Origin of the sequence: Agrobacterium tumefaciens str. B6 (assembly GCF_001541315.1) — a bacterium.
Lineage (GTDB): Bacteria > Pseudomonadota > Alphaproteobacteria > Rhizobiales > Rhizobiaceae > Agrobacterium > Agrobacterium radiobacter.
On record NZ_LMVK01000019.1, the window covers coordinates 1 to 49,569 of the forward strand.

Here is a 49,569-nt window from a genome sequence, read left to right on the forward strand (position 1 = left end):
GTATGGGGCGGGACTTGCCGCCGTAGTGGGTGGCGCTCACTCCCCTCTGCCCTGCCGGGCATCTCCCCCTCAAGGGGGAGATCAGCAGGAGGCTTTCCCGACGCTTCATTCTCAAACGTTGAGATTGTCGAGACCCAACCACAACTCGATCTCCCCCCTTGAGAGGGAGATGCCCGGCAGGGCAGAGGGGGTGAGCCCCAAACTCCTACCTCAAACCTTCGCCGCCATCACCGTCGCCTCGATATGGTCCACCAGCGCATCCGGCAATCCAAGCCGCCCGGCAAGAAGGTCGAGATACCCCCGCTCCGCCCGCGTATCAGCCTCGATGGCAAGGCGCGAGGCGGTATAAAGCTCCACCTTCTGCTCTTCCGTGCGGGCGGCGGCCACCAGCGCGTCGATGTCGAGCGGATCGGCCAGTTCCTTTTCCAGGAACCGCTCGGCTTCGTCATCGATGCCGGAGACCTGCACCTTGTCCATGATATTGGCGCGCTCCTTCTCATCGATATGACCATCCGCCTTGGCGGCGGCGATCATCGCCTGGATGAGCTTCAGCGCGAAATCATTGGAAAGGGCCGGCGATTGCGGGTGGAAGGCGGAATCTGTGGGCGGGGCGAGAAGCTCCGGCTCGGGTTTCGGCGCAGCTTCCGGGGCCTGTCCGGACTTGTAATTCTTGTAGGCGAGATAACCGAGGCCGGCGATCGCAGCCACACCGCCAATGGTGGCGACATTGCCGGCGAGCTTACGGCCGGTCTTGGTGCCCAGAATTGCGGCGGCGAGCGCACCGGCCTTCAGGGGATTGTTTTTGGCGATATCGGCGGCCTGCCCGGCTCTGTCACGGACGCTTCCCGAAAGGCCCGGCACCTGAGAGCCGAGGAATTGTTCAAGAAGCTTCTTGGCGTCGAACATCAAAATCTCCTGTAAAGGTCAAATCTACAGGGGAGATAGGAAGTCGTGGGCCGAATACAAATGTCAAACCCGCTCACGCCTTCGTGAACGGGTTTGACGGGACGCAAATCAGGCGCGCAGTGCCGCGGCTTCGGCAGCAAGCTTGGTGATGCCCGCCCAGTCGCCGGTCGCCACCAGTTCGCGCGGGGCAACCCAGGAACCGCCGACGCAGACGACGTTCGGCAGGGAGAGATAATCATTGGCGTTCTTGAGCGACACGCTGCCGGTCGGGCAGAACACGGTGCCGGCGAGCGGTGAAGACAGCGCCTTGAGGTAAGGTGCGCCGCCAGCCTGTTCGGCCGGGAAGAACTTCAGCACTTTATAACCCTCGTCGCGCAGCGCCATGACTTCGCTGGCTGTGGCCGCACCCGGAAGCAGCGGCACCTTGGAACCGCGCGCGGCTTCCAGCACGCTTTTATTGATGCCGGGGCTGACGATGAAGGTGGAGCCGGCTTCGGCCGCCGCTTCGAAATCCCGGGCGTTGAGAATGGTGCCGGCGCCGACATGCGCGCCTTCCACTTCCGCCGCAACCGCGCGGATGGCGTCGAGCGCCGCCGGCGTGCGCATGGTGATCTCGATCGCCTTCAGCCCGCCTGCGACCAAAGCGCGCGCCAAATGCACGGCGGAAGCGGCGTCATCCACGATCAGCACCGGCACGACCGGCTGGAGCTTGAGGATGGAGAGCAGTTTTTCGGAGTCCTGGGCCAAGATGAGCCTCCTTGCGCGTTTGAAACGATTGAAATTCCGTCTACGGATTAGCCTGCCTCGGCTTTCATGTCGAGGCGCGCCAGCCGCATTTTCATCCAGATACTTCAATCAATTCGCTTCATCATAATGTCATATTGCGATAATCTGCAGCACCAGTTCGCGGGGACAGCATGGCCAAGGAAATTGAACGGAAGTTTCTGGTTGCAGGCGGTGAATGGCGGAATGAGGTGACGCATAGCATGGCTTTCCGGCAGGCATATGTCGCCTCGATGGAAAACCGTTCGGTTCGGGTGAGGATCGTCGACCAGCGTGACGCGACCCTGACCATCAAGATCGGCGCCAGCGCCCTTGTCCGCGACGAATATGAATATTCCATACCCCTCAAGGATGCCGAAGAGCTGATGGCAAGCGCGCCGGGCGTGGTGATCGAGAAAACCCGCCACACCGTCAATCACGGCGGTTTCACTTGGGAGGTGGATGTTTTCGAAGGGAAATATCACGGGCTGGTCGTGGCGGAAGTGGAAATGCATGACGAGAATGCCGATCCCGCTCTACCGTCCTGGCTTGGCCGGGAAGTAACCGGAGACAAGCGCTTCTCCAACCAGTCGCTCGCCATGGACTGTCCGAATGGAGACCTGTCGGATGCCCTTCAGAATTGATCCGAAAAAGCCCTTCGACGACGAAATCCGTCGCGCCGGGCTGGAACTGATCGACGATACGATCACGATCCTGCGCGACCAGCCGTCGGGATCGCACGAGGCGGTGCATGACGCCCGCAAGCGGTTCAAGCGGCTGCGCGCCCTCTACCGCCTGATCCGCGAGGCGGCGCCGGATTTCGGCCGTGAGGAAAATGCCCGTATTCGCGATATCGCCCGCTCCCTCGCCTTTGCGCGGGATGCGACGGCGCTGGTGGAGACGGCGGAATATCTCGAGACCTTCGCGCGCTCGGACGCGCAGGGCGAAGCGTTGCGATCGATCACCGCGATGCTGCGCAAGCGCCGCGACGACGCCATAGAACATGAGGCCGGCCTCGACGAGGCCATTGCCGCCGCCATCGCCGGCTGCGAGGAAGCGCGCAGGAAGCTCGAGGCCCTGTCGCTGCCGGATGAGTTGAAAGACACCGCCCGGCTGATAAGAACCGCTTGGGCGAAACAGCGAAAAAGGGCGCGCAAGGCGCTCACCGATTGCCACGAGCAGGCCGACGTCGAACATTTCCACGAATTGCGCAAGGCCGGGCAGGCCTACTGGATGCATCTCGGCCTGATGCGCCGCCTCTGGCCTTCCGCCATGCGCGCCAAGCGGGCCGATACCAAGCGGCTGGTCGACATTCTTGGTCACGAGCACGATCTTTCGGTTCTTGCCGCCGTCGCCGACCGCGAGCCGGACCGTTTCGGCAATGGCGAGCGGCTGGCCCTGCTGCTCGACGCCATCATCCAGCGGCAGCAGGCGTTGCGCACGGAAGGCCTTGCGCTGGCAGGCGAGGTGTTTTCCGAATCCGCCAGCACCGAAAGCCGCATCATCGGCCTGCTGTGGCGGCGGGCGGCGAAGTAGCCCAAACTTCTCGTTCGGTGCTCCCTCACCTCCGTCATTCCGGCCTTGAGCCGGAATCCAGCCCGCCCAAGTCCTCGGGCTGAAAAGACTCTCTCCGCCGCGCCGACGCGCGTCGGCTGGAAGCCCCCAAACCCTCCCGATTTGACGATTTTCAAAATGCCCGGACCCGCTGATAAATATTGCTTTGCGGCCGCCGTCGCTGTATTTCAGCGCCCATGACCGACACGACCATTCCCCCCCGCCCGGACACCTCTGGTGATTTCCTTGTGGCCGCGCTTTATCATTTCGCCCGCCTGCCGCGGTTCGAGAGCCTGCGCGAGCCGTTGTTCGAGCTCTGCCAGAAGAACGGCGTCAAGGGCACGCTGCTGCTTGCCGCCGAAGGCATCAACGGCACCATTGCCGGGCCGGATGCGGGCATTCACGCCGTGCTCTCCTTCCTGCGCGCCCAGCCGGAATTTGCCGCGCTGGAACACAAGGAAAGCCGTGCCTCGCACATGCCCTTCGTGCGGCTGAAGGTGAAGCTCAAGAAAGAGATCGTCACCATGGGCGTGCCTGATATCGATCCGAACCGCATCGTCGGCACCTATGTCGCGCCGCGCAACCGGAACGAGCTGATCTCCGACCCTGACACAATCGTCATCGACACCCGCAACGATTACGAGACCGCCATCGGCGTTTTCAAGGGCGCGGTCGATCCGAAGACGAAAACCTTCCGCGAGTTTCCCGACTGGGTGAAGAACAATCCCGGCCTGCACAACAAGCCGAAGATCGCCATGTATTGCACCGGCGGCATTCGCTGCGAAAAGGCCACCGCCTTCATGAAGGAGCAGGGTTTCGACGAGGTCTATCACCTCAAGGGCGGCATCCTGAAGTATCTGGAAGAGGTGCCGGAAGAAGAAAGCCTGTGGGAAGGCGCCTGCTTCGTGTTCGACGAGCGTGTCTCCGTTGTCCACGGCCTTGCCGAAGGCGATCATGAGCTCTGCCACGCCTGCCGCAACCCGATCACGCCGGAAGTACGCCTGTCTCCCAAATTCGAGGAAGGCGTCTCCTGCCCGAGCTGCTACGACGACCGCAGCGAAGAGGACCGCCAGCGGTTCCGCGACCGGCAGCAGCAGATCGAACTGGCAAAGAAGCGCGGCGAACAGCATCTGGGGCGGTAAACCGGGTCAGCATCAGAATGCACAGGAGCCGGGTTTCGATTGAGCGGGTGCCGCGTATTTCTTCTCCCCGCCGGGGAGAATAAAATGGGCGGCACTCTCAGTTGATCAAGAATTGCTGAAAGACATCGGTGCGCCTCTCACGCCCCCGCTCTCAGAGCAAATAACGGCGCATCCTGCCCATCCAGCATGTCGGTAATCTCCTCGGCTGCGACCGGCCTCGAAAACAGGTAACCCTGCAATTCATCACAGCCGCACAGATGCAGGATGGCAGCCTGCTCTTCCGTTTCCACGCCTTCGGCCGTGACCGGAATATCGAGCGACTTCGCCAGCGCCACGGTGGCCTGCAGCATTTCCAGCGACCGGCCGCCCTTATCGAGCGCCATGATCAACGAACGATCGATCTTCATCCGGTCGAAACCGAAGCGGCGCAGATATCCGACACTGGCGAAGCCGGCGCCAAAATCGTCGAGCGCAATATGCAGGCCGAGCTGTTTCAGCTTGTCGATGGCCGCACTCGCCCGCTCCGGATGCTGGATGAAATAACCTTCCGTCATTTCCAGCCGCAGCCTTTCGGGCGGTGTCTGCGTCGCGTCAAGAATATCCGCGATATGGCCGGAGAAGGCCGGATTGCGGAACTGCACGGGAGAGATATTCACCGAGAGCTTGATGGACGGCCATTGCTGCGCCGTCTCGCAGGCCTTGTGCAGGACGAGAAGGCCGAGCCGGTCGATCAGCCCGCTGGTTTCGGCAGCGGCAATAAAGATATCCGGCGGCACGAAGCCATATCCCGGCCTCTGCCAGCGGGCCAGCGCCTCCACCCCGGTAATGCAGCGCGTGGCGGCGCTGACGACCGGCTGATAAACCACCTGTATCTCGTCGTTCAGGATGGCGGAGCGAAGATCGGCTTCGAGCTGCAGCTTTTCCTCGCGCAGCGCATCCATCTTCAGTTCATAGGAAACGTAACGCCCGCGTCCGTTTTCCTTGGCCTGATACATGGCCATATCGGCACGCCGCAGCAATTCCTCGCCATTGATATCGCCGGCGCGGGAAACCGAGGTGCCGATGCTGCAGCCGATGCTCGCCACCCTTTCACCGATGCTGAAAGGCTCGGTAAAGAGTTCGAGAAGCGCCAGACACAGTTTTCGGCCTTCCGACCAGACGTCGTTGCCCTGGATGGCAATGGCGAATTCGTCGCCGCCGAGCCGCGCCAGGACAGCGCCTTCCGGCACCAGCACCCTGAGCGCCGCGGCCACGCCCTTGATCAGCCGGTCGCCGGCGGCATGGCCGTAGGAATCGTTGATTTCCTTGAAGCCGTCGAGATCGAGATAGAGAAGCTTGATATCCGTCTTGTCGTGGCGGCCGTTGTCGACCATGCGGTTCAGTTTCGCAAAGAGACCCGCGCGGTTGCTGAGCCCGCTCAACCGGTCGCGCAGCGCTTCCTCCCGCGCTGCCGCCTCATCCGCTTTCAGCCGGTCCAGCGTGGCCGAACCGATGATGAGCAGCACGAGGAAAAACGTGCCGGCAATGCCAAGCGCGGTGAAGACCACCGGCCGCGCCTCATGAAAGCTGACATCCCCCGGCAGGTGCGAGCGCCAGACGAGCCGCGCCAGCACCTCGCCTAAGGGATTGACGATATCCACATGGTTGGCGGCAGGTCCGTCGCCATATCGCAGTTCCAGCCCCTCGATGACGTAGTTGCGGGCAAGCTTGTCCACCGTCGCCTGCTTGAGGTGACGGGCAAAAACCAGATAACGCCGCTCCGCATCAACCGGCGGCAGCGCCCCGGATTTCAGCCGCACGAGCGCGACACCGGCTGCAGCGATGCCATCGCCGGTTTTGACGAAACCCGTGACCTGCGAGGGGATGCCGGGACGCATGGAACGCACGCGATCGATCATTTCCTTAAGGCCGCCGGCGAAATAGGCGTTTGGCCTCCATGTCGCCGGCTTGCCGTTCTGATAGGCCATGCGGACCCTGTCGTCCTCGTCGATGATCACGGCAGTATCGAAAAGATCGTTATTGATCGTCATCTCGCCGTAATTGCTCGCCACCCAGTCAAAACGATCAGGGGCATAGACATATTCGGCGGCATCATCCCAGGCGGCGTAATCATTCAGCGTTGCGCCGAGCTGTTCGCGAAAGGTGACGAGAGCACCCGCCGTCGTCTCGCGCGAACGGGCATTATCGAGCGAATTCGCCTTTTCACGCACCTGACTGAGGGCGGACAGGACCAGCGCGGTGACGATGAGAAGCACCAGCGCGAAGGTGGACAATACGACGCCCACGGCGGTTCTGCGCCCGACCGGCAAATAGTCCCCAATGTTGCGCGGCGCAATCCGCATAAAATCCCCTTCGAAAGCATCATCTTCCGAAGGAAACATTCAGAAGCCGTTAAACCGCATCGTGGCTCCGCCCCAAAAAAACACGGGTATAAAACGACAGTCCGGCAGCGACTCTGAAAAATTCTTCCCTGAAATGCCCCGGGCTTTTCATGGAACACGGATTTGCGCCCGCCCGGAAACAAAAAACCTCCCCCGCGAACGGGAGAGGTTGTCATTTTTTACAGTGCCGGAGCGGCTTACCAGGACGGGATGACCGTGCCGTTGTACTTTTCCAGAATGAAGGCCTTCACTTCCGGGCTCTGGTAGGATTCCACCAGCGTCTTCACCCAGGGCTTGTCCTTGTCCTGCGCACGAACGGCGATGACATTCGCGTAAGGGGACTTTTCGCTTTCGATGGCGATGGCGTCCTTCTTCGGGTTCAGGCCGGCTGCCGTCGCATAGTTGGTGTTGATGACCGAAGCGTCGGTGTCATCAAGCGAGCGCGGCAGCTGGGCGGCGTCAAGTTCGACGATCTGGATGTTCTTCGGGTTTTCGGTGATGTCGGCAGGCGTCACCTTCAGGCCGGCTTCTTCCTTGACCTTGAGAACGCCCTTGGAAGCGAGAACCAGCAGTGCGCGGCCGCCATTGGTCGGGTCGTTCGGAATGCCGACGGTTGCGCCGTCCTTCAGCTCGTCAAGGCTCTTCACCTTCTTCGAATAAACGCCCATCGGGGTGGTGATGGTGGTGCCAACGCTGACGAGATCGAACTTGCGGTCAGCGATCTGGTTGTCGAGGTAAGGCTGGTGCTGGAAGGAGTTGGCCTGCAGCTCGCCATCGGCCAGCGCCTGGTTCGGCACGACATAGTCGGAGAATTCGATGATATCGATATCGAGGCCCTTGGCGGCCGCGATCTTCTTCACCTGCTCCATGATCTGCGCGTGCTCGGCGGGAGTGACGCCGATCTTGATGGTCTCGGCCAGCGCCTGACCGGCGGTGAAGAGAGCGGCGAGCGAAGCCGCGAGGATGAGTTTCTTCATGGGTGTCTCCTTGGGTTGTTATTATGAACGCAGTTAATTCTTGCGGGTCCGCTTGTCGAAGCTGCGCGCCAGCCTGTCGCCGGCGCTCTGCACCAGCTGCACCAGCACGATCAGCACCAGAACCACCGCCAGCATCACGTCGGGCATGAAGCGCTGGTAACCATAGCGGATGCCGAGGTCGCCCAGCCCGCCGCCTCCGCCTGCGCCAACCATGGCCGAATAACCGATGAGGCTGACCAGCGTGAGCGTGAGCGCCAGCGTGATGCCGGGCTTGGCCTCCGCCAGAAGCACCTTTGTGACGATCTGCAGCGGGGTGGCGCCCATGGCGCGGGCAGCCTCGATCAGACCCTTGTCCACCTCGCGGATCGCCGCTTCCACCAGCCTTGCGATGAAGGGCACGGTTGCGACCGTCAGCGGCACGATGGCGGCGCTGGTGCCGATCGACGTGCCGGCCACGAGGCGGGTGAAGGGAATGATCGCCACGACAAGAATGATGAAGGGCGTGGAGCGCGCCGCATTCACGATAAGGCCGAGGATGCGGTTGGTCATTGGCGCGGGAAACAGTTCGCCCTTGCCGCTGGTGGCAAGGAAAACACCCATAGGCACGCCGATCAGCGAGCCGACGATGCCGGCGACCGCGACCATGTGCAACGTCTGCCACAGGCCCTTGAAGAGAAGGTTGAACAGCATATCAGGCGACATAACCGAGCACCTCCGTGTGAAGACCGGTCTCACCATAAAAGCGATCGGCGCGGGCGGTGACGTCAGCCGAGGCCGGATAGGAAACGACGAGCGAACCGAAGGGCTGGCCGGAAATCTCCTCGATGGTACCGGCGAGAATATTCACATCAGGACCAATTTCGGCGACGAGGCGCGCCGTCAATGGCTGGAACGCCGTTTCGCCGAAGAACACCAGGCGCACCAGAACGCGATCACCTTCCGCTGCCTGCGGCTTGAGACCCGAAGTGACCCAGTGCGGCAGCTTCACGCCAACTGAGGACGACAGCAGGCTGCGGGTCGTCTCGTGTTTAGGCGCGGTGAAGATATCGAAGGTCGTGCCTTCCTCGACGATCAGGCCCCTGTCGATAACAGCCACCTGCGAGGCGATGGTCTTCACCACCTCCATCTCATGGGTGATGAGCAGCACGGTCAGGCCCAGTTCGGCATTGATGCGCTTCAGAAGTTCAAGAATGGACTGGGTCGTTTCAGGATCGAGCGCCGATGTCGCCTCGTCGGAGAGGAGCAGCTTCGGCTGGGTGGCGAGCGCACGGGCAATGCCGACACGCTGCTTCTGGCCGCCGGAGAGTTCCGCCGGATAACGATTGGCCTTGTCGGAAAGCCCGACGAGATCAAGCAGCGGCGCAACGCGGGTTTCGATCTCCCTTTTGCCCATGCCGGCGATTTCGAGCGGCAGCGCCACATTGTCGAAAGCGGTACGCGACGACAAAAGGTTGAAGTGCTGGAAGATCATGCCGACGGAACGGCGCAGCGTGCGCAGGCTCTTTTCATCGAGCGCCGCGACATCGACGCCATCAACGACCACACGGCCGGTCGAGGGCTTCTCAAGGCCGTTGGCGAGGCGGATCAGCGTGGACTTGCCCGCACCCGAGCGGCCGATGATGCCGGTGATGGAGCCTTTCGGCACGATGTAATCGATACCGGCAAGGGCTGCGAAGCCGGGCTTGCCGTCGGCGCCGCCAAAGGTCTTGGTCACGCCTTCAAACGTGACCATCGGCTCCTTTGCCGCCCCTTCCGGGACCGCCTGTTCTGAACGCGCGGGCGATGCCGCACTGGATGGAAAACTCATTGTGAACTCTGGGAATGCGTGACGGATCGGGTCTCAAAAAATCCTGTTGCGGTGCTGAACCGCTCTCTTCATGCAGCCTTCGGGCACATTCGATTACAGCTGATTTTCCGGGTCATTTCGTCAGGCTTTCACTCAGAAATGCCGGGGATCGGCAATTCGATGACGCATACTTGCCTGCACACGCCACCATTTAACAGGGATGTTTTTTCAATTATCTGAAAAGAGAGAAAAAATCTACCGCAAAGCCGCGTGTGCGGCCCTGCGGCAGTCAAGATTTCACGACGATATGAAAATCACACGCGGCTGGTGAATTCCTCGAGCGGGCGGCGGACCTTTTTCAGGTTCACCAGCCAGTCGCCTTCCGGTTCACGGTAGCCGAGCGGCAGAATGGTGACGGAGCGCAGACCCTTTTCACGCAGGCCGAGGATTTCATCGAGCTTCGCGGGATCGAAACCTTCCATGGGGGTGGAATCGACGCCCTCGAAAGCGGCCTGCGCCACGGCCATGCCGAAGCCGATATAGGCCTGACGGGCGGCGTGTTCGAAATTCACCTGCTGCTCGCGCTGCGGATAGGTGGAGAGCAGCATCTGGCGATAGGCTTCCCAGCCTTCATTCTTGATGCCGCGTTCTTCATTGACCAGATCGAACATGTGGTTGATCCGCTCTTCGGTGTAATTGTCCCATGCTGCAAAGACCAGCAGATGCGAACCATCGGTCACCTGCGCCTGGTTCCAGGCGATCTCGCGGATCTTTGCGCGCACTTCAGGATCGGTAACAACGATCACTTCGAAGGGCTGCAGACCACTGGAGGTGGGCGCAAGCCGCGCCGCTTCCACGATCCGTTCAACCTTGTCTTCAGACACGGCCTTGGAAGGATCCATTTTCTTTGTGGCATAACGCCAGTTGAGTTTTTCGATAAGCATGTTCGTTTTCCCTGGGAGGACCATCCCGCTCTGCCCCTTGACCGGCAGAACGGACGCTACGCCGTCGTAGCCCGCCTGACATAGGAGACGGGACGGCGCGTGCAAGCAGGCACCGCGCGGTAACCGGTAAAAAAGTTGGGAAAACTGATAATAAGGGAGCAGAACTTTATTGCAGAGAGCGGTGACGCATCGCCTGCTACCGGATACGGCGCGTAAAGTTCATGCACGCCTGCCCCCAACCCTCATTCCTGTGCTCGTCACAGGGATGGGAGGAAGCCTCACCCCTTCGTCATGCCATGGTTCCCCTTCGGAAAACCCGAGGCCAGCGCGCTGTACCACTTGCCGCTGTTCTTCAGCGTCCGCACCTGCGTGTCGTAATCCACATGCACGAGACCGAAACGCATGCGATAACCCTCGGCCCATTCGAAATTATCCATCAGGCTCCAGGCGAAATAACCGCGCATCGGGTAGCCGTCGCGGATGAGATCGGCGACGATGCCGAGGTGTTCGGCATAATAATCAAGGCGCGGCTGGTCATTCACCTCGCCGTTTTCGACGTCCATATTGTAGCAGGCGCCGTTTTCGGTGATGTAGCATTCCGGCAGGTCGTAACGCTTGTAGAGCGTCTCCACCAGCGACTTGAGCGCCGGCGCGTAGACCTCCCAGCCGATATCGGTCTTCACATCGCTGACGGCGGGGGCCGCTGTAGTGGCGGGGAACTCCGCGCCCGGCGTCGCATCGTCGGCAACGCGCATCGGCGTGTAATAGTTCAGACCCCACCAGTCGAGCTTCTGGCTGATGATGGCGAGGTCTTCCGCCTCCACGACAGGCATACGATCGCCCAACGCTTCCATCATCTCGGCCGGATATTCGCCCTTGAAGACAGGATCGAAAAACGCGCCGTTGTGGAACTGGAAGGCCCGCTCCGCCGCCTTGAGATCGGCGTCGCTATCGGAAGCCGGGATGACGGAATGGGCGTTGAGCACCAGCCCCACCGGCACTTTCGGCGCGATATGGCGGGATGCCTCCACACCGAAACCATGGGCGAGATTGATGTGGTGCATGGCGGCAAGAGCCGCCTCCATGTTGCGTTCACCCGGCGCATGAATGCCGTAGAGATGGCTGAGCCATACCGCGCACCAGGGTTCGTTGAAGGTCGCCACCGCATCCAGCCGGTCGCCGAGGCGGGCCATGACGGTCTTGGCGTAACGCTGGAAGGCGTGCGCCGTGGAGCGCGAGGCCCAGCCGCCGTCGCCCATCAGCGTCAGCGGCAGGTCCCAATGATAAAGCGTCGCATAGGTTCTGATGCCGCGCGCCTTGCAGCCATCAACGAGGCGGTCGTAAAAATCCAGCCCCTTTTCGTTGATCGGGCCGAAACCATCGGGAATGATGCGCGGCCAGGCGATCGAGAAACGATAGGCCTCGACACCCATGTCCTTGATGAGATCGAGATCCTGCTCCCAGCGATTGTAATGATCGCAGGCGACATCACCATTGTGACGCTCGAAGACATGGCCCGGCATGTTGCAGAAGGCATCCCAGATGGAGGGCTTGCGGCCATCCGCCCTGGTGGAGCCTTCGATCTGGAACGAGGCAGTCGCGACGCCGAACAGGAAGTCGCCGGGGAAACGGGCTGCTAGCGTTTTGGGATCGGTCATCGGAGAGGCCCTTGTCGTCCATCGGGTGTGAAAAGATCAGCAGCGGTTTAGACCATGCCGCCTGCGAGGTACAGCCGGGCAGCAAAGAATCTACAACGTTTCAGGCTGCGCAGTTAACAAGTCCAAAGCGCCTTGCATGCGCCAATGCCGCCGCAGCGGTTTGCCGGCGGCGCAAGACATCGACCCGGCGAATGCGGGGGAAATGGGAAGTGGTGGAAGTTGTTGCGTTCACCGGGCCGCCGCATCGGGACCGCGATCGCGGCCCCTCGGTCACAGTCTTTTCACGACACCTATCCGATCAGCCCTTCCCGCCTCTGGCCCGGCGGGATGCCTTTCAAAAATACGGTCTGCCAGAACCATGCTTGTCGATGCCGGCAGCCGGTTCGCGAAAGGCGCCGCGCGTCTCGCCCTTCCGTTCCGATTGAGGGAGAATGATGCGGCGGAAATGGCTGATGGGGACGGACGGGAACGTATTTTCTGGAAGCTGCTGAAAAGTGAAGAGCGGTGGCGGAAAGCCTTCCCCGCTTTGGGTGGATAACGGAGAGCATGTCCCCTCATACGATCTTTAGGGCCTGCCTTGCTCCATACGTAACGTCATCCTCGGGCTTGGCCCGAGGATGACGTTACGTGTGTCGTGACGGCGATCGCAACCCGAAACGGCGAAAGCGGGAGATGTTCTCCCGCTTCCTTTTGAGAATCTATGACCTCGTCAAACGTAACGATTGACCACGTTTTCGAGATATTCCTGACGACCGGATTTCGGCTCGGGGTTGATATCCTGGCTCTCGACCAGCGCTGCGATTTCCTCGAGCTTCAGCTCGCCGCGCAGCATCTTCTGGGCTTCAGCCGAATCCCACTTGGCGTAACGCTCGGAAAGCGGCTTCGAAAGCGCACCGTCCTCGATCATCTTCGCCGCCGCCTTCAGGCCGCGGGCGCAGCAATCCATGCCGCCGATGTGGCCGATCAGCAGATCCTGCGGATCGAGCGACTGACGGCGCAGCTTGGAATCGAAGTTGGTGCCGCCATTCTTGAAGCCGCCGCCGGCCAGAACATGGTAATAGGCAAGCGCCATTTCCGGCACGTTGTTCGGGAACTGGTCGGTATCCCAACCGGACTGGTAATCGTTGCGGTTCATGTCGATGGAGCCGAAGATGCCGAAGGCGTTGGCCATGGCCAGTTCGTGCTCGAAGGAATGGCCGGCGAGGATGGCGTGGCCCTGCTCGATATTGACCTTCACTTCCTTATCGAGACCGTTCTTCTGCAGGAAAGCATAAACGGTCGCGACATCGTAGTCGTACTGATGCTTGGTCGGCTCCTGCGGCTTCGGCTCGATCAGGATCGTGCCTTCAAAGCCGATCTTGTATTTGTACTCCACCACCAGATTGAGGAAGCGGCCGAGCTGGTCGAGTTCACGCGAAAGATCGGTGTTGAGCAGGGTCTCGTAACCTTCACGGCCGCCCCACAAAACATAGTTCGCGCCGCCGAGCTTCTTGGTGGCGTCCATGCAGGTCTTCACGGTTGCGGCGGAGAAGGCGAAGACATCCGGATCGGGATTGGTGGCGGCGCCGGACATGAAACGGCGATTGGAGAAGAGGTTCGCCGTGCCCCACAGAAGCTTCACGCCGGTATCGGCCTGCTTCTGCGCGAAATAATCGACGATCTCGTTGAGGTTCTTGGTGTTTTCAGCGAAGTTCTTGCCTTCCGGGCGCACATCGGCGTCGTGGAAGCAATAAAACGGCGAACCGAGCAGCGAGAAGAATTCGAAAGCCACATCTGCCTTCAGTTTTGCCGCCTGCATGGTGTCTTCGAACCACGGACGCTCAAAGGTCTGGCCGCCGAAGGGGTCACCGCCCGGCCAGGTAAAGGTGTGCCAATAGGCGACCGCAAAACGCAGGTGATCTTCCATGCGCTTGCCGGCGACGACTTCGTCGGGGTTGTAATGGCGGAAGGCCAGCGGATTGGTGCTGTCGGGGCCTTCATATTTGATCTTGGCGATATCGCCGAAAAAACCTGTGGTCATGGTGATCCTCCTCTTGGGGTGGGTTTGGGTGTTGTTCGGGATGTGTTGGAGGGTGCGTCTCAATGCGAAAGCGGCCGAATAGCCGGATAAAGCGCGTGATACCGCCGGTAAGCCTCCTCATAGGCACCGGCCAGATCGGCCACCGGCTCGATCGTCCGTGCCGTCTCCGGCTGCGAGCAAACGGCAACCGGATCGGCCCCCGTCGCTGCAATCAGACCAAGCCGGGCGGCGCCGAAGGCCGCGCCGAAATCGCCCTCGGCCGGAATATCGACGGGCACGCCGAGCGACGTGGCGATCGAGGCCAGCCAATAGGCCGAGCGCGAGCCGCCGCCGATGGCGGTGACGCGGGAAATCGAGGTGCCGGCCGATTTCAGCGCTTCAAGATTGTCCCTGATCGCGAAGGTGACGCCTTCCAGCACGGCCTGCGTCAGCGCCTTGCGATCGCTTTCATGCGAAAGGCCGATGAAGGAACCGCGGATGGCGGCGTCGTTATGCGGTGTGCGCTCGCCGGAAAGATAAGGCGCGAAGGTAACGCCGGTCGGCGCAAGAAGCGTTTCGCCCAGCTCACCGGTCAGATCGGCGGCGGATTGCCCGGTGAGGCGCGAATACCAGTTCAGCGCATCCGTCGCGGAAAGGATGACGCCCATCTGGTGCCAGGTGTTGGGCAGCGCGTGGCAGAAGGCGTGCACGGCGCTTTCAGGCTTCGGCAGATAGGACGCATTGGCGGCGAAAAGCACACCTGACGTGCCGAGCGACACGAAGGCATGGCCTTCCTTCACCGTGCCCATGCCGCAGGCGGAAGCGGCATTGTCGCCCGCCCCGCCGGCGACGACGGCACGGCCGGAAATGCCCCATTCGGAAACAAGTTCGGCGCGCAGCACACCCGCCTCATCCGTGCCCTCCACCAGCGAAGGCATGTGCTTTTCATCCAGCCCGGTGGCGGCGAGCAGTTCGGAAGACCATTTGCGCGCGCCGGTATCGAGCCAGGAGGTGCCGGCGGAGTCGGACATTTCCGAGATGTATTCGCCGGTCAGCCACAGACGCAGATAATCCTTCGGCAGCAATACCTTGGCGACTTTCGCGAAGATATCGGGTTCGTTCTTCGCCACCCAGGCAAGCTTCGGCGCGGTGAAGCCGGGGAAAACGATGTTGCCGGTGATCTTGCGGAAACGCGGATCGGCATCCAGCGCGGCGGCCTCGGCGTGAGAACGCGTGTCGTTCCACAGGATGCAGGGGCGCAGCACCTTGCCATCAGCATCAACAAGCGTTGCGCCATGCATCTGGCCGGAAAGGCCTATGCCCTTGACGGCGCCAAGCTCTTTCGCAAACTTCTGCTTCAGGCCGGCAACGGCTGTTTTCGTGGCAGCAATCCAGTCCACCGGGTCCTGTTCGGACCAGCCATGATGCGGGCGCGAGACGTCCAGCGAGCCGTTGGCCGAACCGATGATTTTCTGATCGCCGTCCATCAGCAGGGCTTTGACGCCTGAAGTGCCAAGATCGAGACCGAGATACATGTATTTCTCCATTCCGGCGCGCCATGCGCCGCTTTCAGCGTTTTTTAAAAGTCGCCGCATTTCCGGACGGAAAACCGGCGGCCACTTTTCCTGGAAATCCTCTCGTCAGGGCAGATTGTCCCTGAGAAATATGTCGATACGGATCCGTTCCTGCGCGGCGATGACGGGCAGGCCATCGGCACGCGCCTTCAACACGCGGATGGCGCTGCGCACCTCGTGGCCGGCATCCTGGTTGAGCACGGCATCAAGCAGCCCTTCCCGCAGCGCATTGGCGGTGTTTTCCGTCAGTTCATGGGCGATGACCGAAAGCACTCTTTCGTCATCTGCGGCCCCAAGCGCCCGGATGAGGCCGCGATTACCCGCACCGAGACTGTAGATGCCTGACAGTGAGGCGTTGCCGAGCGCCTCGCGCACCAGCGTCTCGACGGTCAGCGGATCGTCCCTGCCCTCCAGCACCGGCAACAGCCGCAGCTGGGGAAATTCGGATTCGATCACGGCGCGAAATCCTTCCAGACGCTCGCGGTGGTCGCGCACCAGCATGGAGCCGGCAACAACAGCGACATCGCCGCCGCGTCCGGAGAGGAAACGTCCCATCAGGCTGGCCGCCGTGCGCCCGGCCGCGACGTTGTCCACACCGGCATAATGATCGCGCCGCGAACCGGAGAGATCGGACACCAGCGTCACCGTGGCGATGCCGTCTTCCGCCAGTCGGTCGGCGGCTTCGGCCACATCCTCGGAATCGGTGGCGACGAAGGCGACGCCCGAGGGTTTTTCCCGGCGCGCAACTTCCAGAGCTTCCGTCAACGCAGCGGCATTAAACGGCGGCACCTCGATGACACGGATGGCCGTGCGCTCCAGATGGGAACGGCTGGCGGCAGCCCGCACCTCGGCGCGCAGGGTCGCCATGAAGGAATTGTCATTGCCGGGCAGGATGAAGATCATCGAGTAATTGCGGCCCTTGGCTAGGTTGGCGGCCGCGATATCGCGCACATAACCCAGCTCGGCAATGGCCGCTTCCACCCGTGCCCGCGTTGCAGCATGCACACCGGGGCGCATGTTCAGCACCCGGTCGATGGTGGCGAGACTGACGCCCGCGCGCTCGGCGATATCGTGAACTGTAGGCTTCATGGCTCCTCCCTCCCCCTTGCATATCCAGCTTTGCAGCCGTCGTAAATCGAAAAATGATGTACGTACCTCACAATTCATCAAATGGCTGCGGAATATCAAGAGCGGCATGCGCTGCGGCTAATAAAGGGTCCGCCGGTAGTCCTCCTCCAGCTGCTCGTCCATCTTCTGCATCTCATCCCCGTTCGTCGGCGCACCTGTCGTCTCATCAAGAATGATCTTGATAAGCGAGGGCATTTCCGACCGGACCTGGAAATGTGCCGGATCCCACAGGTGGGAGCGCCTGAACGCCTTGGCGCAATGCATGAAAACCTCGTCCACCTTTACGACGATGGCGAGTTTTGGAGTGCGTTCCGCAATGCTCATGAGCTTCAGGAGTTCAGGGTCATTGCTCAGTGTCGCGCGCCCGTTCACCCGCAGGGTGTCGTCGAAACCGGGCACGATGAACAACAGCCCGATAACAGGATTGGCGATGATATTGCTGAGGGTATCAAGGCGATTATTACCCGGCCGGTCAGGGATCGCCAGGGTGCGGCCGTCGAGAACCTTTACAAAGCCCGCCGGATCGCCCCGGGGGCTGACATCGGCCTTTCCTTCGAGATTCTGGGTGCCGATGCAGAGAAACGGCGACCGCCTTATGAACTCCTGCGCATGTTCGCCGAGCCTGTCCTGACACTTCTGTACCGCCAGGGCATGTGTCGGCTCGAACAGCCCGCGAAGCGACTGCTCATCCGTGATTGCAAAGTCTGGATTGAGTTCCAAGGCCATCATGATCTCCCCCTCTGAACTGCCCCGCCCAGCCGGCCAAAATCCGGGTCAGCCGTCCTCCCGGCCCCGTTTTCGCTCACCCTGCGCATTTTTGAGGTACGTACCTCAATATTTGATATACATCGCTTGCCCGCTGCGATCAACAGGCGGAATCGGGATTTTGGTCGGAGATAAAAAAGGGGCCGTCATTTCCGACGGCCCCAGCTCTGCGGTGGATGGGAGGGGATTGTTATCAGTGCGCCGCGTCTGGCGGCGGCGCGGCCTTGGGTTTCTGGATCAGCACGGTCATGAAGATCAGGCTGGAGAACAAAATCGTCAGTGCGAAGAACACATCGGCAAAGGCCAAAATCCAGGCCTGCTGCGAGACCATGCCGACCATTTTCTTGACGGCGACGGAAGCGCCGTCCAGCCCGTAAGAATCATAGTTGGCGCCGACATTGTTCAGCCATTCCAGCGCCTGCGGGTTGGAGTAGCTGATATGTTCGGCCAGCCGCACATAATGGTCGTCGGTGCGCTGCGACAGCATGGTGTTGATGACGGCAAGACCGACGGCGCCGCCGAGGTTACGGGTGAGGTTGAACAGGCCGGACGCGTTGCGGATACGGGCCGGCGGCAAGGTGCCGAGCGCGATGTTGTTGATCGGCACCATGCACATCATCAGGCCGAAACCGCGCAGGATCTGCGGGATCAGCAGCTCGTAGAAGTCCCAGTCGGTCGTCACATGCGTCATTATCCAGGTGCCGCAGCCGAAGCTGATGAAACCGATCGCCATCATCGCCCGCGGATCGAGCTTGGTCGAAACCTTGCCGGCAATCGGCGCGGTGAAGAACATCGCAAGACCTGAGACGAACATGGTCTCGCCGATCATCAGCGCATCGTAACCCCTCACCCGGCCAAGATAGAGCGGGTAGAGATAGGTCAGGCCGTAAAGCCCGATGCCCATGACGAAGGAGAAAAGCGAGCCGATGGAGAAGTTGCGGTCCGCAAAGGCGCGGATGTCAACCACCGGGAATTCCACCTTGAAGGCACGCCAGAAGAAGACCACCGCGCCGATGACCATGGCGACGGAGCCCAAAACGATATGCTCGTCGTTGAACCAGTCCTTGTTATTGCCCTCTTCCAGCACATATTCCAGCGAGCCGAGGAAGACCGCCATGGAGATTAACCCCCACCAGTCGAACTTCTTCCAGAGCGAGTGCTCCGGCTTGTCGAAATCAATGAGGCTCCAGGTCAGGATGGTGACGATGATGCCGGGAATGATGTTGACGAGGAACAGCCAGTGCCAGGAAAAGGCATTGGAAAGATAACCGCCGACCGTCGGACCGATTGTGGGTGCAAGCGTCGCGACCAGACCGATGATCGGCGAGACGACCGAACGTTTCGATGGCGGGAAGATCGTGAAGGCGGCAGCAAAGACGGACGGGATCATGCCGCCGCCGATAAAGCCCTGGATCGCGCGATAGACGATCATCTGGTCGATATTGGTGGCGGTGGCGCAGAGCGCGCTCGAAATCGTGAAGCCCGCCGCGCAGGGGGCGAAGAGCACGCGCGTGGAGAGAATGCGCGCCAGCGTGCCCGAAAGCGGGATCATGATCACTTCGGCGATCAGATAGGAGGTCTGCACCCAGGCGATCTCGTCCGAGCCGGCGCCGAGGCCGGCCTGGATTTCCGCCAGCGAGGCGGAAACGATCTGAATGTCGAGAATGGACATGAACATGCCGAAGACCATCGCGAAGAACGCGATGGGCCTGCGCCTGTCCATCGGGGGATCGGCGGGGATGGCGGCCCCGCCCGTACCGACAGCCGTAGCCGCCATGATCTTGCCCTCAACGGTGCGTCAAAGACGCGCCTTACTTGGCTTCCGGGTTGACTTGCGCCGTTCTGGTGGTTTCCGGCGCAGTGCGGGTATCGACATCGACAACGACGCTGAGGCCGGCGCGGAGATTGTGCTTTTCAAGGTCTTCCTTGGAGAAGACGATACGAACAGGCACGCGCTGGATGACCTTGGTGAAGTTACCCGTCGCATTTTCCGGCGGCAGCATGGAGAAGACCGAGCCCGAACCGGGCGAAATCGACTGCACCGTGCCTTCGATCGTCGCATCGTCAAAGGCGTCGACATGCACGCGCACCTTCGAACCGGGCACGACGCGGGCAAGCTGCGTTTCCTTGAAATTGGCGTCGATATAAAGCTCGTTCATCGGCACTAGCGAAGCCAGACGCTTGCCGACCGACACCAGATCACCGTTCTGCACACCCAGATTGCCGATGACGCCGTCATAAGGCGCCTTCAGAACCGTGAAGGCCAGATCGCGGGCAGCCTTGTCCTTGGAAAGCTGCAGCGAACGGATGGTGCTTTCGGCTTCCTCGCGCTGGGCGCGCAGAAGCTCGACATTGGCCTTGGCCGACGCAATCGCCGCTTCGCCCGCCACGACATTCGCCCTGGCCTGATCGAGCGCGACCTGGGCGCTGTCGGAAGCGGCAACCGTGCCGACATCCTTCGCCTGCAGCTCGCTGGCGCGCTTCTGGGTGATTTCCGCGCCGCGAAGGGCGGCATCCAGCGCACCCTTCTGGGCAACGGCCTGTTCCTGCGCGGCTTCGCCGCCGATGATCTGCGCGTCGATACGCTTCAGCGACAGTTCCTCGGTGCGGATCTGGGCTTCGGCCTGTTCCAGAGCGATGCGATAATCGCCATCATCAAGCGTCACCAGCGGGTCACCCGCCTTGACTTCCTGGTTCTCGACCACGTTCACCTTGGCGACGTAACCCGAAACCTTCGGCGCTATGACGGCGATATCACCTTCGATATAGGCGTCATCCGTCGACACCATGAAGCGGCCGTCGACCCACCAGTTGTAACCATACCAGCCGGCGCCGGCGAGAATGGCAAGGGCGAAGACCGGCAGAAGCGGTGAACGCTTCTTGGCCTTCGGCGCTGCAACGGTCTGGGCCGGCTGCTGCGGCGCGGCCTCGGCCGGCTTTGCGGGAGAGGTCTCGGCCTTGGCAGAGATATCCGCCTCTTCCGCATCGTTGACGGCGCGAACCGCGCTATTCTTCTGGGCCGACATGAGAATGTACCGTGATAAATTGAAGAAAGTTTTTCGAACTGAACCGTTCGGTTCGATTGACATAATCCCTTTCCTGACACATATCAAGCGTTATCGAACCGATTGGTTCGACGTTCGGTCAGTTTTTTTTACGTCATTACGATGCTAAGAGGCGGCAGTGATGGCAGGTGAAGACATGGATATGGAGACGGAAACCGATACGGGCTGTCCGGGAAACCCCGCCGGGCGTTTTGCGGCGGGCGAAGACCCGGCCAAACGCGACCAGATTCTGGCCGGCGCCTGGCGCGTGTTCAAGCGCAAGGGCTTCGACGCCGCCAGCATGAACGACATCACCCGGGAAGCGGGCGTTTCCAAGGGCACGATCTATGTCTACTTCTCCAACAAGGAAGATTTGTTCGTTGCGCTCGTCGACCATCACCGCAACGAATTCGCCACCTCCATGCGCCATATTCTTGAGGGCACCGAAGAGGTACGCGAGGGGCTGGAACAGTTCGGCAAGGCTTTTGCCAACAAGATGATCTGTTCCGACATGATCCCCGCCATGCGCTCGGTGATCGGCGTCATAGATCGCATGCCGAAGCTGGCGCAGCGTTTTTTCCTCTCCGCGCCGAACAATGTGCGCACGGTGCTCCTGGATTTCATCGAGCATCAGGTCAAGATCGGCCATCTGAAGGTGGATGACCCCGAGTTGGCCGCCCGGCAATATATCGAGCTTTCCACAGGCACTTTCTTCAAGCTGCGCCTGTTCGGGGAACTCGAAGGCCCGGTTCCCGAAGAGGAACTGGACCGGATAATCGGCAGCGCCGTCAATGTGTTCATGGCTGCCTACGGAACTGACAAGGCCTGAAATCATTCAGCAACGGGCGACCGGACCGGCAACGAGACAGCGCCCGATACGCGGTTTGCGCGAAATTTCGATGAAATCTTGCCCATCACAGGGGCGGTCTCCTTGTTTCTCGCGTATTGCGCTATAAATTCCACCCACCGAATGTTTCGGGTGGCCTTGTTGCTGAAAGGAAAAATTCCCTGATGGAGTCCGTTCTCCCTCTTCTGTCCGACCCCGCCGCCTGGGTGGCGCTCGTCACCCTGATCGTCATGGAGGTCGTGCTTGGTATCGACAACCTGATCTTCATCTCGATCCTCACCAACAAGCTGCCGCCTGAACAGCGCGAAAAAGCCCGCAAGATCGGCATCGGTCTTGCGCTCGTCATGCGGCTTGGCCTGCTCGGCACCGTCGCGTGGATCGTGCAACTCACCACGCCGGTCTTCGAGCTCTTCGGCCACGCCTTCTCATGGAAGGACATGATCCTCATCGCCGGCGGTCTTTTCCTGATGTGGAAGGCCACCAAGGAAATCCACCACAATGTCGACCCGGAAGACCACAAGGAAGACATGGTCGGCGGCCCTGTGGGCATGAATTTCGGCGCCGCCATCGGCCAGATCCTGCTGCTCGACCTCGTCTTCTCGGTGGACAGCATCATCACCGCCGTTGGCATGACACCGCATCTGCCGATCATGATCGTCGCTGTCATCGTCGCCGTCACCGTCATGCTTTTGGCCGCAACGCCGCTTGCCAACTTCATCGAGCGCAACCCCACCATCGTCATGCTGGCCCTCGCCTTCCTGATGATGATCGGCACGACACTGATTGCCGAAGGCATGGGCTTCCATGTTCCGAAGGGCTACGTTTATGCCGCCATGGCGTTTTCGGCGCTGGTGGAACTGCTCAACATGCTGGCCCGCAATGCGCGGCGTCGAAAGAAGGCGGAGGCCGCCGGCGACGTGCATTGATGTTGCCGTAACGTTTCCTGATTTTCCGAGGCCCGTTTGCAAACGGGTCTCGGATTGAGGAAGGACCGCTCCTCATACTCCACGTCATCCTCGGCTCAAGGCCGAGGATGACGGAAAGCTTTAGGCCGATAGGCGGCCATCCAAAGCCTTCTGCGCGAAGCAGGCTTCCACCAATCGGACTCTTTATTTCCGTCCGGAACCTCAAAGCCGCGGCTTGCGTTTCAATGCATCCTCGCCTTACGCCTGGCGACGGCGCGTTTTTCTCCTTCGAAAGCAAACAGGCAGCATGACAACCGACCAGATCCTCGCCTTCACCGTGATCGCCGGCATGATGGTCGCGTTCATCTGGGACAGGCTGCGTTACGATGTCGTCGCCTGCAGCGCATTGCTGGTGGCGGTGGCGGTGGGGGTTGTGCCTTTCGAGAAGGCTTTCTCCGGTTTTTCGGATGATATCGTCATCATCGTCGGCAGCGCGCTGATCGTCAGTTCGGCCGTGGCGCGCTCCGGCATCGTGGATATGACGATCAAGAAATATTTTCCCGAAATGCACTCCAAGAGCCTGCAGCTTGCCTTCCTGATGATCGTCGTCGCCGTCATGTCGGCCTTCATCAAGAATATCGGCGCGCTCGCCATCATGATGCCGGTCGCTTTCCAGTTTGCCCGCAAATCCGGCAGCCCCGTTTCCTATTATCTGATGCCCATGGCCTTTGCCGCACTTCTGGGCGGGCTGATGACGCAGATCGGCACCTCGCCCAACATCGTCGTCTCGCGGCTGCGCGAGGAGATGACCGGGCAGAGCTTTTCGATGTTCGACTTCACCCCCGTCGGCGCGGGACTGACAGTCATCGGCATCATCTTCCTGACTTTCGGTTATCGCCTTCTGCCGGTCCGCAACCGCCAGCAGGCATCGGTGGAGGATATTCTCGACCAGTCGGCCTATACCGCCGAAGCGACGCTGCCCACCGACAGCACCTATGCGGACAAGCCGCTGCGCGAATTGCTCAAACAGGCCGATGGCGACGTCATCGCCAGCACCATCCTGCGCGGGCCGAGACGCATCTCCCCCTTCCCCGATGTGAAGCTCAAGGCCGGGGACACCGTGCTTCTCGAAGGTAGCCCGGAAGGGCTTGACCGCATCGTCTCGCAAGCAAAGCTGCTGCTGTCAGGCAAGCCGCTGATGGAGAACGGCCAGAAGACCGTCGATCTCATTTCCATGGAAGCGGTCATCAGCAATGAATCGGTGCTGAGCGGCATTTCGGCGCGCGAGCTTTCGCTCTCCTATACGCGCGGCGTCAATCTGATCGCCGTCAACCGCCGCGGCCAGCGCGTCAGCCAGCGGCTCTCCGAGCTGACTTTGCAGGCGGGGGACGTCATTCTTTTGCAGGGCAGCCGCAAGAACCTGCCGCAGGTCCTGCAGGAATTTTCGCTCTTGCCACTGGCGCAGCGGGAAATCCTGCTTGGGGTGCAGCGCCGCGCGCTGCTACCCGTCATCGTGCTCGCCGCCGCCATGATCGCCGCCGGCAGCGGACTGGTGCCGGTCTCGGTCGCATTCTTCGCCGCCGCCTTCCTGATGATCCTCGTCGGCGCGATCCCGCTCACAGAGGTCTATAAATCCATCGACGGGCCGATCCTCGTCATGCTCGCCGCCCTCATTCCCGTCAGCGACAGTCTGCGCACCAGCGGGGCGAGCGAACTGATCGCCGCCTGGCTCGGCCATGCCGCGCAGGGATTGCCGCCCTTTGCGGCGCTCGGCATGATCCTGCTCACCGCCATGGCGGTCACGCCCTTTCTCAACAATGCCGCAACCGTGCTGGTCATGGCCCCCATCGCCGCCGGTTTCGCCACCACACTCGGCTTCAGGCCGGAAGCCTTCCTGATGGCGGTGGCGATCGGCGCGGGCTGCGATTTTCTCACCCCCATCGGCCACCAGTGCAACACGCTGGTGATGGGCCCCGGCGGTTACCGCTTCAGCGACTACCCGCGCCTCGGCCTGCCGCTGTCGATCATGATCGTCATCGCCAGCATTCCGATGCTGCTTTACGTGTGGCCGGTTTCCTGAAACTTTTCGGGGAAAAAGCGCGGCATCCTTGCATCGCAGCAATGCGTTGAGGCAAGACGGTAAATATCCTTATTTCCTTGACGCCTGCGGCATAATATGGCCTAAGCCGATGCCGAACGGGAATGTGCAAAAGCGCGCGTGACACGCGCCTTTCCGCATGATTTCCTGCCGCATTCAAACGAAAACTCCGTGATATAAGGGCCAATTCGCCCCCATGTCCCTGCCACGTCCCGACGAGTGAATTTCATGCCCCCTCCCGGCGTTCGCGTCCGCATTGCCCCTCCCCCCACCGGCGAGCCCCATGTCGGCACCGCCTATATCGCGCTGTTCAACTATCTCTTCGCCAAGAAACATGGCGGCGAGTTCATCCTGCGCATCGAGGACACCGACGCCACCCGCTCGACGCTGGAATATGAGCAGAAGGTGCTCGAGGCGCTGCGCTGGACCGGCCTCACCTGGTCGGAAGGTCCCGATGTCGGCGGCCCCTATGGCCCTTATCGCCAGTCCGAGCGCAAAGCCATGTACTGGCCCTATGCCGAAGAGCTGCTCGAAAAGGGCCATGCCTTCCGCTGTTTCTGCACGCCCGAGCGGCTGGAGCAGATGCGCGAGGCCCAGCGCGCGGCCGGCAAGCCGCCGAAATATGACGGCCTTTGCCTCCACCTGAAGGCCGAGGAAGTGACCGCCCGCGTTGCCGCCGGCGAAGCCAACGTCGTGCGCATGAAGATCCCGACCGAAGGTTCGTGCGATTTCCATGACGGCGTTTACGGCGATGTCTCGATTCCGTGGGACTCGGTCGACATGCAGGTGCTGATCAAGGCCGACGGCATGCCGACCTATCATATGGCGAACGTCATCGACGACCATCTGATGAAGATTACCCATGTGGCGCGCGGCGAGGAGTGGTTGGCTTCCGTGCCCAAGCACATTCTGCTTTACCGTTATTTCGGCTGGGAGCAGCCGGTGTTCATGCATCTTTCGCTGATGCGCAACGCCGACAAGTCGAAGCTCTCCAAGCGCAAGAACCCGACCTCGATCTCCTATTATTCCGCTCTCGGTTACCTGCCGGAAGCGCTGATGAACTTCCTCGGTCTGTTCTTCATCCAGATCGCTGAAGGCGAAGAGCTTTTGACCATGGAAGAACTGGCGGCGAAGTTCGACCCGGAAGCGTTGTCCAAGGCCGGCGCCATCTTCGATATCCAGAAGCTGGACTGGCTGAACGGCCGCTGGCTGCGCGAGAAGCTCACACCGGAAGAATTCATTGCCCGCACGCTGGAATGGGCGATGGAGAATGCACGCCTGACCGAAGGCCTGAAGCTTGCGCAGAGCCGCATTTCCAAGCTCGGCGAATTGCCGAACCTTGCAGGCTTCCTGCTTTCAAGCGACGTTGGCCTCACGCCCGCGTCGTTTGCCGGTCTCAAAAGCAAACCGGAGGAAATCCACGAGATCCTCACCACGGTTGCCACCGACCTTGAAAAAATGCCTGATTGGAACGTGGAAGCGATCGAGGCCGAGCTGCGCGACATTGCCGAACGCACCGGCAAGAAGCTGCGCATCGTCACGCCGCCGCTCTTCGTTGCCGTGTCCGGTTCCTCGCGCTCGCTGCCGCTGTTCGATAGCATGGCGCTGCTCGGCCGCTCAGTGGTGCGCCAGCGGCTGAAGATGGCGATTGCTGTCGTGGCCACGATGGTTGGCAGCGGAAGCTGATAGTTTAATGCTGCCGGTAACGACAGCATTCTGAAATATACCCCTCTGCTCGGGGCACCCCCCTCTGCCCTGCCGGGCATCTCCCCCTCAAGGGGGGAGATCAGATGGCGCACCCGCCCGTTCCATGGGCAAGGTGTCCGCCGCTTGTCGATCTGCCCCCTTGAGGGGGAGAGGTCCGGCAGGACAGAGGGGGTAAACCCAGAGTGGGATGGGTAACCGCAACAAGCAAAGCCCGCTAAAGGCGAAGAACAATGACCGACACCAAGACCGAAACCACCGCCCTTTCCTCCGACGCGACAGAAGTGCGCCGCCAGAAACTTGCGCTGCTGCGCGAGCAGATCGGCGACGTTTATCCGGCGCATTTCCACCGCACGCTGACCAATGCGGAGCTGGCGGAAAAATATGCCGATATCGAAGCCGACGTCGAAACCGGCGACACGGTGACGGTGGCGGGCCGCGTTTATTCCTCGCGCAATTCCGGCATGTTCATGGATATCCATGATGCCTCGGGCAAGGTGCAGATCTTCAGCCACAAGGATACGACGCCGGAAACGGCGCGCAATCTTCTGCCAATGATCGACATCGGCGACATCATCGGCGTGACCGGCAAGGTGCGCCGCACCAAGCGCGGCGAACTGACGATCAACGCCGAAGAAATCACCATGCTGACCAAGTCGCTTCTGCCGATGCCGGAGAAGTGGCATGGCGTTTCTGATATCGAGCTGCGTTACCGCAAGCGCCATCTCGATATTCTCGCCAATGAGGAATCCAAGCTGCGCTTCCTGCAGCGCTCGAAGATCCTGTCCGGCATGCGCCGTTTCATGGAGGACGAAGGCTTCCTCGAAGTGGAAACGCCGATGCTGCAGACCGTCTATGGCGGTGCGACAGCCGATCCGTTCAAGACCTTCCACAACACGCTGAAGATGGACATGTATCTGCGCATCGCACCGGAGCTGTTCCTGAAGCGCACGCTGGTATCAGGCCTTTCCGACAAGGTCTTCGAAATCAACCGCAACTTCCGCAACGAAGGCGTTTCGACCCGACACAATCCTGAATTCACCATGATGGAGTGCTATTGGGCCTATGCCGACTACGAAGACATCATGGGTCTCGTGGAGCGGCTGTTCGAGACGCTGGCGATTGCCCTGCACGGCACGACCGAGGTGGAATTCCAGGGCCAGACAATCTCCTTCAAGGGCCCGTTCAAGCGCGTGCCTATGCCTGACGCGGTGAAGGAAGCGACCGGTATCGACTTCCTCGCCATAAAGACCGACGAAGAAGCCCGCGCTGCCGCCAAGGCCGCCGGTTTTGCCGTCGAGAAGGACTGGACCTGGGGCGAATGCCTTGCCTTCATCTTTGAAGAGAAGGTGGAAGGCACGCTGATCCAGCCGAGCCACGTCACGCATTTCCCGAAGGACATCTCGCCCTTCGCCAAGGAAGTGCCGGGCGAACCGCGCCTCGTCGAGCGTTTTGAGAGCTATTGCAACGCCTGGGAAGTGGGCAACGCCTTCTCCGAACTCAACGATCCGGAAGAGCAACGCCGCCGCATGGTTGAGCAGCTGGAGCAGGCCCATGCCCGCGGCGAAAAGGACAAGCAGCTGGACGACGAATTCCTCGACGCCATCGACCAGGGCATGCCGCCCGCCGGCGGCCTCGGTATCGGCGTCGATCGCCTGATCATGCTGCTCACCAACGCGCCCTCGATCCGAGACGTCATCCTCTTCCCGGCCCGCCGTAACAAGGCGGACTGATCGGACGAAACCCGGGGGCGGCCTCGCGGCCGCCTGCCGCTCCCCGATTGTCTCGCTGGTGGCGAAGGGGACGTATTTTCTCGACGTCATCCTCGGGCCTGTGCCGAGGACCTAATCACGTCCAATAAAGTCAATCCGTTGCAGATCCTCGGGTCAGGCCCGAGGATGACGCCGGAGTGTGTGGCGAGGTTTCGCCCCGTTTGCTGCCGGTTTTCCTCTCCCTACATAGACACGGCAAGTAACTATTCGGCCATCTGTGTGAGCGGATCGAATAAATTCATATAACTTTTAGTAGAATATACTGGCGATATCGCCTCAACTTGTGATACCCATTCCGCATCATTCGCATTGTGTTTGACGGCTTTCGATCAAGGGCCGCCGGGGGGAAATACGCATGCCCGAGAATGAGCTTCCCAGATACCAGCCCGATATGTTCGCAACCCCTGAAAAGGAATGCGACGTGGTGATGAAAGGCGGCATCACTTCCGGTGTCGTTTATCCCTATGCGGTTCTGGAACTGGCGCGCCGATACCGTTTCCGCTCGATTGGCGGCACATCGGCCGGGGCGATTGCCGCCGCTTTCGCGGCTGCGGCGGAATATTCCCGCACCGTCAGGAAAGACCCCGATGGGTTCACCCGCCTGCAGGCCCATTGCGACACGATACCCACTATTCTGGACAGGCTTTTCCAGCCGGAGCGCCGTTTTCGCCCCCTGATGCGCTATCTGCTGTGGGCGCAGGCCGGTGGCTGGCCGGGCAAGGTTTTGGGCTTGCCCATGGCTTTTCCGCTGGCAGCCATAACAGGCATTGTCATCGGCGCCGGTATCTTGTGGACTCTGGGTGGCGGTTGCGCCGGGTCCATTCTCGGCGGGTTGGTGGGCATGCTGGCCGGCGTCCTTGGCCAGATCCTGTGGCTGGTTTTTCATCGGTTGCCGAAGGACGGCTTCGGCTTCTGTTCAGGACTGACGGTTTCCGATCGGGAGGTTCCGGGCCTGACGGAATGGCTGCATGCCTCGATCCAGGACATCGCTTTCGGCAGCGACGCTGCGACAGCGCCGCCGCTGACCTTCGGCGACCTCATTGGCGCGGAGCCGGAGAAGCCGGTCATAAACCTGAAGATGGTCACGACGAACCTGTCGATGCGGCGGCCGCACACACTTCCGACCACGAATCTCATGGTGGCTTACGACCCGAAGGAATGGAGCCAGTTGTTTCCCGCTGGCGTGATGGACTGGCTGAAGCAGATCGCAACACCGGGCGGCCCCTTTCCCGAACTCAAGGCTTTTCCGGAGCCCGCCCAGCTGCCCGTCATCATCGCAACACGCATGAGCCTGAGTTTCCCGGTCCTGTTCAAGGCCATTCCGGCCTATACCAATGATCGCGGCACGCTGGATATAGTACGACGTATCAGCGGCGACGCACGGCCCGTCATGAAGGCGAAAATCTGGTTCTCCGATGGCGGCATCAGCAGCAACTTTCCCATTCATCTTTTCGATGCCCTGCTTCCGTCGCGTCCGACTTTCGCCCTCAGCCTTGATGAATTGCCGAAATCCATCGCCGGCAGCAAGAAGCGCGTCACTATCCCGCAGGCGGCCGGCGAAGGGATAGGCGTGCCCGTTCACAAGATGGAAAAAATGAGCGGCTTCCTGGGCAGCATCCTCAGTTCGGCGAAAGACTGGCAGGACCAATCCCTTGCCACCATGCCCGGCCAAAGGGAGCGCATCGCCCGCGTTTTCCTCAATGAGGAGGAAGGCGGGCTAAACCTCACCATGCCGCCGGAACGCTCGGCAAAACTGATGAGCTACGGCCTCGAGGTCGGGTCGCTTTTTGCAAATGGCGCACTGGATTTCGACGAGCATCGCTGGCGACGGACGCTTGTTGCCTATGACCGGTTGGAAGACGCGGTGTTTGCGACTGGGCGCCTGTGGAGCGAAGGCAAATATGAAGAATGGCTGACGGGTTACATTGACGAGATCAAAAGCTACGAAGCCGTGACGAAGGGTGAACGGGAAAAGCTGATCGCCCGAATTGCCGCCTTTGCCGCCCTGTCGCAGAGTTTCTCTCCGGCAATCGTCAACAAGCGCAAGAAATTTCCAAATCCGGCTGGCCGTCTGCGGATCGGACCCGATATCTGACGCACCGGGGCAAGGTCGCCGGAAGGTTTCTCCGAGAACCGCCCTCGCCCGCTTAGTGGCTTGCGGCCTTTTTCTCCGCACCCGGTTCTTCCGCAGGCGCATTTTCGGTCGCCGGCTTCTCTTCCGCCGCCTGTGCGGTCGTTGAGCCTTTTCCGAAAATCAGCGATTTCAGGTAGGACAGGCTGAAGATGCTGCCGCCATCGGCTTCCGGTGTCGAGGTCAGAAGTTCATCGGCGGCAGGTTCGCCATGCGCTTCGGGAGACGGGGTTTCGCCATGCGCTTCCGCACCGGCCCCGCCTTCCTTGGTTTCCGCCGGCGTGCCACCGTGGCCGCCTGCGCCATCATCCTTGGTTTCGCCGTGCCCCGTCGCGCCCTTTGCGGGTTTTGCGTCGTGGCCTTCGGAGCCTGCATCCAGAGCCGGGGTTGCACAATCGGCTGAATCGCTGAGGCTTGCTGCCAGCGCTTCGGTATCTTCCAGCGGCAGATCTATGCGCAGCCCATAAAATTGCCCGGTGCCATTTGCCGCGCCATCGTAATAAAAGGCCGAATAGCGCCGCGCCTCCGCACCCTCAGGGATTTTGGCGAGGTCCGGAATGAAAACCACCTGTGCGGCAATGGCGCGGCCGCGCATTTCCGAGCGCAGCTGCGGACCGTTCTTGTCGAGCACGGAGACCTGAACCAGATCGGGTTTCTGCTTGTCGTAAACCGCCCTGGCGACGCGAAGCGCGGTCTTCAGCCGCTCGGTACCATCACCGCCCTGGGTACGAATGAATTTGCGGACCCATAAAGAACCGTTCTTGCGAATGTTGACTGTCTGGACCGCGTCGCAGGAAAGCCCGTTGGTGGAAGCGTAGGATGGACCAAGCAGCCGATCGCTGCCGATGAACACGGCAGCAGAACCGGTCGCACCCGCCAAAAGCAGGATCCCCCCTCCGATCATAACGAGCTTGCGCGAAAACCGCATTCGTCCGAATACAGCTTTCACCCGCAACATCCTGACATCAAGTACCCCGTCTTACGCCCTCACCCCAAAACGTGGCTCGATGGATGAGGAACACACGCGGGACAAGCTACGGACCACGCTGTCCGAGCCCTGCGATAGTGCCGCTTTCTCATTGAAAAAAGTTTAACCCCACCGGCGCGGTACCGGCAAAAACGCACCATTTTCAGACATTCTTGAAATCCACTAATTTGCGAATGATTTGCAATAGCGTTGACAAGGGTGATTTTATAACAGATGGTATTGCGAATTAATCGCAACAAAATCTGGTGAGCCCCGTGAACTTTCAAAAAATCCGGCATGCAGTTTTCGCCTTCTCGCTTTTTCTCCCCGGTGCGGCCCTTGCCCAGGAAAAACCTGTTGTCGTGACGACCTTCACCATCATCGCGGATATGGCGCGCAACGTGGCGGGCGATGCGGCCGAGGTGGAAAGCATTACCAAGCCGGGTGCGGAAATTCACAATTATCAGCCGACGCCGCGCGATATTCTCAAAGCCCGCAAGGCCGATCTGGTGCTTCGCAACGGCCTCAGCCTGGAATTGTGGTTCGAAAAGTTCCTGGCCAACCTTTCCGGCGTGCCGAGCGTGACGGTGAGCGAGGGCGTGAAACCCATGGCCATCAGCGGCGGGGCATACCAGGGAAAGCCCAATCCGCACGCCTGGATGTCGCCCGATAACGCCTTGATCTACGTGGAGAATATCCGCAAGGGACTGACGGATATCGACCCCGCCCAAGCGGATGTCTATGCCGCCAATGCCAAGGCCTATTCGGACAAGATCAAGGCCACCGTGCAGCCGATCCGCGACACGCTTTCCGTCCTGCCTGAAAACAAGCGCTGGTTGGTAACGAGCGAAGGCGCTTTTTCTTATCTCGCCCGTGATTTCGGCCTGAAGGAACTGTTCCTGTGGCCGGTCAATGCCGACAGCCAGGGCACACCGCATCAGGTTCGCGGGGTGATCGACGCCATGCGCGAGCACAATATCAACGTCATCTTCAGCGAAAGCACGGTTTCCGCCGATCCCGCCCAGCAGGTGGCCAAGGAAACCGGTGCGGCCTATGGCGGCATTCTTTATGTGGATTCGCTGAGCGAAGCCGATGGTCCGGTTCCGACCTATCTCGACCTCCTGCGCGTGACGAGCGAAACCATCGCCAAGGGGCTGTCTTCATGAGAATGGGCAGTAAAAAATCAGGCGGCGGCCTGACGGTTCAAAATGCGACAGTGACCTATCGAAACGGCCACACCGCATTAAGAAATGCCAGCTTTTCCATCCCCCGCGGAACGATCACTGCACTTGTCGGCGTCAATGGCGCCGGCAAGTCCACGATTTTCAAGGCGATCATGGGTTTCGTGCCTTTGGCCGCCGGTTCCGTCTCGATCTTCGACCTGCCGGTGAAGGAAGCGCTCAGGAAAAACCTCGTCGCCTACGTACCGCAGGCCGAGGAGGTGGACTGGAGTTTTCCGGTGCTGGTGGAGGATGTGGTGATGATGGGCCGTTATGGCCATATGAATTTCCTGCGCATCCCCTCGAAACGCGACCACCAGATGGTGGAAGAGGCGCTGAAACGCGTCAACATGCTCGATTATCGCAAGCGCCAGATCGGTGAGCTCTCGGGCGGGCAGAAGAAGCGGGTGTTTCTGGCCCGCGCGCTGGCGCAGGAGGGGCAGGTGATCCTGCTGGACGAGCCTTTCACCGGTGTCGATGTGACAACGGAAGAGCAGATCGTCACGCTTCTGAAGGCGCTGCGCGACGAGGGCCGGGTCATGCTGGTCTCCACCCATAATCTCGGCAGCGTGCCGGAATTCTGTGACCGCGCCGTCTTCGTCAAGGGCACGGTTCTGGCATCGGGCAAGACGGCGGATACCTTCAACGAGGAGAACCTGCAAAAGGCCTTTGGCGGCAGCCTTCGCCACTTCGTGCTTGGCGGGGCCGAGCTGCATAACGACGCCGATCCGCGGCGGGTGAAGGTCATTACCGATGATGAGCGGCCCTTTGTGATCTACGGCAAGAACGGCCAGAACGGGCACGATCCTGAGGCTCCGAAAGAAAAAGTCGATGATAAACAGCCTTCTTGAGCCCTTCACCTATGGTTATATGCTGAACGCCATCTGGGTCAGCGCACTGGTAGGCGGCGTCTGCGGTTCTCTCTCGGCCTATCTGATGCTGAAGGGCTGGTCGCTGATCGGCGATGCTCTTTCCCATGCCATCGTTCCCGGCGTTGCGGGCGCCTATATGCTGGGCCTGCCCTTTTCGCTCGGTGCGTTCCTTTCCGGCGGGCTTGCGGCCGGCTCCATGCTGTTCCTGAACCAGAAGACGCGGCTGAAAGAAGACGCGATCATCGGGCTGATCTTCACCTCGTTTTTTGGGCTCGGGCTGTTCATGGTGTCGCTCTCGCCCACCTCGGTGAATATCCAGACCATCGTGCTCGGCAATATTCTCGCGATCACCACCAAAGACACGATCCAGCTGGCGCTGATCGGCGGTATCAGCCTCATCGTGCTGGCGCTGAAATGGCGTGACTTCATGGTGGTGTTCTTCGATGAGAACCACGCCCGCACCGTGGGGCTGAAACCGGAAGTGCTGAAGGTGATCTTCTTCACCCTGCTGGCCGCCTCCACGGTCGCCGCGCTTCAGACGGTTGGAGCCTTCCTCGTCGTTGCCATGGTGGTAACGCCGGGCGCCACCGCCTATCTCTTGACCGACCGTTTCGAGCGGCTGATCCTGATGAGCCTCATCATCGGCGCGGCTACCAGCTTCGTGGGTGCCTATCTAAGCTACTTCCTCGATGGCGCAACTGGTGGCGTCATCGTCGTGCTGCAGACGGCGATCTTTCTTGCGGCCTTCGTTTTTGCGCCCAAACACGGGCTTCTCGCTTCCAGGGCCAAGGCCCGTAGGGCGCTGGAGGAAACGCCATGAGCGAATATCTCGAACTCGCCATCCTGCCGTTTCAGCTGCCCTTCATGCAATATGCCTTCGTGATCACCCTGATGATCGCGGTGCCGATGGCGATGCTCTCCTGTTTTCTGGTGCTGAAGGGCTGGTCGCTGATGGGCGATGCGGTTTCCCATGCGGTGCTGCCCGGCGTGGTGGTGGCCTATATTGTCGGCATCCCGCTGTCCATCGGCGCGTTCATCGCCGGCATGATCTGTGCGCTCGGCACCGGTTTCATCAAGGAAAACAGCCGCATCAAGGAAGACACGGTGCTCGGCATCGTCTTTTCCGGCATGTTCGGGCTGGGGCTGGTGCTTTATGTGAAGGTGCAGAGCGACGTGCATCTCGATCACATCCTCTTCGGCGACATGCTCGGCATTGCGCCCTCAGACATGCTGGAGACGGGCCTGATCGCGCTTTTCGCCACGCTGTTTCTCGGTATCCTGCGCAAGGACCTGTTGGTCAACGCCTTCGATGCGCAGCACGCCAAAGCCATCGGCCTGCCGGTGCGTATCCTGCATTACGGCCTGCTGATGGTTCTGTCGCTGACCGTGGTTGGCGCGCTGAAGGCGGTGGGCATCATCCTCTCGGTCGCCATGCTGGTGGCGCCGGGCGCTATCGCCTTCCTGCTGACCCGGCGCTTTTCCGGCATGCTGCTGGTGGCCATGGCGGTGGCGGTCGCCTCATCGCTTTCGGGCATATGGCTGAGCTTTCTGATCGACAGTGCGCCTGCCCCCACCATCGTCATGTTCATGAGCCTTGCTTTCGTTGCCACCTTCATCCGCACCACCTGGAAGGCCCGGCGGATCGACGCGGCGGGGGAAACAGGCTTCTAAAACAACGATTTTTGCGGGCGTGTGGAACATTTTCCCCTTTTGCGCGTCATTTTACTGAGCCAGTCGCGGGGCGGCGGGCTCGGGAAAATTATGCAAAAGGGGAAGCACCATGCTGAAGTGGGCTCTTATTTTCTTTGTCATTTCTTTGATCGCAGGCGTGTTCGGCTTTACCGGCATTTCGGCAGCCGCGGCGGGCGTGGCCCGTATCCTGTTCTTCATCGCCGTGGTGATCTTCCTGGTCTTCCTCGTGCTTGCACTGATGGCCGGAAGCGCCGTCGTCTGAATGAAAAAAGGCGACCGGGTTTTACGCCGGTCGCCTCTCCTCTCTCCCGTAACGGAATTCAGCCAGTCCAGCCGCCATCGATCACATGGATCTGGCCGGTGGTGAAGCCTGCCTCATCAGAAGCAAGATAGGTGACGAGTGCCGCGATTTCTTCCGGTGTGGCGATACGGCCCATCGGCTGGCGGGCGATGAAATCGGCCAGAGCCTGTTCGTAATTGCCGGTGGCGCGCAGGCGGTCATGCAAGGACGGGCTGTCGACCGTGCCGGGGCAGATGGCGTTGCAGCGGATGCCCTTGGTGACGAAGTCAGCGGCAATCGCCTTTGTCAGGCCCACCACGGCAGCTTTCGAGGCGGTATAGGCGAAACGGTTCGGCACGCCCTTCACGCTTGATGCAACCGAGGACATGTTGACGATCGCGCCCTTGCCCTTTTCCAGCATGCCGGGCAGGAAGGCGCGGCAGGTGCGATACATGGCCTTGGCGTTGAGATCGAAGGAGAAGTCCCAGTCCTTCTCTTCACAGTCCAGAATGGTGCCGGAATGAACGAAGCCGGCGCAGTTGAATAGCACATCCGCATGGCCGATATCGGCGGCGAAATCCTTCACGCCATCGCCATCAAGCACGTTCAGAACGCGGGTTTCCGCGCCCTTGAGGGTGGAAAGCGCCTGCTCGTTGATATCAGTGGCGATGACGCGCGCGCCGAGCGAGATGAACCGCTCCGCCGTCGCCCGGCCGATACCCTGACCGGCGGCGGTGATCACCACTGTCCGGCCGTTAAAATCCTGCACCATGAATAGCCTCCCGCTAAGGCGCGCCCGCCCTTCGGGGATCGGACCGCTGAATTTCGATGATCTCAAATATGGATCGACAATTCATATGTAAACGCGGTATTCATATGGCGTCAAGCAAACTTGCGCGGATGTCGGGTATCGGGCAACCATATTTTATGGCGCCTCCACCGGGCACTCATAGAAAACACATCGAGGCCAGATGACCGACGACGACAGCGAAAGATATCGCGCTCCCGCCCTCGACAAGGGTCTCGACATTCTCGAGCTTCTGGCCCGCACCGATGGCGGGCTGACGCAGATCGAGATCGCCAAGTCTATCGGTAAAAGCCCGAACGAGCTTTACCGCATGCTGGACCGGCTGGTGCGCCGCGGCTACGTGCAGCGGCTTGACGGCGACCGGTTTTCGCTGACGCTGAAGATGTTCGGGCTGGCGCATTTCCATGCACCGATACGCCGGCTCGTCTCTTTTGCCGCACCTGTCATGCGCGATTTTTCGGCCAGCGCGGAGCAGGCCTGTCATCTGGCCGTTTATGACCGCGGTAGCGTCGTCGTCATCGCCCAGCAGGAATCCGCCACCTATTGGGCCATGTCCATGCGGGTCGGCGCGCAGATGAGCCTGTTCCACACCGGCTCCGGCCATGTGCTCTTGGCCTTCCAGACCGAGGCGCAGCGTGAGATCATGATAACCGAGCAGGTGCGCGGCAGCGGCGAAACCGTGCCGCCCTCCCTCGCCGAGCGGCTGGCGGGGGTGCGCAAAAACGGTTTCGAATCCATGGACAGCCTTCAGACAGCCGGCGTGCGCAATATTTCCGCGCCGGTACTGACGCTCGATGGCACGGCGCTCGCCGTCATCACCTGCCCCTATATCACGCCGCTTGGCGGCAAGGCGCCGACACGCGAGGCCTGCGAAGTGCTGATCCGCGAGGCGGCAAAGCGGATTTCCGAAGTGGCGACAGGGAACGGAAATTCCTGAAACGCACAAAAAAAACGCGACCGGCAGGGACCCGATCGCGTTTTGAGTGACTGGAGATTATATCTCTCAAACGTCGGGGGAACGTGGATGGTTCCCCCTTTATGTGTCACGCCGCAGCCAGCGTCAGTTCCTTGCGGACCATCTCACGCAACGTCACAAGATCCTTTGCGAACAGGCGGATGCCTTCCGAAAGCTTCTCGGTTGCCATCGCGTCTTCGTTCATGGCCCAGCGGAATGCCTTCTCGTCGAGCGACTGCAGCGGCTCTGCCTTGACGTTGTCAGTCGAAAGCTTGCGCTCCAGCTTGCCGGTATCCTTGTCCAGCTCTTCCAGCAGCGCCGGGCTGATCGTCAGGCGGTCGCAACCGGCCAGCGCTTCGATTTCGCCGACATTGCGGAAGGACGCGCCCATGACGACGGTGCTGATGCCATTGGCCTTGTAGTAGTTGTAAATGCTGCGCACCGAGACGACGCCCGGATCGGTCTCGGCGGTGTAGTTCTCGCCGGTCGACTTCTTGTACCAGTCAAGGATACGGCCAACGAAGGGCGAGATGAGGAAGACCTTGGCTTCGGCGCAGGCAATCGCCTGGGCCTGCGAGAACAGGAGCGTCAGGTTGCAGTCGATGCCTTCGGACTGCAGCACTTCGGCAGCCTTGATGCCTTCCCAGGTGGAGGCAAGCTTGATGAGGATGCGTTCACGCTCGATGCCGCGCTCCTTGTAGGCCGCGATGATGTGGCGCGCCTTGGCAATCGAGGCTTCCGTATCGAAGGAAAGGTCGGCATCAACTTCGGTCGAAACGCGCCCCGGAACGAGGCCGGCAAGCGCCGCGCCGACAGAAATGGCCAGACGATCGGCAACGGCGGCAACAACGGCGTCGGACTGGCCGCCCTGCTTCTTGCCCCATGCGACGGCTTCCTTCACCGCATCCGCAAAGGCCGGCGTGCCGAGTGCTTTCAGAACGATGGTGGGATTGGTGGTGCAATCCACCGGCTTCAGGCGCGCAACCGCCTCGATATCGCCGGTGTCGGCAACAACCGTGGTGATGGCGCGAAGTTGTTCGAGTTTGGACGTCATATCGAATGATCCTTCATGATCTCTTGAAAACTTGCTCACCCGTCTTTTCGTTCCCGCACCATGGGTGCGCCCAAGGCCGAAATCGCGGTTTGTCCGGCTCCGACTATCGCAAGCGGCACGGCCCAAAGTCAAGACATTTGCGCATCGCAATTGACATAAGTTTCATGCCTGCGATACTCCGCCAACATAAAGAATGGCGGAAACCGTGGCGAAACTGAGAAGAGAAACCCATACGGCCTATTCGGAAGCGGCTTCGCTGAGGCTGCGCGCCGCGTGGCTTTATTATAATCAGGGCATGACGCAGAAAGACGTCGCCGAGAAGCTCGGCATCAGCCGCTCCACCGTCATCCGCCTTCTCGATGAGGCGATGAAACGCTCCGAGGTGCAGATCTGGATCAACGAGGGCATCGAGGATTTCGTCGAACTGGCCGGCCGGCTGGAGGCGGCTTACGGGCTGGATGAGGCCGTCATCATTCCCTCCCCCGACAAGGCAAGCGTCGAGGGCACGGCCAAGGCCGTGGGCCTGGCGCTCGGGCAATTTCTCTCCGAAGCGGTGCCGAACGGCGCCACCATCGGCGTCGGCTGGGGACGCACCATGACCGCTTCGCTTTCCAGCTTCCGCCCGCCGCGCCGGGAAAACTGCAAGGTCGTCTCGCTGCTCGGCGGTATCGTCGCCGTGCATCAGACCAACCCGCTCGACTACACCTGGCGGCTGGCAAGCGCGCTCGGGGCGGAATGTTACATGTTCCTCGCACCGCTTTTGGTGGATTCCGTCGAGACCAAACGGGCGCTGATTGAAAAATGTGGACTCGCGACGCTTTACGATCTCGCCGAAACGCTTGATCTCGCCATCGTCTCCTGCGGTGATATCGGCCCGCATTCGACCTCGCTGTCGGAGGGTTTCATTTCGAAGGCGACGCTGCAGGAACTCATCGACGCCGGCTGCGTCTGCGACACGATGTTCAATTTCATCGATGCCGAAGGCCGCTCCGTCGATCACCCGATCAATCAGCGCGCCATGGCCATCGATCTCGATACGCTGCGCAAAGCCAAACACATCGTTCTCGCCTCCGGCGGCGCCCACCGCGCCGTCGCCATCCGCGCCACGATCAAGCGCATCGGGTGCAATACGCTGATAACGGACGAGGCGGCGGCAAGGGCATTGATGAAGCTGGTTTAGATTTTCTCTGGCCATTCCCGGGCGGCGTGCTGAACCAACAGGACCTCGATCTGCCTGTCCGTCACGCGATAAGCCACGATGTAGGGCAGACCGGAAATAACCAGCTCCCTCGTCCCTTCGATTTCATCGTGACTGCCGAGATAAGGATTGGCGGACAGAAGGCGTGCCGCTGTCTGGTGGATTGCCCGAACGACCTTTGCCGCCGCACGCGGATTACGCCCCGCAATGTAGTCGCCGATACCGTCAAGTTCTTTAAGATAACGCGGTGTCCAGACCAACCGCACGCGTTTCAGGCCTTGGCGTATTTGTTCAAAACAGCGTCAATCTCTTCTTCGGAAACGAACTCTCCGGCTTCTGCCTCAGCCAGCCCAGCCCTGACATCGCTTGTCCACTTCTCCTGCCATGCCAGGGAACGGCCATGCGACAGCGCATCTTCTATGATGCGACTGGGCTCAAATTCGAGCGCTCTGCCAGAAGGTCTATCCGGCGCTTCAGATCATCGGGAAGTTCGATCGTGCTCTTCATGGGCAAAGAATAGCCGATCCTCGACGGATCGGCAGAGGTTATCATCCCCCGTCACACCTTTCCGGTTTCCCAGCCGAGCATCGCCCGCTTGCGGGTCAGGCCCCAATGATAACCGGTCAGCGCCCCGCTTTTACCGACCGCGCGGTGGCACGGAACGACGAAGGAGACGGGGTTGGCGCCGACTGCTGCACCCACGGCGCGGGAAGCCGTGGGCTGGCCGATATCGCAGGCGATGTGCGAATAGGTGACGGCGCGGCCCATCGGGATTTTCAGGAGGCTTTCCCAGACCCGCACCTGAAAATCCGTGCCGAGCAGCACGACGCGCAGCGGCCTGTCCGCCGACCACATGGACGGATCGAAGATACGCGCGGCATAAGGCGCGGTCGCTTCGCGATCCTCGACATAGTCAGCATTCGGCCAGCGGCCGGCCATATCTTCGAAACAGGCTCTTTCCTCGCCCGGATCGGCAAAGGCGCAACCGGCAACGCCACGATCGGTCACCATGACCAGCGCAAGGCCGAAGGGCGAGGTGTGGAAACCGTAACGGATCGTCAGCCCGCCGCCCTTGGCCTTCCATTCGCCGGGCGACATGGCTTCATGGGTGACGAACAGATCGTGCAGGCGTCCCGGCCCCGACATGCCGACCTCGATCGAGGTTTCCAGCAGCGGCAGATCCTCTTCGCGCAACAGCCGCTTGGCATGATCGAGCGTCACAGCCTGCAAAAAGGCCTTGGGCGACAGACCGGCCCAGCGGGTGAAGGTCTTCTGCAATTGCGTCGGCGACTGGCCGAGCTCTGCGGCAATGGCTTCAAGGGAGGGCTGCTCGCGATAATCCAGCGTCAAAAGCTCGATAACCCCGCGCACCGTGTCGTAGTCCGATCCGATGGGGGTGATGTCTTCGTTCAGCGTAATATTGGCGTTCATCGCAAATCTCCTAACGGGTAAGAGAAAACCATTAAAGCGACTTCGTCTCCACCCGTTTCTTGCGCGGCATCACGATACGCAAGGAATGTTCGTTGGCCGGAACACCCACTCACCCTCCTTCCTGTGCTCGTCACAGGAATCCAGCAGACACGTGTCCGCGTGGCGGGAGGAGTTCTTTCAGCCCAAGGACTTGGGCTGGCTGGATCCCTGTGACAAGCACAGGGATGAGGGCGGCAGAGCGCGCCGACACTTCCTGATCCCCTCACATCCGCCGCCTGACGGTCGCCAGCGCGCCGCCGAAAGCCTTGGCGAAGCTTTCACGGTCATCGGGATTGAGAAACGATCCGATATCGGTTGCGCGGCCTTCGCCCGTCACATGCATGGAGACGATGCCGATCTCGTCATGCCGCCTGACCCTGAAGCGCGCCCAGAAGGGATTGAAGCGATGCTCCACCATACGCCCGGCCGGAGAAAATTTGCGGATCGACAGGCTGGTGCGCGAAACGCTGACCTCTTCCCGCGCCTTCGCAGCCCGGTAATTGGCGCGGAACGCGACATAAAGCAGCAGAAAATCCAGCCCGAAGAACAGGCCGACGGGCCATGCCCCGGTGGCGAGGAAGAAGCCGCCATAGACAAGGCAGGCCAGACCGGAGACAAGCAGGAGCAGCCGGAAACCCCTTCTGCCAAGCGAACGGTGCGGAACGAGTTCCGCCGCGAAAATCGGCTGGTCGTTGAGCGTATCCACGTTGCTTTCCTTTGGGCGGGCTGGCTATAGATAGTCCATGACAGTCGCCAAAAAACGATCCAGCACCCAAACATTGAAAAAGTCAAATCCGGCATCCGTCCGCAAGCCGGCGCGGGTGAAAACGGTCTATTCGAAGGATGAGCTGACAGAAATCTTTCGCCGCTTTTCCATTCAGCGGCCGGAGCCGAAAGGCGAGCTGGAACATACCAATCCCTTCACCCTGCTGGTGGCCGTGGCGCTTTCCGCACAGGCAACCGATGTGGGCGTGAACCGCGCCACGCGCGCACTGTTCAAGGTGGCCGATACGCCGGAAAAGATGCTGGCGCTCGGCGAGGAACAGCTGATCGGCCATATCAAGACCATCGGGCTTTACCGCAACAAGGCGAAAAACGTCATTGCCCTGTCGCAGATGCTGATCGACAATTTCGGCGGTGAGGTGCCGAAGACCCGCGAAGAGCTGGTGACGCTGCCCGGCGTCGGCCGCAAGACCGCCAATGTGGTGATGTCGATGGCTTTCGGCGTGCCCACCCTTGCGGTGGATACCCACGTCTTCCGCATTGCCAATCGGCTCTGTCTTGCGCCGGGCAAAACCCCTGACGAGGTTGAAGACCGGCTGATCCACATCATTCCCGAACAATATCTGTTCCACGCCCATCACTGGCTGATCCTGCACGGGCGTTATTGCTGCAAGGCGCGCAAGCCGGAATGCGAGCGCTGCGTGATTGCCGATATCTGCAAGTCGCCGGAAAAGACCTTCGATATTCCGGCGCCGCTGGTGGAATTACCCGCGCAGCTGTTCGGTGCGGCCGGCGGCGAATGAGGGATCGCGCCGGCTGACGGCCTTGTGCAGATGCACCATCATCGAGGCGGCAAAAAGCGGCGTCAACAGATTGAGGAACGGCACCGCCAGGAAGGCCGCGATCACCAGCCCGGCCATGAAGACGGTGGCGCGGTGTTTTGAGCGGAACTGCCTAGCTTCCAGGGGTGTTCGGAAACGCATCGCCGCAAATTCGAAGAATTCCCGGCCGAGCAGATAACCGTTCACCAGGAAAAACGCGATGAGGTTGACGCCCGGCACCAGAAGCAGCAACAGCGCGACGAGGTTGCCGGCAATGACGACACCAAAAAACTTGATGGACGACAGCACAGCCTCGCCGATCGGCATCGCCTCGCCGGGCGGATCGTTCGGATAGCTCTTTTTTTCAACTACTTCGGCGACATCATCGAGAAACAGGCCGGCAATAACGGCGGTGACCGGCGAGATGAGCAGCGCGAGCGCCAGTGCAAGGCCTATTCCGGCGAAAATGGCGAAAACGAAGCTCAGCCAGCCCGCCCAATCAGGCACGCCGGGTATCAGCGTATCCACCCACGGCAGGGCGAAATAAATGAAGATCGAGCGGATGGCGAACCAGAGCGCCGCCAGCACGAGAAGCGTGAGCCCCAGAACCTTCCAGAACACCGACCGGGTTTCGGCGGCAAAGAGATTGTGAAAGGCAAGCCTCGCCGCATCAAAAATCATTCGGAACTCCTCGACGCCTTTAGCGTTGAAACACTCTTATCAGGCGAGAGATAAGCGCTGCCCGCCCGCTCTGCAAGACGGGCGAAAAGATGCCAGATGTCTGGATTTAAACCGCAGATGGAATTTCTCTTGAATAAAAGGTATCTCTAAAATATAATAATCTATCTATTATAATTCGCATTCCCGTCCGGTGGAGGACAAGGCCGGAGAAGCTATCCCCCACCGTCAAATTGCGGTTCGCACGCTCGTTTGCGCGCGCGCATGCATCATCGTTCAATAAAGATAAAAGAATGAGGCGTTGGTGGAAAAGCTGCTGTTGAACCTTACGCGCGCCATGAAGGCAGGCACGCCCTCCGAGCGCAAGATCGCTAAATATCTGATCGAACATCTGGACGAATTACCGTTCGAGACGGCGCAGACACTGGCTGTCAAGCTCAGCCTCAGCCCGATGACGGTCGGACGTTTCCTGCGTTCGCTGGGATACCGGCAATTCAGCGATATCCGCGCCGATCTGCGCCATGCCGAAGAAACCGCCGGTGCGGACCAGCCGGCAACGGCAGAAGGCCGCGAACGCCAGTCCAACCCGTTTTCGCAGCTTCTGTCCCAGCAGATCCAGGCCATCCAGACCGCCTTCGACATGACGACCCAGTCGATCTGGCGACTTGCCATGAACGAGATCGCCACGGCGGGCGATGTCTTTCTGGCAACTTCTCCGGAAGGCCTCGACGCCGGGCGTCATTTTTACGGACGGTTTCTGGAAAGTCGCGGCCACATCCATTATCTCGGCAGCGACAGCGCGGCCTATGTCGCCCTGTGGGATTTCGACCCCGCTCACCCCCTGCTCGTCATCATGGATTGCGGCGGCAGCCTGTCACCGCTGCAGCGCCTGTCGGCAATGGCGCGCAAGAGCGGCTACAGGACATTGCTGATCACCACACGCTTTTATGAATGGGGCCCGGAAAGCACCGATCTCTGTCTTGCCATGCCGCAGGCGCAGAATGGCGGCCAGGGCCTGCTGCAACTGGTTTCCCTGCTGGAATTCCCCCTCTGTGCGCTTGGCGCCAGCGCTGATGATAGCGGCAGGGCAAGGGCAAAGAACCTAACCGCCCTGAAACGCTCGCTGCGTGGTTGATTGCGGCTAGCAGCAGCGGCGGCATATGGATCGAGCGGTTGCCGCTCGTTTCTTCTCCCCGCCGGGGAGAAGTCCGCGGCAGCGGGATGAGGGGGCTAGAGTGCGTTCATCGCTCGCGTTCCCCCCCATCCGGCCCTTCGGGCCACCTTCTCCCCGGCGGGGAGAAGAAACGCGCGGCACCCACTCGGCCTCGTATTTTCCTTCAGAAAATCAAAGGCTCTCCAGTTCCTGACGATGCCGGTACATGGCGAGGAAACGCCTGTAGTCCCGCTCATAACGGGGTGCGAGCGCCGGGTTGCCTGATATTTCCGCGTTGCCCGGATACATGGCGGCCCCGGCGGCCGCAAGGCTCGCATGCACCCCGCCGGCCGTCGCCGCCGTCATTGCCGTTCCGAGAAGCACCGCGTCGGCGGTTGCGGGAACCACGATGCGCTTGCCCGTCACATCGGCATAAAGCTCCATCAGCAGCGGGTTCTTCACATGTCCGCCGGTGACATGCAGGCTTTCCACCGCATAACCGAAACGCTCCATCGCATCGAGCACATGGCGGGCGCCAAGCGCAATGGCCACGGCGGTGCGCCAATAAAGACGGCAGAGACTGTCGAAAGACGTATCCAAAGTCAGCCCGCTGATAACGCCGACGGCATGTGGATCGGCAAGCGGCGAACGGTTGCCGTGGAAATCCGGCAGCACATGCAGCCGCTCGGCGAAGGCCTCGCCCTCAAGCGCGCGCAACTCCGTTACCCGCGCAACGATGCGGGCATGCAGCGCCGTATCCGGTTCACCGCCTGCCGCATGCATGCGCACGATATGGTCGAGCAGCGCACCGGTGGCCGATTGCCCGCCTTCCACCAGCCAGTGCCCGGGCAGGATCGCCTGCCAATAGGGCCCCCAGAGGCTGTGGCCGGGCATCTGCCGCTCCGACATGGCGACAAGGCAGCTCGAAGTCCCGGCGATCAGGGCCACATGCCGGCCGACATCTGCAGACAGGCAGCCGCCAAGCGCGCCAAGCGCGCCGGCATAGGCGTCGATCATGCCCGCCGCCACCTCACAGCCGGTATCGAGACCGAGCTCGTCGGCAGCTTCGGGCGAAAGCGGGCCGATGCTTTCCCCCGGCATCACGGTGGTTTCGGGAAGGCCTGCCCGCTCCTTCAGGTCGGCAAGGCCCGCCAGTTCCAGATAACCCGCCTGCCAGCCGGGATTTTCCTGTGCCAGGAAATTCCACTTCGCCGTCTGCGTGCAATTTGAACGCTGCGCTGAGCCGGTCGCCTTCCATGTCAGGAAATCCGCCAGATCGAAGGCGAAGGACATGCGCGACCAGCTGGCCGGCATATGCTGTTTCAGCCACATCAGCTTCGGTATCTGCATTTCCGGCGAGACGCTGTTGCCGGCGAAATCCAGCACCCGGTGGCCGGATGCCGTCAGCCGGTCGGCCTCACCTATCGCCCGGTGATCGAGCCAGACGATGGTGTCGAACCGGTCTTCACCGGTAACGGAAACCGAAACGGGCTCACCCCGCCCATCACGGATAACGAGCGAGCAGGTGGCGTCAAAACCGATGGCGGCGATGCTTTGGGGCGAAACACCTGCCTCGGCAAGCGCTGCCTTCACCACGATGCAGACGGCGTTCCATATATCGGTGGAATCGTGTTCGGCGTGGTTTTCCTGCGGCCTTTGCATCAGGATGGGATGGGTGGAGCGGGCAAGCAGCCGGCCGGCCGGATCGAAAATGCCGGCCCGGGCGCTGGCGGTGCCGACATCGACAGCGACGAGATTTTGACGCATCAAGACTGCAATTCCATCCCTTGCGCAACGACCTCCGGGCGGCAGCAGGCAGAGTCCCGCTCAGCCTGCATCGCGTTCCGCCCGCCTGTCAAAACCGCCCTTCCCCACATAATTGCCAACAAGTTGGACCAAATCCGGCATCGCGTCAAACACGGCATCCGCCCCAAGCCCGGCGATCTTTTCGCGGAATGCGGGAAAGCGGGCATGCGAACCGCCGGTAAAGGCAAAAACGCCCATGCCGGCTGCCTTTGCGGCGGCAATGCCCGCCGGGCTGTCCTCGATCACGATGCAGTGACGCGGATCAGCGCCCATTTCGCGCGCCGCATGCAGAAAAAGATCAGGCGCCGGCTTGCCGTTCTTCACCATGGTGGCGCTGAAGACATGCGGTTCGAATTTGTCGATCAGGCCGGTCAGTCCCAGCGAATAACGGATGCGCTCCGGCTGGCTTGAGGAAGCGACGCAACGCCGAAGCGGCAACAGCCTGTCCAGTGTTTCGCCAATACCATCAATCGGCCGAAGCTCAGTGCGGAAACGTTCGAACAGCGTCGCGCGCATATGATCGAGAAAATCGATGTCCGTCTCGACGCCATAATCCTCAAACAGCGTCGCCGTCATGCTGGCGACGCTGCGGCCGAGAAAGCGCTCATAGGCCTCCTCCTCTCCCATCGTCACGCCGAGATGGGAGAGCATATCGAGAAGGACGGAGATGGAGACCGGCTCGCTGTCGACGAGAACGCCGTCGCAATCGAAAATCAAAAGGGGCGCGGTCTCGTCTTCCATCTCGTGGTCACTTTTCAGCCAGCTTGTCATCCAGATAAAGCTGCAAGGTCTTCGCCGTGCCTTCGCGCCACAACGTCTTCAATGCATGGGCAAAGCGTTTACGGAAAAGCTCCGATTCGGCAACCTCCCCGAAAATATCGTCGAGTGCGAGGAAGGCCATCGGATCATCCTTGGCCTTGATGGCCGCCGCCTGCAGACGCTCGGCGCTGGCATCGTTGAAGGTGATTTGCTTGCCGCTGTCGGTGGTGCCGTAGAAATAACGGCACCAGAGCGCCGAAACCAGCGAAAGGCCTATGATATCCTCGCTGCGCGCCAGACGGTCGGCGGTGGACGGCAAGATGAATTTCGGCTGGCGGTTGGAACCGTCCTGCGCCAGACGCGGAATGGTGTCGCCGATCTTCGGGTTGAGGAAACGCCGCTCGATCAGGCCGAAATAGTCCGCGAGATTTGTATCGGGAACCGGCGGAATGACCGGGATGATCTCTTCCTTTTCCAGCTTTGCCAGAAATGCCCGGATCAGCGGATGCTCCATCGCCTCATGCACGAAATGAATGTCGAGCAGCGCGGCCGGATAAGCGATTGCCGCATGGCCGCCGTTGAGGATGCGGATTTTCATGTGCTCGTAAGGCGCGACATCCTTAACGAACTGCACGCCAGCCTTTTCGAGCGCCGGGCGACCGGCAGGGAAATTATCCTCCATCACCCATTGCTTGAACTCCTCGCAGAAGACCGGCCAGTTGTCGTCGATGCCGAAATCGTCACGGGCAATATTGCGTTCGCGTTCGCCGGTGGCGGGCGTGATGCGGTCGACCATGGAATTGGGGAAAGCGACGTTTTCGCCGATCCAGTTGGCGAAAGCAGGATCGGAGAGAGCCGCGAGCCCGACCACCGCGTTTTTGGTGACCTTACCATTATGGGGAATGTTGTCGCAGGACATGACGGTAAAGGGTTGAAGCCCCCTGTCGCGCCGCGCCTTCAGCCCGGCGACGATGAAGCCGAACACGGTTTTCGGCGTCGCCGGGTTGTGCCCGTCTTCGGCAATTGCCGGGTGCTGCGGATTGAAGGAACCGGAAGCGTCGATGAAATAACCGCCTTCGGTAATCGTCATCGAAACGACGCGGATTTTCGGATCGGCGAGCGTATCGATGATGCGCTGCGTATCGCCAACTTGCAGAATGTCGATCATCGGCCCGGTAACACGCGCACCGGTGCGGTTATTGTCCTGCTCCACAACAGTGGTCAGGAAATCCTGCGCGGCAAGTTTCTCACGCATCACCGCATCGGAGGGCAAAACACCCGCACCGATGATGGCGAAGTCATGGTCCGCACCCGTGTTGAAGAGGTCATCCAGATAAACCGCCTGATGCGCGCGGTGGAAATTGCCAACGCCGAAATGCACGATGCCGGCTGAAAGATCGGTCCGGGAATAGGCCGGAACCGCCGCCGTTTTTCTGGCTTCGTCAAGCGTTGCGAGGGAGAGTTTGCATGTCATGTCACGATCCTCGAAGGGGAAACGTTGTTCGTGCCAAGGCCGGGCGGCAAGCGCCCGATACTCAGCTCATCCAGTTGCCGCCATCGACATTATAGGTCTGGGCGACGATGTATTCGGCCTCATCGGAGGCAAGGAAGATCGCCATGCCGGTCAGGTCTTCGGCACGGCCCATGCGGCCGAAGGGCACGGCCTCTCCGACCAGCCGCTTCTTTTCACCGGCCGGGCGGTTTTCATATTTCGCAAACAGCGCATCCACGCCGTCCCAGTGCTCGCCATCGACCACGCCGGGCGCGATCGCATTGACGTTGATGCCGTGCTTGATGAGATCGAGCCCGGCCGATTGGGTGAGGCTGATGACGGCGGCTTTGGTGGCGCAATAGATCGCCACCAGTCCCTCGCCACGCCGGCCCGCCTGGCTTGCCATATTGATGATCCTGCCGCCTTTTCCCCGAGCAATCATTGTTTTTGCGGCGGCCTGCATCATGAACAGCGTGCCTGATACGTTGATTGAAAACAGTCTTTCGTAGCTATCGCGTTTGATCTCGACAATCGGTGCGAGATCGAAGAGCGCGGCATTGTTGATGAGGATATCGAGGCCACCGGTCTGGCCCTCCACCGTGCGGATGGCCGTGTCGATGGAGTGCTGCTTGGTCACGTCGAGTTCGACGGCATAGGCGTTCTCGCCGATTTCACGGGCGGTTTTGCTGGCGCGTTCGAAATCGATATCGGCGATGGCGACGGTTGCGCCCTCGCGTATATAGGCTTCCGCAAAGGCGCGGCCAATGCCACGCGCCGAACCTGTTATCAGCGCGGATTTGCCTTCCAGTCTTCCCGTCATATCGCGATGCCCTTTTCATCGAACCTGTGGATCTTTGTGTCATCCGGCGTGATGAAGACGGTATCGCCGTGTCTGCATTCGAACTCACCATCGGTCCTTGCAGTGATCGGGCCGATGCCCTGGACGTCGAGATGCAGGAAGGTGTCGGAGCCGAGATGTTCGGCGACGGTAACCTTGCCTTGCCAGAGGCCACTTTCTTTCGACAGCACCAAATGCTCCGGCCGCACGCCGGCGGTAGTCGCTCCCTTTTGCCGAGCATAGTCGCCGGTCACCAGGTTCATGCGCGGCGAACCGATGAAACCGGCGACGAAGAGGTTGGCGGGCGAGCGGTAAAGCTCCATCGGTGAGCCGACCTGCTCGATATTGCCGCGGTTGAGGACAACGATCTTGTCGGCCATGGTCATGGCTTCCACCTGGTCGTGGGTGACGTAGATCATCGTCGTCTTCAGCGTGTTGTGCAGCTCGGAGATTTCCAGCCGCATGGTGCCGCGCAGCGCCGCATCGAGGTTGGAGAGCGGTTCGTCAAACAGGAACGCCTTTGGTTCGCGCACGATGGCGCGGCCGATGGCGACGCGCTGGCGCTGGCCGCCGGACAGTTGCGAGGGCCGGCGTTCGAGATAATCGGTGAGGTTAAGGATACGGGCGGCATCGTCGACCTTCCTGTCGATCACCGCCTTGTCGAGCTTGGCCATCTTCAGCGGGAAGGCGATGTTGTTCCTGACGC

44 protein-coding genes and 1 pseudogene are annotated in these 49,569 nt (G+C 60.7%); 18 read left to right on the forward strand and 27 right to left on the reverse strand.

Going from position 1 to position 49,569, the window contains the following annotated elements:
* Nucleotides 1-210: 210 nt before the first annotated feature.
* On the reverse strand, nucleotides 211-906 hold the full coding sequence (locus ASB65_RS15395) for a tellurite resistance TerB family protein (protein WP_060724537.1): 696 nt from the start codon (nucleotides 904-906) through the stop codon (nucleotides 211-213).
* Between the two features lie 108 nt (nucleotides 907-1,014).
* Nucleotides 1,015-1,653 (reverse strand): 2-dehydro-3-deoxy-phosphogluconate aldolase, encoded by a 639-nt coding sequence (locus ASB65_RS15400; RefSeq protein WP_003505453.1) that lies wholly within the window; start codon nucleotides 1,651-1,653, stop codon nucleotides 1,015-1,017.
* A 170-nt stretch (nucleotides 1,654-1,823) separates the two neighbouring features.
* On the opposite strand from ASB65_RS15400, the gene ASB65_RS15405 reads away from it, so the two are divergent.
* The 3 genes from ASB65_RS15405 (at nucleotide 1,824) to ASB65_RS15415 (ending at nucleotide 4,364) form a co-directional block, all read left to right on the forward strand.
* Nucleotides 1,824-2,312, forward strand: coding sequence for a CYTH domain-containing protein (locus ASB65_RS15405; protein ID WP_060724538.1), 489 nt, complete (start codon nucleotides 1,824-1,826; stop codon nucleotides 2,310-2,312).
* Nucleotides 2,296-3,204, forward strand: a complete 909-nt coding sequence (locus ASB65_RS15410) for a CHAD domain-containing protein (protein ID WP_060724539.1) — start codon at nucleotides 2,296-2,298, stop codon at nucleotides 3,202-3,204. Before ASB65_RS15405 ends, ASB65_RS15410 begins: the two co-directional genes overlap by 17 nt.
* A gap of 215 nt (nucleotides 3,205-3,419) precedes the next feature.
* The gene (locus ASB65_RS15415; RefSeq protein WP_060724540.1) at nucleotides 3,420-4,364 is read left to right on the forward strand and encodes a rhodanese-related sulfurtransferase; all 945 of its coding nucleotides are present in this window, start codon (nucleotides 3,420-3,422) and stop codon (nucleotides 4,362-4,364) included.
* 137 nt (nucleotides 4,365-4,501) lie between these two features.
* On the opposite strand, the gene ASB65_RS15420 is transcribed toward ASB65_RS15415, so the two are convergent.
* From ASB65_RS15420 to ASB65_RS15480, 12 genes are all read right to left on the reverse strand, one after another.
* The gene (locus tag ASB65_RS15420) at nucleotides 4,502-6,745 is read right to left on the reverse strand and encodes a bifunctional diguanylate cyclase/phosphodiesterase (protein WP_060724541.1); all 2,244 of its coding nucleotides are present in this window, start codon (nucleotides 6,743-6,745) and stop codon (nucleotides 4,502-4,504) included.
* Between the two features lie 197 nt (nucleotides 6,746-6,942).
* A complete protein-coding gene (locus ASB65_RS15425; protein ID WP_003505446.1) occupies nucleotides 6,943-7,722 on the reverse strand; it encodes a MetQ/NlpA family ABC transporter substrate-binding protein in 780 nt (259 codons plus the stop codon).
* A 33-nt stretch (nucleotides 7,723-7,755) separates the two neighbouring features.
* A complete protein-coding gene (locus tag ASB65_RS15430) occupies nucleotides 7,756-8,424 on the reverse strand; it encodes a methionine ABC transporter permease (protein ID WP_060724542.1) in 669 nt (222 codons plus the stop codon).
* On the reverse strand, nucleotides 8,414-9,454 hold the full coding sequence (locus ASB65_RS15435) for a methionine ABC transporter ATP-binding protein (protein ID WP_080868635.1): 1,041 nt from the start codon (nucleotides 9,452-9,454) through the stop codon (nucleotides 8,414-8,416). The genes ASB65_RS15430 and ASB65_RS15435 overlap by 11 nt, the downstream gene beginning before the upstream one ends.
* 368 nt (nucleotides 9,455-9,822) lie before the next feature.
* Nucleotides 9,823-10,452, reverse strand: coding sequence for an NAD(P)H-dependent oxidoreductase (locus ASB65_RS15440; protein ID WP_020009083.1), 630 nt, complete (start codon nucleotides 10,450-10,452; stop codon nucleotides 9,823-9,825).
* A gap of 278 nt (nucleotides 10,453-10,730) precedes the next feature.
* The gene (locus tag ASB65_RS15445; RefSeq protein WP_060724544.1) at nucleotides 10,731-12,110 is read right to left on the reverse strand and encodes a GH1 family beta-glucosidase; all 1,380 of its coding nucleotides are present in this window, start codon (nucleotides 12,108-12,110) and stop codon (nucleotides 10,731-10,733) included.
* Between the two features lie 709 nt (nucleotides 12,111-12,819).
* Nucleotides 12,820-14,130: a xylose isomerase gene (gene xylA / locus ASB65_RS15455; protein WP_060724546.1), complete on the reverse strand. Its 1,311-nt coding sequence runs from the start codon at nucleotides 14,128-14,130 to the stop codon at nucleotides 12,820-12,822.
* A 59-nt stretch (nucleotides 14,131-14,189) separates the two neighbouring features.
* A complete protein-coding gene (gene xylB / locus ASB65_RS15460; RefSeq protein ID WP_060724547.1) occupies nucleotides 14,190-15,644 on the reverse strand; it encodes a xylulokinase in 1,455 nt (484 codons plus the stop codon).
* Nucleotides 15,645-15,749: 105 nt separating this feature from the next.
* The gene (locus ASB65_RS15465; protein ID WP_060724548.1) at nucleotides 15,750-16,772 is read right to left on the reverse strand and encodes a LacI family DNA-binding transcriptional regulator; all 1,023 of its coding nucleotides are present in this window, start codon (nucleotides 16,770-16,772) and stop codon (nucleotides 15,750-15,752) included.
* A gap of 117 nt (nucleotides 16,773-16,889) precedes the next feature.
* Complete coding sequence (locus ASB65_RS15470) at nucleotides 16,890-17,540, reverse strand: pyridoxamine 5'-phosphate oxidase family protein (protein ID WP_060724549.1); 651 nt, start codon at nucleotides 17,538-17,540, stop codon at nucleotides 16,890-16,892.
* 229 nt (nucleotides 17,541-17,769) lie between these two features.
* Complete coding sequence (locus ASB65_RS15475) at nucleotides 17,770-19,353, reverse strand: DHA2 family efflux MFS transporter permease subunit (RefSeq protein WP_060724550.1); 1,584 nt, start codon at nucleotides 19,351-19,353, stop codon at nucleotides 17,770-17,772.
* 34 nt (nucleotides 19,354-19,387) lie between these two features.
* Nucleotides 19,388-20,602: an HlyD family secretion protein gene (locus ASB65_RS15480; protein WP_031234268.1), complete on the reverse strand. Its 1,215-nt coding sequence runs from the start codon at nucleotides 20,600-20,602 to the stop codon at nucleotides 19,388-19,390.
* A gap of 160 nt (nucleotides 20,603-20,762) precedes the next feature.
* Here ASB65_RS15480 and ASB65_RS15485 point away from each other — a divergent pair, with 160 nt between their 5' ends.
* The 6 genes from ASB65_RS15485 (at nucleotide 20,763) to ASB65_RS15510 (ending at nucleotide 30,041) form a co-directional block, all read left to right on the forward strand.
* Entirely contained in the window at nucleotides 20,763-21,449 is a 687-nt protein-coding gene (locus ASB65_RS15485) for a TetR/AcrR family transcriptional regulator (protein ID WP_060724551.1), read from the forward strand.
* Between the two features lie 182 nt (nucleotides 21,450-21,631).
* Entirely contained in the window at nucleotides 21,632-22,393 is a 762-nt protein-coding gene (locus ASB65_RS15490; RefSeq protein ID WP_020812092.1) for a TerC family protein, read from the forward strand.
* Nucleotides 22,394-22,679: 286 nt separating this feature from the next.
* Nucleotides 22,680-24,452 carry an SLC13 family permease gene (locus ASB65_RS15495; RefSeq protein WP_060724552.1) on the forward strand — a complete coding sequence of 591 codons (1,773 nt, stop codon included), beginning with the start codon at nucleotides 22,680-22,682 and terminating at the stop codon, nucleotides 24,450-24,452.
* 246 nt (nucleotides 24,453-24,698) lie between these two features.
* On the forward strand, nucleotides 24,699-26,156 hold the full coding sequence (gltX, locus tag ASB65_RS15500) for a glutamate--tRNA ligase (RefSeq protein WP_060724553.1): 1,458 nt from the start codon (nucleotides 24,699-24,701) through the stop codon (nucleotides 26,154-26,156).
* A 251-nt stretch (nucleotides 26,157-26,407) separates the two neighbouring features.
* Nucleotides 26,408-27,907: a lysine--tRNA ligase gene (gene lysS, locus ASB65_RS15505; RefSeq protein ID WP_060724554.1), complete on the forward strand. Its 1,500-nt coding sequence runs from the start codon at nucleotides 26,408-26,410 to the stop codon at nucleotides 27,905-27,907.
* Nucleotides 27,908-28,337: 430 nt separating this feature from the next.
* A complete protein-coding gene (locus ASB65_RS15510) occupies nucleotides 28,338-30,041 on the forward strand; it encodes a patatin-like phospholipase family protein (RefSeq protein WP_415800720.1) in 1,704 nt (567 codons plus the stop codon).
* Between the two features lie 52 nt (nucleotides 30,042-30,093).
* Here ASB65_RS15510 and ASB65_RS15515 read toward each other — a convergent pair whose 3' ends face one another.
* Nucleotides 30,094-31,005: a hypothetical protein gene (locus ASB65_RS15515; protein WP_060724556.1), complete on the reverse strand. Its 912-nt coding sequence runs from the start codon at nucleotides 31,003-31,005 to the stop codon at nucleotides 30,094-30,096.
* 314 nt (nucleotides 31,006-31,319) lie between these two features.
* Here ASB65_RS15515 and ASB65_RS15520 point away from each other — a divergent pair, with 314 nt between their 5' ends.
* The 5 genes from ASB65_RS15520 to ASB65_RS27415 all read left to right on the forward strand — a co-directional run bounded on the left by ASB65_RS15520 (nucleotide 31,320) and on the right by ASB65_RS27415 (nucleotide 35,090).
* Entirely contained in the window at nucleotides 31,320-32,210 is an 891-nt protein-coding gene (locus tag ASB65_RS15520) for a metal ABC transporter substrate-binding protein (RefSeq protein WP_060724557.1), read from the forward strand.
* On the forward strand, nucleotides 32,207-33,115 hold the full coding sequence (locus tag ASB65_RS15525) for a manganese/iron ABC transporter ATP-binding protein (protein ID WP_060724558.1): 909 nt from the start codon (nucleotides 32,207-32,209) through the stop codon (nucleotides 33,113-33,115). The genes ASB65_RS15520 and ASB65_RS15525 overlap by 4 nt, the downstream gene beginning before the upstream one ends.
* Nucleotides 33,096-33,956, forward strand: coding sequence for a metal ABC transporter permease (locus tag ASB65_RS15530; RefSeq protein ID WP_060724559.1), 861 nt, complete (start codon nucleotides 33,096-33,098; stop codon nucleotides 33,954-33,956). The genes ASB65_RS15525 and ASB65_RS15530 overlap by 20 nt, the downstream gene beginning before the upstream one ends.
* The gene (locus ASB65_RS15535) at nucleotides 33,953-34,807 is read left to right on the forward strand and encodes a metal ABC transporter permease (RefSeq protein WP_060724560.1); all 855 of its coding nucleotides are present in this window, start codon (nucleotides 33,953-33,955) and stop codon (nucleotides 34,805-34,807) included. Before ASB65_RS15530 ends, ASB65_RS15535 begins: the two co-directional genes overlap by 4 nt.
* 109 nt (nucleotides 34,808-34,916) lie before the next feature.
* Complete coding sequence (locus tag ASB65_RS27415; protein WP_003499086.1) at nucleotides 34,917-35,090, forward strand: DUF1328 domain-containing protein; 174 nt, start codon at nucleotides 34,917-34,919, stop codon at nucleotides 35,088-35,090.
* A gap of 58 nt (nucleotides 35,091-35,148) precedes the next feature.
* Here ASB65_RS27415 and ASB65_RS15540 read toward each other — a convergent pair whose 3' ends face one another.
* Nucleotides 35,149-35,880: an SDR family oxidoreductase gene (locus ASB65_RS15540; RefSeq protein WP_003499083.1), complete on the reverse strand. Its 732-nt coding sequence runs from the start codon at nucleotides 35,878-35,880 to the stop codon at nucleotides 35,149-35,151.
* Between the two features lie 199 nt (nucleotides 35,881-36,079).
* Between ASB65_RS15540 and ASB65_RS15545 the strand changes: the two genes are divergently transcribed.
* Nucleotides 36,080-36,853, forward strand: coding sequence for an IclR family transcriptional regulator (locus ASB65_RS15545; RefSeq protein WP_060724561.1), 774 nt, complete (start codon nucleotides 36,080-36,082; stop codon nucleotides 36,851-36,853).
* A 106-nt stretch (nucleotides 36,854-36,959) separates the two neighbouring features.
* Here the strand turns inward: ASB65_RS15545 and tal are convergent, their stop codons facing one another.
* Nucleotides 36,960-37,925 carry a transaldolase gene (tal, locus tag ASB65_RS15550; protein ID WP_060724562.1) on the reverse strand — a complete coding sequence of 322 codons (966 nt, stop codon included), beginning with the start codon at nucleotides 37,923-37,925 and terminating at the stop codon, nucleotides 36,960-36,962.
* A 205-nt stretch (nucleotides 37,926-38,130) separates the two neighbouring features.
* Between tal and ASB65_RS15555 the strand changes: the two genes are divergently transcribed.
* The gene (locus tag ASB65_RS15555; RefSeq protein WP_060724572.1) at nucleotides 38,131-39,105 is read left to right on the forward strand and encodes a sugar-binding transcriptional regulator; all 975 of its coding nucleotides are present in this window, start codon (nucleotides 38,131-38,133) and stop codon (nucleotides 39,103-39,105) included.
* On the opposite strand, the gene ASB65_RS15560 is transcribed toward ASB65_RS15555, so the two are convergent.
* From ASB65_RS15560 to ASB65_RS15570, 4 genes and pseudogenes are all read right to left on the reverse strand, one after another.
* On the reverse strand, nucleotides 39,102-39,389 hold the full coding sequence (locus tag ASB65_RS15560; RefSeq protein ID WP_060724563.1) for a type II toxin-antitoxin system RelE/ParE family toxin: 288 nt from the start codon (nucleotides 39,387-39,389) through the stop codon (nucleotides 39,102-39,104). The two genes, ASB65_RS15555 and ASB65_RS15560, sit on opposite strands and share 4 nt — an antisense overlap.
* 5 nt (nucleotides 39,390-39,394) lie before the next feature.
* Nucleotides 39,395-39,630: pseudogene (locus ASB65_RS28910) on the reverse strand (CopG family ribbon-helix-helix protein).
* A gap of 51 nt (nucleotides 39,631-39,681) precedes the next feature.
* The gene (locus tag ASB65_RS15565; RefSeq protein WP_060724564.1) at nucleotides 39,682-40,554 is read right to left on the reverse strand and encodes a methylated-DNA--[protein]-cysteine S-methyltransferase; all 873 of its coding nucleotides are present in this window, start codon (nucleotides 40,552-40,554) and stop codon (nucleotides 39,682-39,684) included.
* Between the two features lie 262 nt (nucleotides 40,555-40,816).
* Nucleotides 40,817-41,299, reverse strand: a complete 483-nt coding sequence (locus ASB65_RS15570) for a DUF2244 domain-containing protein (RefSeq protein WP_060724565.1) — start codon at nucleotides 41,297-41,299, stop codon at nucleotides 40,817-40,819.
* A 37-nt stretch (nucleotides 41,300-41,336) separates the two neighbouring features.
* Between ASB65_RS15570 and nth the strand changes: the two genes are divergently transcribed.
* Nucleotides 41,337-42,119, forward strand: a complete 783-nt coding sequence (gene nth, locus ASB65_RS15575; RefSeq protein WP_060724566.1) for an endonuclease III — start codon at nucleotides 41,337-41,339, stop codon at nucleotides 42,117-42,119.
* Here nth and ASB65_RS15580 read toward each other — a convergent pair.
* Nucleotides 42,081-42,818 carry a sulfate transporter family protein gene (locus tag ASB65_RS15580; RefSeq protein WP_020809871.1) on the reverse strand — a complete coding sequence of 246 codons (738 nt, stop codon included), beginning with the start codon at nucleotides 42,816-42,818 and terminating at the stop codon, nucleotides 42,081-42,083. The genes nth and ASB65_RS15580 overlap by 39 nt on opposite strands.
* 298 nt (nucleotides 42,819-43,116) lie before the next feature.
* Between ASB65_RS15580 and ASB65_RS15585 the strand changes: the two genes are divergently transcribed.
* Nucleotides 43,117-43,950 carry a MurR/RpiR family transcriptional regulator gene (locus ASB65_RS15585; protein ID WP_060724567.1) on the forward strand — a complete coding sequence of 278 codons (834 nt, stop codon included), beginning with the start codon at nucleotides 43,117-43,119 and terminating at the stop codon, nucleotides 43,948-43,950.
* A gap of 210 nt (nucleotides 43,951-44,160) precedes the next feature.
* Here ASB65_RS15585 and ASB65_RS15590 read toward each other — a convergent pair whose 3' ends face one another.
* The 5 genes from ASB65_RS15590 to ASB65_RS15610 all read right to left on the reverse strand — a co-directional run.
* On the reverse strand, nucleotides 44,161-45,735 hold the full coding sequence (locus ASB65_RS15590) for an FGGY-family carbohydrate kinase (RefSeq protein WP_060724568.1): 1,575 nt from the start codon (nucleotides 45,733-45,735) through the stop codon (nucleotides 44,161-44,163).
* A gap of 60 nt (nucleotides 45,736-45,795) precedes the next feature.
* Nucleotides 45,796-46,515 carry an HAD family hydrolase gene (locus ASB65_RS15595; protein WP_003510472.1) on the reverse strand — a complete coding sequence of 240 codons (720 nt, stop codon included), beginning with the start codon at nucleotides 46,513-46,515 and terminating at the stop codon, nucleotides 45,796-45,798.
* A 7-nt stretch (nucleotides 46,516-46,522) separates the two neighbouring features.
* On the reverse strand, nucleotides 46,523-48,007 hold the full coding sequence (locus ASB65_RS15600; protein WP_060724569.1) for a mannitol dehydrogenase family protein: 1,485 nt from the start codon (nucleotides 48,005-48,007) through the stop codon (nucleotides 46,523-46,525).
* Nucleotides 48,008-48,068: 61 nt separating this feature from the next.
* Nucleotides 48,069-48,845, reverse strand: coding sequence for an L-iditol 2-dehydrogenase (locus ASB65_RS15605; RefSeq protein ID WP_060724570.1), 777 nt, complete (start codon nucleotides 48,843-48,845; stop codon nucleotides 48,069-48,071).
* A partial coding sequence (locus ASB65_RS15610) for an ABC transporter ATP-binding protein (RefSeq protein WP_060724571.1) occupies nucleotides 48,842-49,569 on the reverse strand: 728 nt, incomplete at its 5' end. The genes ASB65_RS15605 and ASB65_RS15610, both read right to left, overlap by 4 nt.

Excerpts from the sequence above, each read along its gene's own strand:
- ASB65_RS15510 (WP_415800720.1), top strand. The coding sequence starts at position 28,338 with ATGTTCGCAACCCCTGAAAAGGAATGCGACGTGGTGATGAAAGGCGGC.
- ASB65_RS15470 (WP_060724549.1), bottom strand. The coding sequence starts at position 17,540 with ATGATGGCCTTGGAACTCAATCCAGACTTTGCAATCACGGATGAGCAG.
- ASB65_RS15425 (WP_003505446.1), bottom strand. The coding sequence starts at position 7,722 with ATGAAGAAACTCATCCTCGCGGCTTCGCTCGCCGCTCTCTTCACCGCC.
- ASB65_RS15600 (WP_060724569.1), bottom strand. The coding sequence starts at position 48,007 with ATGACATGCAAACTCTCCCTCGCAACGCTTGACGAAGCCAGAAAAACG.
- nth (WP_060724566.1), top strand. The coding sequence starts at position 41,337 with ATGACAGTCGCCAAAAAACGATCCAGCACCCAAACATTGAAAAAGTCA.
- ASB65_RS15480 (WP_031234268.1), bottom strand. The coding sequence starts at position 20,602 with ATGTCGGCCCAGAAGAATAGCGCGGTTCGCGCCGTCAACGATGCGGAA.
- xylB (WP_060724547.1), bottom strand. The coding sequence starts at position 15,644 with ATGTATCTCGGTCTCGATCTTGGCACTTCAGGCGTCAAAGCCCTGCTG.
- ASB65_RS15440 (WP_020009083.1), bottom strand. The coding sequence starts at position 10,452 with ATGCTTATCGAAAAACTCAACTGGCGTTATGCCACAAAGAAAATGGAT.
- ASB65_RS15475 (WP_060724550.1), bottom strand. The coding sequence starts at position 19,353 with ATGGCGGCTACGGCTGTCGGTACGGGCGGGGCCGCCATCCCCGCCGAT.
- ASB65_RS15445 (WP_060724544.1), bottom strand. The coding sequence starts at position 12,110 with ATGACCGATCCCAAAACGCTAGCAGCCCGTTTCCCCGGCGACTTCCTG.
- ASB65_RS15395 (WP_060724537.1), bottom strand. The coding sequence starts at position 906 with ATGTTCGACGCCAAGAAGCTTCTTGAACAATTCCTCGGCTCTCAGGTG.
- ASB65_RS15415 (WP_060724540.1), top strand. The coding sequence starts at position 3,420 with ATGACCGACACGACCATTCCCCCCCGCCCGGACACCTCTGGTGATTTC.
- ASB65_RS15410 (WP_060724539.1), top strand. The coding sequence starts at position 2,296 with ATGCCCTTCAGAATTGATCCGAAAAAGCCCTTCGACGACGAAATCCGT.
- ASB65_RS15420 (WP_060724541.1), bottom strand. The coding sequence starts at position 6,745 with ATGTTTCCTTCGGAAGATGATGCTTTCGAAGGGGATTTTATGCGGATT.
- ASB65_RS15405 (WP_060724538.1), top strand. The coding sequence starts at position 1,824 with ATGGCCAAGGAAATTGAACGGAAGTTTCTGGTTGCAGGCGGTGAATGG.
- lysS (WP_060724554.1), top strand. The coding sequence starts at position 26,408 with ATGACCGACACCAAGACCGAAACCACCGCCCTTTCCTCCGACGCGACA.
- ASB65_RS15590 (WP_060724568.1), bottom strand. The coding sequence starts at position 45,735 with ATGCGTCAAAATCTCGTCGCTGTCGATGTCGGCACCGCCAGCGCCCGG.
- xylA (WP_060724546.1), bottom strand. The coding sequence starts at position 14,130 with ATGACCACAGGTTTTTTCGGCGATATCGCCAAGATCAAATATGAAGGC.
- ASB65_RS15465 (WP_060724548.1), bottom strand. The coding sequence starts at position 16,772 with ATGAAGCCTACAGTTCACGATATCGCCGAGCGCGCGGGCGTCAGTCTC.
- ASB65_RS15595 (WP_003510472.1), bottom strand. The coding sequence starts at position 46,515 with ATGGAAGACGAGACCGCGCCCCTTTTGATTTTCGATTGCGACGGCGTT.
- ASB65_RS15545 (WP_060724561.1), top strand. The coding sequence starts at position 36,080 with ATGACCGACGACGACAGCGAAAGATATCGCGCTCCCGCCCTCGACAAG.
- ASB65_RS15490 (WP_020812092.1), top strand. The coding sequence starts at position 21,632 with ATGGAGTCCGTTCTCCCTCTTCTGTCCGACCCCGCCGCCTGGGTGGCG.
- ASB65_RS15605 (WP_060724570.1), bottom strand. The coding sequence starts at position 48,845 with ATGACGGGAAGACTGGAAGGCAAATCCGCGCTGATAACAGGTTCGGCG.
- ASB65_RS15535 (WP_060724560.1), top strand. The coding sequence starts at position 33,953 with ATGAGCGAATATCTCGAACTCGCCATCCTGCCGTTTCAGCTGCCCTTC.
- ASB65_RS15430 (WP_060724542.1), bottom strand. The coding sequence starts at position 8,424 with ATGTCGCCTGATATGCTGTTCAACCTTCTCTTCAAGGGCCTGTGGCAG.
- ASB65_RS27415 (WP_003499086.1), top strand. The coding sequence starts at position 34,917 with ATGCTGAAGTGGGCTCTTATTTTCTTTGTCATTTCTTTGATCGCAGGC.
- ASB65_RS15580 (WP_020809871.1), bottom strand. The coding sequence starts at position 42,818 with ATGATTTTTGATGCGGCGAGGCTTGCCTTTCACAATCTCTTTGCCGCC.
- ASB65_RS15525 (WP_060724558.1), top strand. The coding sequence starts at position 32,207 with ATGAGAATGGGCAGTAAAAAATCAGGCGGCGGCCTGACGGTTCAAAAT.
- ASB65_RS15485 (WP_060724551.1), top strand. The coding sequence starts at position 20,763 with ATGGCAGGTGAAGACATGGATATGGAGACGGAAACCGATACGGGCTGT.
- ASB65_RS15530 (WP_060724559.1), top strand. The coding sequence starts at position 33,096 with ATGATAAACAGCCTTCTTGAGCCCTTCACCTATGGTTATATGCTGAAC.
- ASB65_RS15435 (WP_080868635.1), bottom strand. The coding sequence starts at position 9,454 with ATGGTCACGTTTGAAGGCGTGACCAAGACCTTTGGCGGCGCCGACGGC.
- ASB65_RS15495 (WP_060724552.1), top strand. The coding sequence starts at position 22,680 with ATGACAACCGACCAGATCCTCGCCTTCACCGTGATCGCCGGCATGATG.
- ASB65_RS15515 (WP_060724556.1), bottom strand. The coding sequence starts at position 31,005 with ATGCGGTTTTCGCGCAAGCTCGTTATGATCGGAGGGGGGATCCTGCTT.
- ASB65_RS15565 (WP_060724564.1), bottom strand. The coding sequence starts at position 40,554 with ATGAACGCCAATATTACGCTGAACGAAGACATCACCCCCATCGGATCG.
- ASB65_RS15540 (WP_003499083.1), bottom strand. The coding sequence starts at position 35,880 with ATGGTGCAGGATTTTAACGGCCGGACAGTGGTGATCACCGCCGCCGGT.
- tal (WP_060724562.1), bottom strand. The coding sequence starts at position 37,925 with ATGACGTCCAAACTCGAACAACTTCGCGCCATCACCACGGTTGTTGCC.
- gltX (WP_060724553.1), top strand. The coding sequence starts at position 24,699 with ATGCCCCCTCCCGGCGTTCGCGTCCGCATTGCCCCTCCCCCCACCGGC.